This window comes from Sphingobacterium sp. Ag1, assembly GCF_000988325.1.
Classification (GTDB): domain Bacteria; phylum Bacteroidota; class Bacteroidia; order Sphingobacteriales; family Sphingobacteriaceae; genus Sphingobacterium.
In genome coordinates, this window is sequence record NZ_LBGU01000037.1 from 1 (window position 1) to 57,671 (window position 57,671).

Below are 57,671 nucleotides of genomic sequence, written 5' to 3' on the forward strand. Positions count from 1 at the left end.
GATGGATGGATGGATGGATCGTTAACTTGTATTAATAACTGGGGCTGATTGATAAATAGCAATACTGAAATAGAAAATATATGCAAGCATAGTAAATATTTTGTATATTTATTCAGAAGCTATGCATGCTATAGCCGTATAGTCATCAACGATTATGCGTGTTATGTATGACGATTGCCAGTGGTGGAAAAGAATTGAAAGCCGTACTTACATCGTTTAAACAAGCGATCTGATCACCAATAGCAGGGAAAATTGAAAGAATTAAGTTCATAAAATAATAGACCCATGAAGAAAATTATGATGTCATTCATAATGCTGCTGACTACAGTGGCATTATTTGCGCAGACCGATCCCATTATCGGAAAGTGGGAAAACCCAAGCGGCGAAGGTCGTGTTGAAATTTACAAGAAAGGCGATAAGTTTTTTGGAAAACTCTATTGGCTGAAATTTCCAAATAATGAAGCCGGTCAGCCCAAGAAAGATATAAAAAATCCAGATAAAGCATTGCAGAGCAGAAATGTGCAAGGGCTCGAAATCTTGACCAATTTTGATAAAGATGGCAATACCTATGTTGATGGAAAGATCTACGATCCGAAATCGGGTAAAACGTATAGCTGCAAGATGACCTTAAAAGGAGATAAACTTGATATCAGAGGCTATGTCGGTGTGAGCTTGCTTGGACGCACCGAGACATGGAAAAGAATTAATTAAGGCAGGAAATGGCCACAAAATCAATGTAATCCGCTTGCATGGATAGGTCAGATTCCATCCAAAAGGCAATTTATTTCTTGGAAGTAAATTGCCTTTTTGGTTTTGTGCTGGAATTACAGTATTTTCATCCCTACAAATTATAAATACCAGCTCTATGGCCGTAAAAATGTCTTATGTTGAAAATGTCAAGCTTGCACTACAGTCCATTGTAGGGAATAAGCTGCGGACATTTTTAACAGCACTGATCATTGCCATAGGGATGATGGCATTAATAGGAGTATTGACCTCGATCGATGCCATGAAAAACTCACTGACAGATTCCTTTTCATCCATGGGGTCAAATTCCTTCAACATACGCAACCGGGGATTAAATGTCCGGATCGGTAATGAAGGGACTCGCTCAAAAGTCTTTGCTAATATTACCTATGCACAATCTGCAAGATTCAGACAGGATTTTCACTTTAATGCGCTGACATCGATCAGTGCCAATGTAAGCTGGAATACGACCGCAAAATATCAATCCAAAAAAACAAACCCCAATATCGGCCTGATCGGGACAGATGAAAATTATCTGCAGACATCAGGGTATGTTGTTAGCGAAGGCCGTAATTTTTCTACACGGGAGGTTGAAACAGGTAGTGGCGTGATTATCATCGGTAGTGAAGTGAGTAAAATGCTATTCAACGAAATTATTGATCCAATAGGGCAGTTTATTACGGTTAACAATATCCGCTATTTGGTGATAGGAGTCTTAAAAAGTAAAGGTTCTTCTGCCGGGATGGGCGGGGATAGAGCCTGCTTTATTCCCCTGGTCAAGGCCCGGGCAGTGATGCAGGGTACCGAGCCCTCCTATGTGATAACTGTTTCTTCCAATGATCCCATGCGATTGGAAGCCGCAATCGGCGAAGCTACCATCGTCTTTAGAAACATCCGCGGATTGACATCACGGCAGTCCAATGATTTTGAAATCACCAAATCAGATGCGGTTGCCCAGATGCTGATGCAAAATATGGCCATGGTTACTTTGGGAGCCGTGGTGATTGCTTTTATAACCCTTGTGGGTGCTTCAATCGGATTGATGAACATTATGCTAGTCTCGGTTACTGAACGTACCCGGGAGATCGGCATACGCAAGGCGATCGGTGCAACACCGAGTGTTATACGGAAACAATTTTTGATGGAAGCCATCGTGATCTGTATGATCGGTGGTGTGGCCGGAATCTTTATTGGTATCCTGATCGGTAATATCCTGGCGCTACAGCTCGGCACATCCTTTATTATACCTTGGGGAGCGATTATTTTGGGTTTTGCGGTATGTGGACTCGTTGGTATGCTATCGGGCTATTACCCCGCCTCAAAAGCATCTAAACTGGATCCCGTCGACGCGCTTCGTTACGAATAACCCTTCATTTATCTAGCTGCCTGTATGTGCGATAGACTGACCCTGTAACGACCGTTCTTTGGCAGCAAGCGGATTGATGGCAGCAAAGCGGATCGATGACAGCAGGAAATTGAATCAGCTGGAAAAAGGAATTTTATGCAATCGGTTTAATGTTACCAAATCATTGATTTGGGGTGAATTCTCCGTGAATAGCCCTTTTCTCGAAAGGTAAAGCAACTTATTCCAATGAAAAAACTGTAATATTGTATAAAAAAATAAAATCGAATTATGTACAATACATTACAACCAGTTTTAGAAAAGGAATTGGAAGCAATCAAAGAAGCGGGATTGTATAAACAAGAGCGTGTAATCGTTACGCCTCAAGGAGCAGACATCAAAGTGAGTACAGGACAGGAAGTTGTCAATTTTTGTGCTAACAATTATTTGGGTCTGTCTTCGCACCCCAAAGTAATCGAAGCAGCTAAGAAAGCGATTGATACACATGGTTATGGAATGTCATCCGTACGTTTCATCTGTGGAACCCAAGATGTGCATAAAGAATTAGAAGCAAAAATTTCAAAGTTCCTCGGAACAGAAGATACTATTTTATATGCGGCAGCATTCGACGCGAATGGTGGTGTGTTCGAACCCTTATTTGGTGCTGAAGATGCTATAATTTCTGACGAATTGAATCACGCCTCTATCATTGACGGTGTTCGTTTATGTAAAGCACAACGTTTCCGTTATAAAAATGCAGATATGGCTGATTTGGAAGCACAATTGCAGGCTGCATCCGGTGCTAGACATAAAATCATTGTTACAGATGGCGCGTTTTCGATGGATGGATCTGTAGCTCCATTGGATCAGATCTGTGATCTAGCGGATAAATACCAGGCGCTAGTGATGATCGATGAGTCGCACTGTACTGGATTTATCGGTGCAACGGGACGTGGTACACACGAGCTTTTCAATGTTATCGATCGTGTAGACATTATTACGGGCACTTTGGGCAAAGCCTTAGGCGGTGCTTCTGGTGGTTTCACTTCCGGTAAAAAAGAAATCATCGATTTGTTACGTCAGCGTTCACGTCCATACCTATTTTCTAATACCCTGGCACCAGCAATTGCAGGAGCTTCTGTAGCGGTTTTAGATATGCTGAGTGAGACAACTGCATTACGCGATAAATTGGAATCAAATACAACTTATTTCCGTGAAAAAATGACAGCTGCTGGATTTGATATCAAACCAGGTTTCCACCCAATCGTGCCTGTAATGCTTTATGACGCGAAATTAGCGCAAGAATTCGCATCCAAGATGTTGGACGAGGGAATTTATGTGATTGGTTTCTACTATCCTGTTGTACCTCAGGGAAAAGCCCGTATCCGTGTACAGATTTCGGCAGGACACGAAGTTGCTCACCTGGATAAAGCAATCGCCGCCTTTACCAAAGTAGGTAAAGAATTAGGTGTAATTAAATAAAATACACATAGTTATAAATTTTATGGTGCAAAATGTTTATCTTTGCACCCTAAAATTTTATAAAAATATTCTTGCTCAATGCAAAACATTAGAAACATTGCGATCATCGCTCACGTCGACCACGGTAAAACTACGCTTGTAGACAAAATTTTATATTTTACCAATCAATTCAGAGAAAATGAAAATGCTGGTGAATTAATCCTAGACAATAATGATTTAGAGCGTGAGCGCGGGATCACTATTGTATCTAAAAACGTATCAGTAACATATAAAGGTGTTAAAATCAACATCATCGATACCCCAGGTCACGCCGATTTCGGTGGTGAAGTAGAGCGTGTATTGAAGATGGCTGATGGAGTAGTGCTATTGGTCGATGCTTTCGAAGGACCAATGCCTCAAACACGTTTCGTTACAGGTAAAGCTTTGGGATTAGGTATCAAACCTATCGTCGTTGTCAATAAAGTCGATAAAGAAAACTGTCGTCCTGAAGAAGTATACGAACATGTTTTTGACCTATTCTTCAACTTAGGTGCTACTGAAGAGCAATTGGACTTCCCAGTATTGTACGGTTCTTCAAAACAGGGATGGATGTCTACAGATTGGAAAAATCGTACTGAAGACTTCACGGACTTGTTGGAAGCCATCATCAAATATATCCCTGCACCAGAAGTATCTGAAGGTACTTTGCAAATGCAGGTAACATCGTTAGATTATTCGACGTTCGTAGGACGTATCGCTATCGGTCGTGTTGCGCGTGGTACGATCAAGGAAAACCAACCGGTTTCTTTGGTGAAACGTGACGGAAAAGTTGTGAAATCACGTGTAAAAGAACTACAGGTATTTGAAGGCCTTGGCCGCATCAAAGTGCCTGAAGTAAATGCAGGTGATATCTGTGCCGTAGTAGGTATCGAAGGTTTCGATATCGGTGATACCATTGCAGATTTTGAAAATCCAGAGCAATTGGAAGTTATCAGCATTGATGAACCAACAATGAACATGTTGTTTACCATCAATAACTCTCCTTTCTTCGGTAAAGAAGGTAAATTGGTAACATCACGTAACATCTACGATCGTTTACAAAAAGAGTTGGAGAAAAACTTAGCACTACGTGTCGTTCCTACAGAATCTCCAGATGCTTGGTTGGTATACGGACGTGGTATCCTTCACTTGTCGGTATTGATCGAAACAATGCGTCGTGAAGGTTATGAGTTGCAAGTAGGCCAGCCACAAGTTATCATCAAAGAAATTGATGGTCAAAAATGTGAGCCAATCGAAGAACTTGTTGTTGACGTTCCTTCTGATGTGTCAGGAAAAGTAATTGAGTTGGTGACCCAACGTAAAGGTGAGTTGTTGATTATGGAAGCTAGAGGAGATATGCAACATCTTGAGTTCTCTATCCCTTCTCGCGGTATCATCGGTTTACGTAACAACGTGTTGACAGCAACAGCTGGTGAAGCTGTTATGGCACACCGTTTGAAAGGTTACGAGCCTTGGAAAGGTACAATTCCTGGTCGTTTGGCTGGTGTATTGATCTCTTTGGATACAGGTTCAACAACAGCATACTCCATCGATAAGTTACAAGACCGTGGTCGTTTCTTCGTAGATCCAGGTGTGGATGTATATGAAGGACAAATTTTAGGTGAACATATCCGTGACAATGATTTAACGATCAACGTTACCAAAGGAAAACAGTTGACAAATATGCGTGCTTCTGGTTCTGACGACAACGTACGTATTGCACCAGCAATCAAATTCTCCTTGGAAGAATGTATGGAGTATATTCAAGCTGATGAGTATATTGAGGTGACACCGCAATCAATGCGTCTACGTAAAATCTATTTGACTGAAAACGAGCGTAAAGTAAACGCGAAGAAATTTCAATAGTCCATAGCGAAAAGCGATAATAAAAAAGCCTTCGAACATTGTTCGAAGGCTTTTTTATTTGCCTGTTATTTGTTTTCTGCGCCAAATAGCGCTTACAATTTTACTTTTTTGTTCTTACCTCTGCTGCACGGTACGTGTCACCGTCCGTTGTGTAGATTTTGAACTGCACATCATAAGCTTCCGGTACATAAACCACAATCGGCATTCTGCCATTGTAACGTACAGTCTCCGGTTGTGCCGAAACAAAAAGGTTTCTTTTTTCTTTGTCTGGACAAGCCATCATGGTGCTGGCAACATTGCCATTTGTTTTGAATACATAATAGTCATAACCCCAGCCTTGAAGATCCTTTTTCTCCAACGTGCCCGATAGGTTAAAGGAGTTACATCCATCTACTTCCATCCATTTACCTACCGAAAATTCTATTTTTTTGTTTTTATCGCTTTCTGAATAGGGAACTTCGATCACCATTTTTTTATATCCTTTTTCGGGGCTCGGAAAAATGCTTAAGTCTATTTTGTCGATAACCATTTGCGCTTTACTAATAGTTGTTGAGGATACTAATGCAATTACTAATAGCATCATTACTTGAAATACATTTTTTTTCATATCACTGTTATTTGATTTTTAAAGGCATATTTGTTATTCATCTGTTTTGTGTTTTTCAGTCAATAATATCAATATGCCTTAATTAATTTGTTGTTTAAACGCTGTGTCTACAAAAAATGCTACATTTTTATAGAAGATTAACACCTATAGGACTATATTGTTTTCGAAAGGATTAATTGTAAATCGAAAAATATCAAAAAATAATTGTTTGGTAAACTAAATGAAATATTATGTTTTGCATTATAAGCAGAGTTTAAAATTAGTGATTTGCCAGGATGAACCCTTTTGGTAAACTTTAGCCAAGTTTAGAACGGCAGCTCTTTTTTTGAAATTCAGGTGATAGAAAACCGAATAGCTTTTTAATTCGCAGGAATATAATCAGCCAAGAATACGTAACTTTGTGTGAGATAAGGATTATTATGAGTAAACAGGTGGAGCACACTCCAAAAGAATATATTCAGATAAAGGGTGCAAGAGTTAATAACTTAAAGAATATTGACGTTGATATCCCAAAAAATAAATTAGTTGTTATCACTGGAATGTCGGGCTCAGGAAAATCATCCTTAGCTTTTGATACGCTCTACGCCGAAGGACAACGACGTTATGTCGAGAGTCTTTCTTCGTACGCACGACAGTTTATGGGACGGATGAATAAACCGGAGGTGGATTACATCAAAGGTATTGCTCCAGCGATTGCCATAGAACAACGCGTCATTACGTCCAACCCTCGCTCGACGGTGGGGACATCCACTGAGATCTACGATTATCTGAAATTGTTGTATGCCCGGATCGGCAAGACAATTTCTCCTATATCGGGCCGCGAGGTGACCAAAGATAGTGTGAGTTCAGTGGTGGATTTTGCGTTGAATTTAGCGGAGGGGACAACCGTGACACTTCTTGCACCGCTTATGCCTTCACACGGACGTAAGCTCAAGGAAGAACTGTCGCTCCTGTTGCAGAAAGGTTTTGTGCGTGTCTTCTATGGTGATAGTATGCAGAAAATCGAAACTATTATCGATGATAAGTCCATCGCCAACAAAGACCTCCAGGATGGTGAAGTACTTATTGTCGTCGACCGGGTTCGCATTGAACAGGACGATGATACCGTCAATCGACTTTCTGACTCGGTCCAAACAGGTTTTTTCGAGGGTAAAGGCGAGCTCTATATGGAGGAAAATGGTCAGCGACATCATTTCTCCCATAAATTTGAACTTGATGGAATAACCTTTGAAGAACCTACACCAAATTTCTTCAGTTTCAATAATCCTTATGGTGCCTGTCGCCGATGTGAAGGTTACGGGAAGATCATTGGTATTGATCCCGATCTTGTTATTCCAGACAAGAGCCGATCGGTTTACGATGGCGCGATTGCACCTTGGCGAGGAGAGAAAATGGGCGAGTGGCTACAGAGACTTGTCAAAAGTTCACTGAAATTTGATTTTCCGATACATCGTGCATACATGGACCTGACTGCGGCGCAGAAAGAGCTACTGTGGACGGGAAATCAATATTTTGAAGGCCTTACCCAGTTCTTCGAAGAACTTGAAGCCCAAACCTATAAAATTCAATACCGTGTGATGTTATCGCGCTACCGTGGGAAGACCGATTGCCCGGATTGCCGCGGTACCCGATTGCGAAAAGATGCTACCTACGTGAAAGTAGGGGGCAAGTCTATCACCGATATCGTATTGATGCCGCTTGAAGAAGCCTTGGATTTTTTTAAAACTTTACCGCTGGTCGGCAATGAGCTGGTCATTGCCAAAAGACTTCTTGCTGAAATTAATAACAGGTTGCAATTTTTGTGCGATGTTGGATTAAGTTATCTGACGTTGAACCGGCTGTCGAATACCCTTTCAGGGGGTGAGTCGCAGCGGATCAACCTGGCCACTTCATTAGGGAGTTCGCTCGTAGGTTCTATCTATGTGTTGGACGAACCCAGTATTGGGCTCCATCCACGTGATACACAGCGCCTGATTTCTGTACTGAAATCCCTCCGCGATGTTGGCAATACGGTTGTAGTGGTCGAGCATGAGCAGGAAATGATGGAAGCTGCCGATTACCTGATCGATATCGGACCAGAAGCGGGAATTAATGGCGGCGAGATGGTCTTTGCGGGTACATATCAACAGATTCTGAAAGATACAAAAAGTCTTACGGGTCAATACCTCAGTGGTAAAAGCCAGATTGAGGTACCCCAAAAACGTCGTCCATGGTCCAATAGTGTAACCATTAAAGGGGCACATGAGAATAACCTCAAAGGGATTGATGTACAATTTCCATTGAATACCTTTACTGTGGTAACGGGTGTTTCGGGATCAGGTAAGACCTCGTTGGTCAAACGTATCCTTTACCCGGCACTGCAGAAGTCGATCGGCAATTACTCTGGCGAGCAGACGGGCGTCTATGATGCGATTGAGGGAGATATTACCCAGGTTGAACAAGTTGAAATGGTCGATCAAAATCCAATCGGTCGTTCTTCGCGATCCAACCCTGTTACTTACGTGAAAGCCTGGGATGAAATCAGGGCCTTGTATGCCAATCAGGCGCCAGCCAAAGCTGCTGGATTGAAACCTGCTGCATTTTCATTTAATGTTGAAGGTGGACGTTGTGATGTTTGTCAGGGCGAAGGTGAAGTTAAAATTGAAATGCAATTTATGGCCGATATCGTTCTGCCATGTGAGGCCTGTGGAGGGAAACGATTTAAACAATTTGTGCTTGATATACATTACAAGAACAAGTCGGTCGCAGATGTTCTCGAGCTGAGTGTTGATGAAGCGATTGTATTCTTTGAAGACCAGCCTAAAATATTGGCTAAATTGCAGCCTTTACAGGATGTTGGATTAGGCTACGTTAAGCTCGGGCAATCGTCAAGTACATTGTCTGGCGGTGAAGCACAGCGGATTAAACTGGCCTCTTTCCTCATTAAGGGTAATAACAGCAAGAAGACACTTTTTATCTTTGATGAGCCAACAACAGGCTTACATTTTCAGGATATTAAAAAGTTATTGAAATCATTTGATGCACTGATTGCCCTAGGCAACAGTATATTGGTGATCGAGCACAATATGGATATGATCAAATCGGCAGATTGGGTGATCGATATTGGTCCTGAGGGTGGAAATAAAGGCGGAAAGCTAGTCTTTGCGGGTCTTCCGGAAGAACTTATCCATTGTAAAGATTCTTATACAGGTCAATTTTTAAAAGCACATTTAAAAGATTAAACCCTACTTTAGCGAAGTGAAGTAATCGATATCAGGAGACTTGGGCTACCAATAAGTTACGATTTATTGTTCCTTTTGTTAAGGCCTGATGGAATACTTTACACGAAATAAAAAACTAATATTTTAATACTTAATACGATTATGATTAAAAGATTTTTTTTAAGTGTCGTCCTTGGAATAGCAGCACTTTCGTCCATGGCGCAGCAACCGGAAAGACCAAAATTGGTTGTCGGCCTGATGGTGGATCAAATGCGTTGGGATTATTTATATCGTTTTGCGGATCGATATGGAAATGATGGTTTCAAACGACTTTTGAAAGAAGGATTTTCCTGTGAAAATACATTGATTAATTATATTCCGACATACACAGCCATTGGGCACAGTTCGGTATATACAGGCTCAGTTCCCTCCATACATGGTATTGCGGGCAATGACTGGATCGAAGAACAGACGGGAAAGAATATGTACTGTACGCAGGACGATAATGTTGTCGGTGTAGGGACTACCGCCAAGGAAGGGCAGCAGTCCCCACGTAATTTGCTTGCGTCGACTGTAACGGATCAATTGAAACTCGCTTCTAACTTTAAATCGAAAGTGATCGGTATCGCGATTAAAGACCGTGGTGGTATTCTGCCTGCGGGGCATTTTGCTGATGCAGCGTATTGGTTCGAAGCAAAATCAGGTGATTGGATCACCTCTAATTTCTACATGGATAAACTGCCAAAATGGGTGGTAGACTTCAACAAGAGAAAATTGGCCGAAAAATACCTGAAAGGCGACTGGAAGCCCATGTATGATATCAGCACCTATGCTGCCAACAGTATTGCAGATGATAATATCTACGAAGGTAAATACCCTGGCGAAGAAAAACCGACTTTGCCGCGCGCGACTTCTAAGCTGATGAAAGACGAAGGCTATGAGCTCATCAAAACCACACCAATGGGAAATCAGTTTACCTTGGATCTGGCAATGGAAGCAATCAAAAATGAACAGATGGGAAATAACCCAACTAAAAATACCGACTTCCTTTGTGTGAGCCTTTCAGCAACAGATTACGTCGGACACCGCTATTCATTGACAGCAGTGGAGATTGAAGATATCTACCTGCAGCTTGATAAACAACTTGCCGATTTCTTCAACTATTTGGACAAGACCGTGGGTAAAGGAAACTATACCTTCTTCCTGACTGCAGATCATGGGGCTTCTTATAACTCTCGGTTCTTTATGGACATGAAAGGAAATGGCGGTTATTTCTATTCCCGTCAGATTATCACAGGACTTAACAAAACCCTTAAAGAGAAATTTGGACAAGAGAAGCTGGTGACAAGCTTGATGAACTATCAGGTGCATCTCGCTAATCAAAAGATTGATTCGTTGAATTTGGATCGTGAAAAAATAAAAGAAACCATCATTCGTGAACTTCGCCATACAGAAGGTGTCGCTTATGTGGCTGATATGGAAAAAGGAGAAAGTCTGATGATTCCGGCGCCTATTCGCGAGAAAATGATCAATGGTTACAACTTTAAACGTAGTGGTGCAATTCAGATTGTTTGTGAACCGCAATGGTATGACGGTACGCCGCGCTCGACTGGTACAACACATGGTACCTGGTCTGGCTATGATTCCCATATTCCGTTGGTATTTATGGGCTGGGGAATTAAACCAGGTGTATCTAATACAGAGGTGCATATTGTGGATATTGCACCGACAATCTCTTCGCTATTGCACATTACTGAGCCCAATGGTAGCATCGGCAAACCGATCACGGCGGTGCTGGGTCAATAAGGAGACTGTTGGTACCTGCTAAATCTGGCAGGTTTTATTCTATTGAATAAAAAACGTAAATTTGCAATTCAACAGGGGGTAAACAAACTATGCTTTCCAAAAAAACAAAATATGCAATAAAAGCACTGATGGTGCTTGGTCGTAATTACGGTAATGAGCCGATGCAAATCGTGAAGATTGCGCAGGAAGAGAATATTCCAAAAAAATTCTTGGAACAAATTCTGCTTGAAATGCGAAATGCCGGAATTCTCTACAGCAAAAAAGGTGCTGGCGGTGGTTATAGCCTTAATAAAGCTCCCGAAGATGTTTTTTTATCGCAGGTAATGCGCCTGATCGATGGACCCATAGCCTTGCTCCCCTGCGTGAGCTTAAACTTCTACCGCTCGTGCGAAGAGTGTACCCAAGAGCATGCCTGTGGCATACGCGATACGTTTGTAGAAGTGAGAAATGCCATGTTGCAGATTTTAAACGATACAAGTATTGCCCATTTAATCAATAAGGAAAAAGAATTGAACCTGAATGTAGATTAAAGGAAATAAAATATATTTTTCTATTTATACTGGAGGCGTAACAAATAAGTTACGCCTCTTTTTTTATGTGCTGAAATAACTGGTATATAGTCGATTGTGGCGTTTTATTGGAAAGATTTAAATTTATTTTATTAATTATACAATTATTTAACATTATTTTACGAATTTTCCGTAGCAACATATCTATATTTACCCCGACAATATATAAACGAAATTTTATGAAACTAACCTATTCCCTAGTTTTGTTTCTTTTATTTTCTGTTCTGGGTTCCAAGTCCTATGCACAACATAAACTTGTGGGATCGGTGGCAGATATCAAAGATCTTGCAAAACTACATCAAGCTTCAATCGCGCTGCTCAATCCCAAAGATTCGATTTTGGTTAAATTTGGCCGGACGAAGGAAAATGGAACATTCCAAATTGCTAATCTAGACACAGGTACCTATAAAATGGTGGTTTCCTATCCACAGTATGCTGACTTGGTAAAGGATATCCATGTGGCTGCCCAAGACTTAGATGTCGGTATTGTAAAGCTATCCAAGGCAGCTCTACTGCTGGAAGAGGTTCAGGTAAATGGTAAAATTCCGGTGGTGATCAAAGGCGATACAATAGAATATGATGCAGGTAGTTTTAAAGTAGAGAAGGATGCTAAAGTGGAAGACCTGCTGAAGGTATTACCGGGTATTACAATGGATGGGTCAGGCAAGATCATCGCGCAGGGGAAGGAAGTGAAAAAGGTGTTGCTTGACGGTGAAGAGTTTTTTGGCGATGACCCAACGCTGATTACCAAAAACATCCGGTCAGATATGGTCAGCAAAGTACAGGTTTATGAAAAGAAATCGGATCTTGCCGTCCGTACCGGCGTGGATGACGGAGAACGTACACAGACAATTGATATCAAGCTCAAAGAAGATAAGAAAAAGGGAATGTTCGGTCAGGCTGTTGCGGGAGCTGGTACAGACAACTATTATGGCGGAAAAGTCATGCTCAATAAGTTTAAGGGCTCGCAGAAAATTGCTGCTTATGGTATTTTGGCCAATGATGGAATGGTCGGATTGGGGTTTGAAGATAGCCAAAAATATGGTGTGGGCGGAAGTAGCAATGTGCAGATGATGGACGGCGGAGGCATTATGATTTCCTCTGGCGGTGATGGTTCTGATGGGGGATGGGACGGTAAATATTATGGTGGCGGCGTTCCTAAGGCTGTCAACATGGGAGCAAGCTATTCAGATAAGTCCAAAGATGATAAGCATAAGATAAATGTCAACTTCAAGCGGAATCAGATCAATGTCAACAATACAAGTACATACAACGCACAGAATAACCTTCCTGAACGCGCACAGGTAGATAATAATGTGACTAAATCCGAGAACGAAAACAAATCCAATGTTGCAAATTTAAGATATGATCTGAAGTTAGATTCACTTTCCGATTTGACCGTTAATATGGGCTTCACCAAGTCAAGTCGTGATAACTCCTCCAATTCTGATGCTGATCAACGCACGTTGGACGGAACCCTGATCACAAAGACGACCTCGAAAACCGATTTGAATGGCGATCAGGATCGATTTAACGTCAATGCGATGTTAACACGTCGTTTCAAAAAGGAACGTCGCTCTGTTACATTTAATGTAAATGCAAATACCGATCAAAATAGGTCCAAAACCCAATATTTTTCCGAGAACTTCTTCCAAAGTTCGGGTAATACGACCTTGATCGATCAATATAAAAATGATAAGCTGGCAAACAATGCGTACGGGGCTTCAGTAACTTATTCTGAGCCTTTGTCGAAACGACTGACTGCCGCTGTTGGGTATTCATTCAATAGCAATAAATCGGAAACACTCAATCAATCATTCGATAAAGATCCTGTTACAGGTAAATACACTGTCCTGGATCAAAATCTATTAAATGATTTCGATTTCTCCAGTTTGAAAAATGGTGTCAACGCCTCCTTGAATTATAAGTCTAGCACTCTAACGGTCAATTTAAGCAATAGAGTGGATTTTGAGGATGTAAAGAGAACCTATAACAACCTCAATACAACATTACAACGCAATCAGACGTCGATTAACCCAAATTTCTCGGTGAATTACAAACTTTCGAAGAGCAAAAATTTAGGATTTCGTTATAGCGGCCGCACTAGCCAGCCTTCGTTGACGCAAATAGAGCCATTGAAACAAAATTCCCAGCCACTTGTAGAATATTTGGACAATCCAAACTTAAAGGCCGGTTTTAACAATTCTTATTCGATTAATTACAATAGTTATAAGCAGTTGAAAGATCAGGGATTCTATTTTTATGCGAGTGCAGATCAGGGTAAAAAGAATATTAATACCAATGTACGCTATAACCTGGACGAGGGTACGCAACAAATTTCCTACGTCAATATTGATAAGGATAATTGGCGTATTTATGGTAGTGGATCTTACGGTTTTGTGCTACAAAAGAAATGGGGACTGAAGATGAATATTGGTATCAACGGTCAATATAATAGTCAATTCAGTTATTTATCATCGTATAACGAAGAACCAAAGCTCAATAGAAATCAGACGAAGAGTATAACACCTGAAATAGGTTTTAATAGATATAAGGCAAATAAGATGGACTTTTATATTTCGTTGATGCCTGGGGTCGAGCAAATGAGTTCTTTTTTACAGCCCGAGTTGAATCGAACGACCTTTAAGTTTGCGTCTTATTCGCAGTTTACGTATTATCTGCCAAAAGACTTTAAAATTTCCCTGTCGACAAACCAGAATTATCAGGCCGCGACGAAAACGCTTGAATCCATTAATATCATTAATATGAATGGGTATGTCTCTAAGAAATTATTGAAAGATAAGTCCCTGGAAGTTCAGGTATTTGTCAACGATATTTTGAACAAAAATAATGGAGTGTATCGTTATCAGAATGGAACTTCATTTATCCAGACCAGCGACAACGTATTGCGTCGGTATGGAATGCTAAAAGTAATCTACAATTTTACAACAATGAAAGGAGATGCCAAATGAGTAAGTATATCAAGCTGATGGTTTGGGTATTATTGCTGTGCGTGGGTACAGCCCATGCACAACATGCTTATTTTCCGAGCAGCGGAACGGTGACTTATGAACGGAAGTTTCATGTGCAGAACTTCTTAAAACGTAATTATCTCAGCAAGCCAGATTTAGATACTTGGGATAAGCTGATGGTCGACAATGCCGTGAAAAATGGGCCTACCGAGGTGGTGACCCATCATATTTTGAAATTTTACGATAATGAAACCTTATTTGAAACCGTTCAGGAGGATTATCCGGCGACCTATCGTAATGTGACCAGGTATAATTCTATTCTACCCGATTCAAAAACATACATTAATTTCCAAAATCAGGAGTTTTTAAAGCTGCTCCCTTTTGGAGATGACCAGTTGTTGCTCAAAGATTCTTTGCCTGTGGTTAAATGGAAATATACGGATGAATACCGAAATATTGCGGGATATGATTGTCGGAGAGCCAATGGAATTATTCAAGATTCGGTCTATGTAGTAGCCTTTTTCGCGGGACAAATTCCTGTCTCGGGTGGTCCAGAGCTTATCCATGGGCTCCCCGGGCTGGTGATGGGGGTATCCATCCCGAGCATGAATGTCAATATGTTTGCTACAAAGGTAGAGATCACCAATACGCCAGTTTCAAATGTACTCACTAAAAAGAAAAAAGTTGTGGCAGAATCCAGAACGGAGATCATAAAGAAGCTGAAAGACACCGTTTATGATTATCTGGATGAGAAGGATTTTAAGAAGCGATTGCAGAGTATACTCTTTTAGGGGGTAATCTTGTCCCGTCGAGATTATAAAAAAGCCTGTTCATACGAACAGGCTTTTTGTATAAAAGGAATGCCGGTTTTATATTAACGTACCGTACTTCCTACTTTAATGGTTGTATCTGGTTTGACAAAATCCAATCGTCCATCAGCGTCTTCTGCCATCAGGATCATTCCCTGCGACATAATTCCTTTGATTTCACGAGGTTCAAGGTTGACCAAGATAGATACCTGACGGCCTACGATTTCCTCAGGACTGAAGAACTCTGCGATACCCGAAACGACAGTGCGTGTATCTAAGCCGGTGTCTATCGTCAATTTTAACAATTTCTTGGTTTTGGCAACTTTTTCAGCGGCTGCAATGGTTCCGACACGGATATCCATTTTAACAAAATCATCGAAGCTGATGTTTTCTTTCGCAGGAGCAACCTTGGCATTATCGGCAAGGTTTTTCGCTTTTGCTTCGGCAAGTTTGTTGAGCTGGAAGTCGACTTGCTCATCGGTTATTTTGTCAAATAACAATTGCACTTCACCCAATTGGTGTCCAGTTTGGATCAATGTATCCGAACCTGCGTCATTCCAGTTTCCCTGAGGGAAATTGAGCATTTCAAATAGTTTGATTGCTGTTTTTGGTAAAAATGGTTGTGCAAGAACTGCAAGATTCGCAACGATTTGAGCGGCTACATGTAAGATTGTTTTGACACGTTCCTCATCTGTCTTGATGATCTTCCATGGTTCTTCATCGGCAAGATACTTGTTGCCCAGACGAGCTACATTCATAAATTCTGCCAATGCCTCACGGAAGCGGAACTGCTCCAAAGACGATTTAATAGAAGCAGGGTATGCTTTTAGTTCATCCAGTACCGCTTGATCTACAGCTGTCAGTGGAGAGCCATTCAATACTTTGCCATCAAAATATTTGTGGGAAAGGACCAATACACGGTTGACAAAGTTTCCAAAGATCGCCACAAGTTCATTGTTGATCCGAGCTTGGAAATCTTTCCAGGTAAACTCCGCATCTGAAGTTTCCGGTAAGATGGATGTCAATACATAACGCAATTCATCCTGTTTATCCGGGAATTCCTGTAGGTATTCATGTAACCAAACGGCATGGTTTCGAGAAGTGGACAGCTTATCGCCTTCCAGGTTCAGGAATTCGTTGGCCGGAATATTTTCTGGTAAAATATAGTCGCCGTGTGCATGAAGAATCGCCGGGAAAATAATGCAGTGGAAAACAATATTATCTTTTCCAATAAAATGGATCAGCGTAGAATCGTCTGCTGGGTTTTCATGGGTTTTCCAATAGTCTTCCCAGTTTTTACCATGATCCAAAGCCCATTGTTTTGTTGCTGAGATATAACCGATAGGCGCATCTAACCAAACATAGAGTTTTTTACCCTCTGCTTCAGCCAAAGGCACATCAACGCCCCAGTCCAGATCTCTTGTCATTGAACGCGGCTGTAAACCGGATTTAAGCCACGATTGACACTGGCCAAAAACGTTGGACTTCAGGATATTTTTCTTTCCTTCGATCAGCCATTTTTCAAGCCAAGGCTGGTATTTGTCCAATGGAAGATACCAATGTTTTGTTTCTTTCAAAACCGGTGTCTTTCCGCTCAATGTTGAAATCGGGTTGATCAGATCTGTTGGGCTAAGTGATGTTCCACATTTCTCACATTGGTCACCATAGGCACCTTCGGATTTACAATTTGGACAAGTTCCCGTAATATAGCGGTCGGCCAAAAACTGATGGTATTCCTCATCGTAGTACTGCTCCGAAAATTTCTCGACAAATTCACCTTTGTTGTAAAGATTCAAGAAGAAATCCTGCGATAACTGGTGATGTATGGGCTCCGATGTACGGTGATAGATATCGAAAGAAATACCAAACTCCTCAAAGCTTTCTTTGATTTGTTTGTTGTATTTGTCAATGATTTGCTGTGGGGTGATGCCCTCTTTTTTTGCACGGATGGTAATCGCCGCACCATGCTCATCTGAACCACATACATAGACTACATCTTTTTGATTTAGACGCAGATAACGGACAAAGATATCCCCTGGGATATAAGCTCCGGCAAGGTGTCCAATATGTAAAGGACCATTGGCATAAGGTAATGCCGATGTGATGGTATAACGTTTTTTATCTAGAATACTCAATGCTTGAAAGTATATTAAAGTGTGTACTTGTTTCCTTTGGCAAACTTAGATAAATTGCTGTTTATATGCAATATAAATGCATGTCATATCGAACAATTTATTCTTGAATTCTTGTTTTGGCTGATTTCTATGATTACGGCAACTTGATTAAAATACGCTGCTATTTAACGTCTTGTTATCGTAGAAATATTATTCAACATAGCGGTAGAAAACTTAGATAAATTTACGTTTATTTGTACATATAAGCACCATATATCAAGTATATTTCTAATCGGACTTTGCAATATAGAGGTCCTTTTTTTTGAAAGTGTTTGATGTTATTGGCCAGAAAGATTCTTCAGTTCGCTTGTATAGCTGTTGATGTCTTCGAAGTCATGAAGTTTTTGTTTGATCATTAGCGATAAAAAAATATGTCCAAAATTCCTGATTTTCTGAAAGAAGGCGATAAAGTCGCTATTGTTTGTCCTGCGAGTTTTATACGTGGATCCATTGATGTTGGCATAAAAACATTAGAGAGTTGGGGACTGGAGGTTGTCATTGGTAAGACTGTTGGAGCATCGTTTCATCAGTTTGCCGGAGATGACAATTTACGCACCGCCGATCTGCAGTGGGCGCTGGATGACCCGTCGATTAAAGCTGTTTTTGCGGCGCGCGGAGGTTACGGCTGTGTTCGTATTGTCGACGAAATCGATTTTTCAAACTTTGAAAAAAATCCCAAGTGGTTGGTGGGTTTTAGCGATATAACCGTATTGCATAGTCATATCCAACGCAATTATAAAATTGCAACAATACATGGACAGATGCCCAAGTCTTTTGAAACGGGGACAACAGCCTCTTTGGAAACCTTGAAAAATGCATTGTTTGGCCATAATATGGACTTTGCCTACGAACAGACATTGTTCCCCAATCGTGCGGGTACAGGCGAAGGCAAATTGATCGGCGGAAATTTAGCCATCTTGCTTTCGGTACTTGCTTCCGATTCGGATGTCAATTACAAGAATAAAATTTTATTTATAGAGGACGTAGGGGAAGCCTATTACTCCATCGACAGAATGCTATGGGCATTGAAGCGTGCTGGGAAACTCAAAAAATTGAATGGTCTCCTAGTAGGGGGCTTTTCCGCCATGAAAGACAATGATCCAGCTTTTGGGCAAAGTATAGCGGAAATTGTATGGGATAAAGTGAAAGAATATGATTTTCCGGTAGCATTTGGTTACCCCGCAGGGCATATTGATGACAATCACGCCCTCATGTTTGGGCGAAAAGTAACATTGGAGACGACAGAAAATTCTGTTCAGTTAACCTATTTGTAGGGATAACCGAACAGCATCTGGCTGCATCATTTATCTGCAGATTATCCCGAATGTACAGGGATGACCATCATGGCAGCCTGACTCTTCCAGGCCATTTTTTGCGCAATACTCGTATTGAAAATTCGGCTTAATAGACCCTTGTCCCGATGGAAAGTGACCATCATGTCGATATGGTTTTCGTTGATGTATTGGTTGATCCCTGAAGCAATGTCCGCATGGAGGATATAGCTATAGATGGGATGATAAGGAGCCAATAAGTCCTGCATGATCGTTATTTCGGCATTTACCGCTTTATTTGCAGGATCTTCTTTGGTCACATGGACGACATAGACCTCACTTTTACGTAATACTTCCGACGCATTCACCAGGAGACGGTTTAATTTTAGTTTGACTTCTTTGAGATTGGTGGCGATCAACATCTTTTTGGGTACCCTAAACTCTGCCCGTGCGGGGACCACCAGTAATGGCGTGTGACAATTTTCGATCAGCTTGAGGGTATTACTTCCAAGAAGCAGTTTCTTTAAGCCACTTTTACCTGCAGTTCCGACGATGACAAGGTCAATGTCCTCCTCAGCACAGGTCCGGTTTACACCATAGCTAAGTTCATATTCTTCAAGAACTGACTTCCAGGCAATACCCTCAGGGAAAAGCAACATCAGTTCCTGCTGCCAGGTATTGAGATCCTTTTGTTTTTCTTCCAGGATTTCTGAATTGCTTATGACAACAGGTTCGGTACCTACGGTGGGGATTAGTTCGTATGTATGGTATAGGACAACCTTTTCAATACCCCAGAGTGGAGCTAATTGTGCGGCATAGCGGGCAGCAGCATAGGCATTGTCCGAAAAGTCTGTTAACAAGAGTAGGTTTTTCATCCTTATTAGTTATTTGTTTATCCATAATCCGCAGCTAAGGATTTTTACGCTGTCTTAGACATTCCAAAGCATCATAATCGGGTCTATAGCTATTAAATTACGCATTAAGTATTATAAATGCAATAGCTTTATTTATAGGATGGGTGCTGGGAGGCGTTCAATCTAAATAATTTCACTAATTTAGGGTGATTGGTAATTTAAGTTTTAATAATTTAACCGTTTTTTATGGCAATTTGGAATTCATTGGGTAAATATCGCGATACAGGACTGTTGATATTACGAGTCGGACTGGGGGTGATGATGATCATGCACGGTCTTCCTAAGTTACAGGGCGGCCCTGAGCTCTGGGCTGGGGTTGGTAAATCAATGGGTAATATCGGTATTCATTTTATGCCTACTTTTTGGGGCTTTATGGCTGCTGCGACCGAAACTGTTGGTGGTCTATTTTTACTGCTGGGACTCTTTTTCAGACCAGCGGCATTATTGCTTGCATTTACGATGGTCATTGCTGGATTAATGCATCTTTCTAAAGGGGATGGTATCTCTGGTGCATCCCATGCGATTGAGCTTTGCTTTGTGTTTTTAGGACTTATCCTTATTGGGCCGGGTAAACATTCGGTTGATAAGAAATAAGAGAATCCCAAAGGAAAGACTTCCCGGGGGAAGAACTATACGACAAAAGCCGCAATTTAAGCTAGATTGCGGCTTTGTTATTTTTTCTCCTACGACCTATCCATGGGGATAACCAGCAAGTTGGCGGCGCCATTCCAGGCAATCTTTTTAGATATGCTTGTTTTGAATAGGCTCGCTAATAGGCCTTGCTTTTTATGAAATGACAGTATGAGGTCTATGTGTTTCTCTTTGGCATATTCTTCAATACCTAGTGTAATATCATCATGGCTGATGTAATCGTAAATCGGATGATATTTGTCTAAGCGCTCATGGAGATGCTTTAACTCTTGTGCCAAGTCGGCGGCCGAACCTTCTTTTTTAGCAACATTCAACACATACAATTGTGCATTGAAGGTATCTAAAACCTGATCTAAGTTGAATAAATCCAATTTTCGGTCTACCTCTTTCAAGTCGGTGGTCGCCAACACATTTTTTGGGACGGCCGGATTTACTTTATGGGAAACAATAAGCATGGGCTTATTGCAGATGTCCATCAGCGTAATGGCATTACTTCCGACCAGGATCTTAGCAAAACCTGTTTGTCCGGTGATGCCCAATGCGACAAGGTCGATGTCGTGCGACTTACACATGTCATTGACTCCTATCGGCAAATCAACATCTTCCATCTGATGCGTTAATTCCACTTGGGGTGGGAACAACAGTCTGATTTGATCAAACCATGCTGTGAGTTCTTTCTCTTTGGTTTCTTTAACCTCATCATTGACAATGACAATAGGTTCGTTATTGACAATGGTAACACTATTGTAAGTATGGTAGACAATAACCTTTTGCGTTTTCCAGGCTTCTGTACACAGCGCAACTTGTTTTGCTGCCAGAAGAGCATTTTCTGAAAAGTCAGTTAACAGGAGGATACGTTTCATGATGTTCTTTTTTATACGTTTAACTTCTATAACCTGGTTGGTGCATTCTGTCCTGCCAAATCTTTAGCGTATGAGCTAAGGGAATCATTTGGACTTCAAGCAGTACCGGTATATTACTAAAACAATGAATGTAGCGATAAGTTACAAAGAAAACGTGAATTTAATGTTAAACTCTCCCTATTGTGATGAGGGTCATAAAAAAAGGCAACCGCAGTTACGGTTGCCTTTCATTTTCTAGCTTTTGAAACGTTGAAATTACAACGGTTTTTTTGTTCCAAAGTTGATGATATAATCGGTCATCACTTTGGCACTTTCATCTTTCACAAAATCAAGATCAATTTTCGGTTGGGATTTTCCTTCTTCCCACGCCGGTTTGCCCTGCAATTTCAACAAAGCGTTGATGCGGTCTCTATTTTTCTTGAGGTTGTCATCTTTCTCTTTCTTGAATTTGTTCAGCTCCAATGGAATTTTCACATCCTCATCTTTTTGAGCTTCTTCAATATCCTCTTTCAGATATTTATATTCAAGCGAGTTTTTAATGCGTGCCTCGTGCATTGTTTCTAATTTCTTGTCAACGCCATTTAGATCAGCCACTTTTTTAAAGTTGCTCGATTGGATTTGATCCCAAGGAAGTGCTGATTTTTCTGAGCTCTCGCCAAATTTCTCTGCAGAAAACTGAGAAGGGAAGACGATATCCGGTGTAACCCCTTTATGTTGCGTACTGCTACCGTTTACACGATAGAATTTACCCAATGTGATATTGATTTGTCCATATTGAGGAGCACCTTCTGGGGTATCTGGATCCTTTTCACCGGAGGCCTTTAGGAGTAAGCGGCTAGTCGGGCTGATGACACGTGACATATCGATTGCTGATTGCACTGTTCCTTTGCCATAACTTTGAGATCCTAAGATAATACCTCTTCCATAATCCTGGATAGCTCCGGCAAAGATTTCAGAAGCTGAAGCCGAGAAGCGGTTGATCATGATGCCCAATGGACCATCCCAAGATACGCCCGCGTTTTTATCTTCTTCGACATCGATGTTATTCTTTGTATCTCTTACTTGTACAACTGGACCTTTATCGATAAATAAACCGGTTAAATCAATGGCTTCTGGTAAGGATCCACCACCATTGAACCGCAAGTCGATGACCACAGCATCTACTTTTTCTTGTTTCAACGTGTCTAAGATTAACCTAACGTCCCTTGTTGTGCTCTTATAGTTTGGATCGCGTCTTCTGTAAGCTTCAAAATCCATGTAGAACTTGGGAATATTGATGATACCCACTTTGTACATTTTTCCATCGGCACCTTTGACGTTCATAATCTCTTTCTTCGCAGATTCTTCTTCAACGACGATTTTCTCACGTACTAAAGATACAATGCGCGGATGAGAGTTCATGGGCTGACCGGCAGGTATAATTTTCAGGCGGACAATCGTTCCTTTTGGACCTTTGATTTTTGCTACAGCAGCATCAAGTCTCCAACCAATAATGTCTTCGAATTCACCATCTTTACCTTGGGCTACAGCAATAATCTTATCATTGACGTGAATGCTCTTGTCTTTGAATATCGGTCCACCCGGGATAATTTCGAAGATGCTTACGGCCTCATTGTCGACGACAAGTCTTGCTCCGATACCTTCAAACGTATTGGCCATGCCTTCATTGAATGCCTGTGCAAAGGATGGGTTAAAATAAGATGTATGTGGGTCAACAGCATCTGTCAATGCTTGCATGACCACCTGAAAGGCATCGTTGGCATTGGTTTTCTTTGCCTGCGAGATCAAATTAACATAGCGTTTTTTTAGCGTTTCCACCTGTTTGGTCCTCGCGCTATCAGTAGATTTACCACTCGCGGTTTCCAAGTTAAGCAGATCGTATTTTACACGCTTACGCCATTGGTCGTTGGCTTCATCTGCTGTTTTGAACCAGCCCAATTTTTCGCGGTTAGGTTGGTAATATTCATCTTTGGTATAATCCTGTTTCTTATCGATTTCTGAAAGCGCATATTGCATTCTGTCCAGGTATCTCTTGGAATAGACATTAAAAATATGAAATGCCGCAGAAAGATCTCCATTTTTGATATCCTGCGCAAGATTGCTTCTGTACGCTTGAAATTCATCGATATCCGATTGAAGCAAGTAATTTTTTCCTTGATCTAAACTTTTGATCAGATTATCGTATATAATACCCGATATCGAATCATTCATTTTGACCTTTTTGTAGCTCGCATTTTCCAATAATCCCGAGACTTCCTTAGCGATAATTTGATGTTGTGTGCTTGGTTTAAGCCCTCCGTCATCAGGAAGCGCTACCCGTGGTTTTGAACCACAAGAAACAATGGATACAACAAAAAGTGCAAATATGAGTTTCCTAAACATATTTTCGACGGTTTTAATAATCATTCTTTTTAAAAAATATTCAGCTCCTATTGATGAGCGTGCTAAATTTAGTGAAATTCATAGCACATTACCGCAGAATCTAAAAATTTATTTGATTTATCCTTTAATATTTACAAAAAGCTTAAAATCTCTTTGTAGACTGTCCTTACAACAGACCACGCGAAGAGGTAGATTGTTTTTAAATATCAATTGTACAGTTCATTTTTTAACTGCGTATAGGCCTTGTAGGTCTGATCAGCAGATGGATAATCTTTTAGCACAAGATACACCTCGCCGAGTTTGTCCAATATCGCGAGTGAGAGCTGTTTGTTATTTTCATCAGAAGCCAGTTCAGCAGCCTGCACAAATTCTTTGATCGCTACCTTATAATTTCCATCTCTTTGCTTGGATGAGGCCAGCAGGTACTCGATTTCAGCGAGCTCACTACTTAGTTTTTTGGCATTGGCCAAATCACGGGCCTGTAGCAGAAACCACTGTGCCTCGGTAAATTTATTTTGCTTAAAATAAATCTCAGCAAGCATTTCCCAGGCAAAAATTTTCCCTTCATAGGCTTTGGCCTTATTGAATAGGGGGATTGCACTGCGGATAATATTATTTTCGGCCGCTTTATAATTTCCCTGACCGGCTCGAGCCATGGCAATTAACAGCCAGGCGTTGGCTTGTTCCGCATAGCTTTTACTCGTCATGGCATAGGTATGATAATTTTGTGCACTTTCTTCTGCACGTACAAAGTCGCCACGATACAACTGGAAATTGCTGATGTTCATATTGATGGTGGCTATATCATCCTTGTTATCGGTACGATTTGCCAAAGAAAGTGCCTGATATAAAAACTTTGACGCATTGCTGCTATCGTTATTTTTAATTGAAAATAAGGCGGCTTCATTCGATAAGGCATAGCTTGAGATCCAATTTTGAGCGTTCTTTTGCGCTTCAATCGCGTCATTCCAAACATTCGCTGTAGAAGGCATCGGATTCATTAAATATTGAAAATGCCCCAAGTTATTGGTGCTCCGCAGTTGCAATAACAGTCGCTGGAGCAGGAGCTGTCTTGCAATTTCTTTGCTGAAAGACTTCTTGTCCGCATAGTTCTCTGCTAGTATTTCATTGGCCGTTTTTGGAGGTGGTAAAAAATAGACCTCAGGACCGATACCCTTAAAGGAAGCATCGTATTGTTTGATTGCACCTGTATAATCTTTGGCGGCATCCTGTGCGATTACCTGACATGGTATATTCATGAATGCAGTCAAAGCGGTAAATATAGAAATCCAGTATTTTGTCATTCTCATAAAATATTACGTTATCATTAACGTCCACATAAATTTAGCTAAAGGGCATATTTGAGCAATCTACTCCTTGATTCGATAAACCTGTACGTTCGATTATGCTCTGCCAAAAGCAATTTACATATATAATAGAGCAAATATGACGAAAAATTATGTGAAAAAATGTTAAAGTAATATCGGGCGGCGAATGCTGACCTTTAAAATTATGCTTGTGAAAGCCTGAAGCTTATCGCTTTACCGTACTCTTCGTCGAAGAGCTTCGATGATTAAAGCTAAAATATTTAGTCGCTGTGCCGTTTAATTTTTAACTTTGTGTTATGGCGACACGAATTCCATTAGCAGAACGACTTAGACCGCGGCAATTGAGCGATTATGTGGGACAACAACATATTGTGGGCCCAGATGCAGTACTCTACCATGCGATCCAGCAAAAAAATATTCCATCCATGATTCTGTGGGGCCCCCCGGGGGTTGGGAAAACAAGCTTGGCCTTGCTGATCGCAAGAGAGCTCGACCGGCCGTTCTTTTCATTAAGTGCGATTCAGGCCGGGGTGAAGGATATTCGTGAAGTCATCGAAAAAGCCGAACGGCTGATGAACTTCAACCAAGATCAACCTATTTTATTTATTGACGAGATTCACCGTTTTTCCAAGTCGCAGCAAGATTCACTTTTAGGGGCTGTTGAACGTGGGCTGGTGACACTTATTGGTGCAACAACAGAAAACCCCTCGTTTGAAGTTATCTCCGCATTGCTCTCGCGTTGCCAGGTGTATGTATTGGAACATCTTTCGGAAGAAGATCTTATTGGATTGATCCAAAAAGCATTACATGAAGATGAATATTTACAGAAACAGGCAATTGTTGTCGAAGAATATGAGGCCTTGTTGCGGCTGTCTGGTGGCGACGCACGTAAATTGTTAAATGTGCTCGAGCTGGTTGTCAATGCTGCAGTATTGCACAAAGAGCCAATTACAAATGCCTTTGTACTGAAACAGGTACAGCAAAATATGGCCATTTATGATAAAGCGGGTGAACAGCATTACGATATTATTTCGGCCTTTATTAAATCTATCCGTGGGTCTGATCCGAATGCCGCTGTCTATTGGCTTGCACGGATGATCGAAGGGGGGGAGGATCCGTCCTTTATTGCCCGAAGGTTGTTGATTTTGGCTTCTGAGGATATTGGCAATGCCAACCCCAATGCCCTGTTGTTGGCCAACAATTGTTTTCAGGCAGTCAATGTTATTGGATGGCCCGAATCACGTATCATTCTGTCGCAAACGGTGATCTATCTGGCTACTTCGGTTAAAAGCAATGCTTCCTATGAAGCGATCAATAAGGCGCAGGCCTTGGTGAAACAAACTGGAGATCTGTCTGTACCGCTGCATATCCGTAATGCACCGACCAAATTGATGAAGGACTTAAATTACGGTGCCGAATACAAATATGCACATGCCTATCCGGGGAATTTTGTTGTTCAGGAATTTCTGCCCAAAGAAATTAGTGGTGTCAAATTGTATGAGCCCGGGCAAAATTCGCAGGAGGAAAAACTAAGACAAAGTTTACGGGACAAATGGAAGGAAAAATATAAGTATTAAATCAATATGTCATAAAAAATAGGCTTGGCAGGTATTTTTTGATTTTGTTAAAACTATCTTATGCCTTTGCTTGTTCTCCTAACGTTTTTCAATAGGTAGTAAACACGCTGGCACTCCCCATGGTCAGCGTGTTTTTTTTATTGCGGATCAACTTAAATTATTTATGTTTGTTTTTACAAATGTTTCAACTATGAACTTAGAGCCTTTAAAACAAACAGGACGTTTGGCCACCATAGCACTGACTGGACTTTTTGTCTTTTCTTGCAAAAAGGATACCCCTAAACCTGAACCCGAGCCCGAACCAGTCGAGCGTACCGAAGCGCAGTTGATTAAGGATGATATCTATAAGTATTATAAGCTATATTCACTTTGGGACAAATCCATCCCTGATTATACCAGTGATCCTTCTCAATTCACGGATAAATATGGTTCAGCAGATATGGTGCTCGATGCGCTGAAGAAGCTGACACCGGCACATGCGGCTTATCCAAACGGGGTCTTTGACCGATTTTCGTATATGCTGGGGCTAGATGGCTATAATACAGGAACAACGGCTTCAGGCAGGCTTAAAATGGATACGAACGACGGGTATGGCATCTATGTTCAATTGGGGACAGAAGACGAAAAAACGGCACAGCCCATTATCTATTTTGTAGAAGGTGGATCACCGGCGCAAAAGGCGGGTTTTAAGCGTTCCGATTTTATTACGGCAGTCAACGGTGATTCCGATTATTCGATCGCCGTCACCTGTACGACGACTGGCTGTACGATTAATGATGCAAGTGCCCGGGATAAAATGATGAATAAACTGAATGCTGCCCTGGACGCTGGTACGCTTAAACTTCAAGTGAAACATCAAGACGGCACAACAACGACCAAAGATCTTACTTATGCGAATGGTTATACCATTGATCCCATTTATAAAGATTCGGTCTATACCTATAATGGAAACAACGTAGGCTATCTTGCACTATCGTCTTTTGAAGAAATCGAAAATAATAATGTCAACCAACAAAAGATCGATGCCGCTTTTGAAAAATTCCAGACCCAGCAGATTAAAAGTTTAATTGTTGATTTACGCTACAATGGCGGCGGTTATGTAGATGCGTCTGCTTATGTCGCCGATAAAATTGGGGGAGCCATTACCAAAGGAAAGCTGATGCTCACCTATGAGGTGAACGATTATATCAAAGCGACGCCGAGCATCAATAAGATGTTTCAGGATACAAAGTTTGAAGGCAAGAGCAATTTGAACTTGAGTAAAGTCTATTTTCTGGTGAGTGACCGCACAGCATCGGCAGCGGAAATGATTATTAATGTGCTCAAGCCCTATCTGCAGGTGCAGATCATCGCCTCCGGTACACGTACATACGGTAAACCTGTAGGTTTCTTTGAGCAGGTTGTCCAAAAGAAGGTATCTTTCTGGCCAGTTTCCTTTCTTTTGAAGAATTCTGCGAATTTTTCAGACTATTGGGATGGCTTGGTTCCCGATAAAAGCAATATAACAGATTATGTATTTGTTGATGTGGGTGACAAGAAAGAAACGATGTTGGCGACAGCCTTGAACGATGCTGCACCGGGTATTACCACCAAAGCTTCTATCAATGCCATAAGCCGGAAGGGGTATCGTACGCTTAACCAAGGGGAGGTCAATATACGACCTGACCGGGGTATGATCAAGAAACGTTAGTTTCGCCTTGTGTTCGTACCTTGTTCGCACAGCGTTCGGGCGCGAACAGAGGCTGTACAGTCTTTGTACAGTACCTGACCAGATAATTCCTGTTCGGGATCTGGTCAAGGTCTGTTGCATATTGGGTCAACGTCTGTCCGCGGTCGAAGCAAGTCCGAAGCAGGTACGAATCAGGTCCCTTTTATTCGTTCGAAAAAAGATAAGAATGGCATAGTTCTGCCGCAGCAGCATCCGGTAAGCATTTTAAGTAGCCGACAGGAACCTGAGCGATGATTTTTTCCAAAATGGTATTCATGTTGGAAAATAATTCCTTGTTCCACCGGATAGAAGTACAGCTGGGCAATACCGCAATAAAGCCTTTTAAGCCTTTCTGCCATTCAAATTCATTCATTGGTGCCTGTTGTAAGCGAACAAACCCCTGCAAGGGTAGTAGTTCATTTTTATAACAAGGCGTCTTTCCGCTCCATGGTGTTCCATAGATTAATACACCTTCATCAGTTATTCGAATGGCTGGATTATCGTCGTTGAGTAAAGAGGTGTTTGGAATATGTTGTAACCAAAGTCGACTATGTGTGCTCTTACCGGTGCCGCTCTTGCCTAAGAAAGCGACACCTCTGCCGTTGTGGTTCGCTACAGAAGCATGGATCATGATTGTATTGTGTAAAAGACTCGCCTGCCCAAAGATCATCATGGCCATCCAGGTAATAACACCGCCCTGTTCATCTGCTGAGCTTGCAGGGACATACAGCGTTGAATGTTCAAAATTGCGATCACTTTGGAGGTACCAAAGCCCGTTGCCCTGCTCGTTGACAATTGTTGTGATGAAGGTATCTTCTTTTTCATAAAAGCGAAAGCGATCTCCCCATGCAATAGATTCGTCCGTCCGAAGTGTGCCCATATCCTCAGGTATCGGTGCTTTTGCTAAACTGACTGTGATGCTGATATCTGTTTTGTCGCTGGAGTCTAGCCATTGGAAGTCCCGAAACGAAGGAAGGAGCTTTGCTAGCGGGTAATTTACGGGATGATTAAACTCCAGTATTAATTCCGCGATGCGATAGCGTGTCTGGGATAATTCGGATGATGTCGTCAAATTCATGTTTAAATAATTATGTCGTGGGTGCGCAATGCCCGTTTTTTCTTTTAAAAATTTGTTCGAAAATCAGGCTTAAGTATTTGCCGGTCATTTCTTTTTATTTCATGGCTGTTGTCAGCTACTTCTTTTCATTTGTCTATTGTGCCGATATGCCTCTTATTGATCCGCTATATTGCTCGAATAATGCTTAGTCGAGATAAATATGTTGCTGGCATTTTTCGGCCAGGTGCAAGTCATGAGTTACAAACAAGCAGATTTTGTGCTTTCCATGTTCCAATAGTCGTTGAATTAACGTATCCGATGTCGTCTTATCCAATGCGGAAGTAACCTCATCGAAGAGCCATATGTCACCGTCGTGCATGAGTGCGCGGGCAATCGCAACGCGCTGTGCCTGTCCTTCCGATAGGCCGATGCCAGATTCACCGACGACAGTATCGATGCCGTCGGGTAGGTCAAATACAAATTCCGCACAAGCAAGCCAAAGCGCTTTTTGCATATCCATTGTTCCTTCTTCTTTGACGTGAAGCAGTAAATTCTCACGAATGGTACCGCTGAACAGCGAATTTCCCTGCGGAATATAAGCGAGGTTGATCCGATGGCTGGCGGTTAGCGGCCTTTCACCATTCCTGTCTATGAGTGAAATTTCTCCTTTTTCAGCTTTTAGCAGTGCCAGCAGTAAACGGATCAATGTTGTCTTTCCTTTTCCGCTGGGTCCGATGATAGCGGTTGGCTCACCCGCCTTTAAGGAAAGGTTTAAATTTTGTAACACCCATTTATCTTCATAGCGGAAGGAGAGATCATTGATACGAAGTTCCTGTGTCTCATGGAGACGTTGCTGTGTTACTTGTGGCTCGATTTCTCCAGCTTGTAGTTCAAGTAGACGGTCTGCGGATACCCGGAAACGCACAAAGCCGGGGATATAAGCAATCAGTGCGAGGATGGGTGATTGTATTCTTGCTACCAATTGCAGGAAAGCGGTCATGGTACCGAATGAAATCTGACCGGATTGCAACCGATAGATCCCCCAGATAAAAGCAACTAAATAACCGGCGTTCATGGCCACTTTCATGGCGCCTTGCGTATAGGTGGAAAAGTTGAGCTGGCGTATTTTCAACAAAAGCAGTTGATGCTGGCTCGCTAAGAGTTTCTCTCTTCTTTTGGGGAAGATGCCCATTGCCCGAATGAGCAGCCGAAAACGTAGATTTTCCTGCAGTACCTTTGAAAAATTGCTTTCTTCCTCCTTGACTTCCTTGCTGAGCTTACGCATCTTGCGGAAATACAATTTTGAAAATACAAAAAGGGGCGAGATGGCCAGTATCATCAGCGCCAGCATCGGGTCCATGTACCACAGGAAACCGACCGATGCCAATAGCTGGATTGTGGTCAATATAAAAGACAGGAATGTATTGGCGATGGTATTGGCGACTTCCTCACAGTCCGTCTGGATGCGGATCTGAATATCGCCCGTATGCCAGTTCTTGACTAATTGCCATATGGAGAGCATCTGTGCGTCGAGCATAGTCCGTTGGAGCTGGAGTGTAAGCTTCAATTTGATCTGCTCCATCATACGGCCCGAATAGCCCTTGATTCCCACATTCAGAGCAATACTTCCAACGATACCAATAAGCAGCCATTTCAATGGCAGATCTCCGTGGGATGTGGCGGTGTCAACAGCTTTTTTGGATAAAAACACAAAAGCGAGGGAAAGGCCAATGCATATCAGTTCCAGTATGAAATAGAGGAACAGTTTGCTTCGGTATCCCTGGGTGATTGACCAAGCCCAACGCAGGTGTTGCTTCAAGCTATTGTTGTTCATTTCATTTTTCCAACAAACCCTGTTTTTGGAAGTCCTGTAGCAGGATTTCCGCATCAGATTTTGCCTGATCAATGTCTACGTCGTAGTTTTCACAAAGTAAGTCGACAATGGTGTCACTTGTGAATTCTTTTCCTTTGAGCTGTTCCCATAGCCATGCTGCAGAGCTATTTAAGGTGTATACTGTCGATAGATCAACCATATCCTGGCTCGGGTCTACGATCAAATGATCTGAACCGATTGTTCTCAAAACTAAATCCGATCTTAATTTCATATTAATAATTATTTATCCGTGTCTGTATCCAATGGTGTTCATGAATGCTTTGCATTTTGTTTATTCATGAACTGTTTTTCTTTTTTATTTATGCTGCCTTCGGCAGCTTTAATGGCTATAAAGAGCCCAGGTAATTCAAATGTTGTTTATGTTATAGAAAGCTGCTCCAGTTGTAATTTATGCATAAAATAAAACATATTCTTTCATATATATCAGCGAATTCCTAAGTTCTTTTTGTTCTTTTAAGGCAAAGTTAACAATTTTCTTTCTCAGCGGGTCAATTTAGCTGCAATACGGCGTAACAAACGGATATGGTACCAGCCCATTCCCCTTAATCTTGGCCAGAGGCGATCGATCGTTACCGCTTTATCTTTATCTTGTGGATAAAGCGTATAAGCGATAGCGATGATGTCTGTTGCTTCTACATATTCACGAAGTACAAGATTCCCATCTCCAGCCAATATATATAGATTATTTTTCTTGCCGACATAGCGATGAAAGACAAATTTATCCTTGTCTTTGGCGAGTACATTGCAGCCTAAGGCCAAGCGTTCACCCTGATAAGCCCGTAGAAGCACAGCATCTCCATCCTGGATAAATGGAAGCATGCTATTGCCCTTGACACGTATGCGTACCTCCTTACCTTCACGAAGGATGCGTTGCACCTCGGCAAAATAGTCTGTGTTTGAAATAACCCGCGTTTTGCTGTCGCTTGTGTTTTCGGACATCAGCTAAGAATTAGTTTTAACAAAATAAGCAATGACCTGCTGCAAGTAGGTATCTTTTAATAGCACCTTTTTATTCTCATCCAACAGGTAAATGGTTGGCGAAGCTTTGAGGTCGTATAAATTGAAAGACAATATTTTACTTTCGCTGTCAAAGCCATTAATCCATTGGTACGATAACTCAGTTTGATAATTCTTCCATTTCGTGCGGTCGCCCCATGGGTCGATAGCGAGTACTTGTACCTGTAGCTGAGTAAAGAGCTGCACCAATTGCGGTGTATCACGAAGTTGTTGGATGGTTTCTTTGCAATGTGAGCAGTCCGGATCGTAAAAGATCAAGAAGGTATATTTAGCTTTTGTCTCCGATAGTTTTTGTTTTTTGCCATTTGCCAATTCATATGTAAAGTCTTCGGCAGTTTTTCCCTCTTTATTTCGAAGGACCAATTTATACGTTGGTCTATAGGCTTCTTTTTCAAGGTCTGAAAGCAAATCTGTTTTAATCAGATAACGTAATACCGATTCGTACACGATGTCATTCCGCATGGGCGAATTACCATCGTATAGATAATGCTCGTATTGTTTAACGAAATAATCAAAGCTTATCCGATTGGTTTTTGCTTTGTCTAACATGAGGTCGACAGCTTTATCCCTTGTGGCTGAATCAGGATTTTGTGAGAGTAGTTGAATAAAATCAGCAAGCTGTTGTTCTCCTTTTTCCGGGTTTTTAACTTGAGCGGTATCCAGCATGTCAAGCTTATCCCAAAAATGGAATAAGGCACTGTCTGCAGTACTCACCGATTTTCCATTTTGCTGTTCCGGAGTACTTTGTTGCTTACTTTTTGTACTGTCCTTGCAAGAACAACAAAACAAGATTACTACACATATGGGTAGCCAAAAGCTAAAGATTGGACTTTTCATTTAATTTATGCTTAACTTTACGAAGTTAATAAAACTTTCAGGATTCTACCTGAGTGAACTAATTCCTGTTCTGTAAGTTTTTATTGACGATAAGAATAAAATAGGGAATAATATGGAAAATATCCTAAAATACACTCAAAATAGAGGCGGGGATAGAATGTGATCGCCTACTTAAATAATATTGTATTGATTTAAAAATAGCAAGTAGCGAATACCCTTGTAACTACGTTATGAAAATTTGATGAGCTTTTAATCCAACTAAGTTAAAGGAAATATAATAAGGGATAGAGGCGCTCTGTTGAGTAAATCTTTAAACCATTTAATTAAATAGTTTTACTATTTTTGCGGAAAAATGCCGACGTGTATCGAATGAAAAGAATAATATTATGGTTATGTATAGCAGGATTTGTGGGCACAGTACATGCACAGACCAATCCTGCAAATATAAAAGTTGATAATCTTAGTGATGCTCAGATCGAGCAATATGTGAAACAGGCCGCATTAATGGGCTACGATGAAAGCCAGCTGGATGGTTTTGCCCGAGCACAAGGTGTGTCTGCCGGCGAGGTTCAGAAGCTTAAAGAACGTTTAGCGAAAATCAAACGTAAAAAACAGCAGCCGGATCAGTTGCAGGGATCATCAGCTCAATCTCGCAATAGTCAGCGCAATGGCCGTCAGGTTGGAGGAACATCAAATGCCGATTCATTGCAAACTAAGCAATTAAATAAACGCGACTCCATCGAAAATGAAGAAGGAAAGCTAAAAATATTCGGTTCAGACCTGTTTAGGAATAATGCGATTACCTTTGAACCGAACTTACGTATGGCGACCCCAAGTTCGTATATTATCGGTCCTGATGATGAGATTTTATTGGATATCACAGGGGATAATGAAGCATCCTACAAACTTCCAGTAAGTCCGGATGGAACCATTAAAGTAGAATATGTGGGCCAGATCAATGTGGCCGGATTATCCATTGCAGCGGCAAAAAGTAAGATTGAGCAACGTTTGAGTGGGACTTATCCAGCGCTACGTTCGGGAAGAACCCAGGTGAGCGTAAATATTGGCAACATCCGCACCATTCGCGTGACTTTGACAGGAGCTGTGACGAAGCCCGGGACCTATAGCTTACCCTCGCTAGCGACGGTATTCAATGCATTATATGCTTCTGGAGGACCGAATAAAAACGGGACCTATCGTAAAATTCAGGTGATCCGAGGTAACCGTGTGGTAAGCACGATTGATGTCTATGATTTCTTGGCGAATGGTATACAGCAAGGAAATATCCGTCTGCAGGACCAAGATATTATTCATATTCCCGTTTATGGAGCGAGAGTGCAGTTTGAAGGCGAAGTTAAGCGTCCGGCAATTTTTGAAACGGTACCTGGCGAATCGCTATCGGATATCTTGCGCTATGCTGGAGATTTTACTGAGAACGCCTACAGCGCCAAAGTTAAAGTTCTTCAAACAACAGGCCGCGAGCGGAGTGTACAAGATATCTACGCTGACCAGTTTGCAAACTACACCCCGAAAAGCGGCGATCAATATATCGTAGAACCTATTTTGGACCGTTTTGCCAATCGTATTAGTGTATTAGGGGCCGTATTTCGTCCTGGCATATTCGGTTTAGAGCCCGGTATGACGTTAAAACAAGTGCTGGAGATGGCGGATGGCGTGCGTGAAGATGCCTTCTTGGAACGCGGTATGATCAATCGTCTTAAAGCAGATAATACTTCGGAATTGATCAATTTTAATGTACGCGATGTCCTAGCCGGAACAACTGCAGATATTCCATTAAAAAGAGAAGATAAGATTGAAATTTCGTCCATCTTTGATTTAAGAGACGAATATAAATTTACTGTTCAGGGCGAGGTTCGTTTTCCAGGTGATTTCCCGTTTGCCAGCAATGCGACGTTGGGCGATCTTATTCAGAAAGCCGGTGGATTGACCGAGGGTGCTAAGAATGCCCGGATAGAAATCGCCCGACGCATCAAAAACCTGGACGTAACCGATCACCGCTCATCGAAGACTATTTTGGTGGATATTAAGGAGGGTGTATTGACCGATCCGAATATGATATTACAGCCTTATGATGTGATTTCTATTTTGGGCGATGCTGGTTTTCGTACACAGCGTCAGGTGAAGATTGAGGGTGAGGTCCTTTACCCGGGTTTCTATACCATCTCACGGGAAGATGAACGTATTTCGGATATTATTAAACGTGCGGGAGGGCTTACACCGTATGCTTATACGGAAGGAGCTTCCCTGAAACGCACAGGTATGTCTAAATTACAGGCGGCGGAAAAAAAGGAGCAGGAGCGTTTGAAGAAAGAACTGGAAAGAGATAATGTCAATGAAAACGGCAATTCCAAAGATTCTAGCTTAGATAAAGATGCCGACAAGGATAATGACGGTTCCAAAGCAAAAAGTTCCGCTTTAGCGAAGGTTTCGCAACAGGGAATGTCCGCTTCAGATATTGAACCGAGTGACCTTGTGGGGATAGAATTAAATAAAATTTTAGAAAAACCGTATGAAAAGGGAGACCTTCTCGTTTTAGACGGCGATATTATCAATGTGCCAAAGGAACTAGAGACGGTGAAAGTTGTCGGGGAAGTATTGAATCCAAATAATGTAGTTTATGTAAAAGGCAAGAGCCTTAAATACTATATTAACCAAGCTGGAGGATTTACAGATAATGCCTTGAAAAAGCGTGTGTTTGTTCAATATGCGAATGGTGCTGTTCAAGGAAAGTCTGGTGGGTATCCCGAGGTGAAACCTGGAGCAGAGATTGTGGTTCCTAAGAGAGCCCCACGAGAAAAACTTAATGCGCAAGGTTGGATTGGTCTGGGCACAGGGATTGCCTCATTAGCGGCTATTATTGTTAGTTTATTAAGATAAGATGAACGATATAGTGAGCAATAAACATAGTAAAGATAAAATAAGTTTAAAAGAGATCTTCTTAAAATTAGAAGCATTATTTGCCTACCTTTTTTCCAAGTGGTATCTCATCTTAATCGTGGGTATCTTAGGCGCAATTGTCGGTTTTTTTTACGCCAAGATGCAAATTCCTTCCTATCGTTCCACTACGACGTTTGTATTGGAATCAGGAGAGAGCAGCGGTGGAGGGCTAGGTCAAGTAGCAGGTCTTGCGGCCCTAGCGGGTGTTGATCTAGGGCAATCGGGCGGAGGTATCTTTCAAGGTGATAATCTATTCGAATTATATAGATCCAGAAAAATGATCGAGTCTGCCCTCCTGCAGCGATCCGGAAGCGATAGTTCCAAGCTTCTATTAGACCGTTATTTAGCGTTAAGTCAAGAAAGGGAAGGTTGGGGTAAATCGAATCCTGAATTATTGAAAATTGATTTTTTAAAAGATACAAGCTCGCCAAAGGCACGTTTGCGGGATAGTATTCTGCAGCAAGCTGTGCAAAATATCAATAAAAATAATTTAGAGGTAGGTCATCTTGACAAAAAGTCCTCTATTATAAAAGTTGATGTAAATTCAAGCGATGAAGTGTTTTCCAAAGAATTCAATGAGGCAATCGTCGATCAGGTAAATAATTTTTATATAAACACAAAAACAAAGAAATCTTTAGACAATATAGCGATTTTACAGCGAAAGACTGATTCGGTTCGTGCAGTGATGAACGGCGCTATTGCCGCATCAGCGGTAGTTGCTGATGCAACTCCCAATCTCAATCCAACGCGGCAATCACAGCGCTTGATACCGACCCAGCGATCCCAGTTCTCTGCTGAGACAAATCGCGCGATATTAGGTCAACTGGTGCAAAACTTAGAGATGTCTAAAATGGCTTTGCTCAAAGAAACACCGCTTATTCAAGTGGTAGATGAGCCAATTTACCCGCTTCAAATCATCAAATCGGGCAAATTAAAAGGTCTTGTTATTGGAGGATTTTTAGCATGTTTCCTATGTGTGATTATTTTGTTGGGAATTAAGTCGTATAAAGACTTAATGGCTAATTAATCAGATTCAGATGGATGTAAGGCGTTTTATAGTAAACCTATTGTCCAACTGCATGAGTGCTGTAACGGGAGTAGGGTTAACTTTTTTTTTGACACCTTATCTGGTTGATACCCTAGGTAAGGAAGCCTATGGCTTTTATCCGCTGTCTAACAACTTTATCATGTATGCTGGTATATTGACAACTGCTTTAAATTCGATGGCAAGCCGATTCATTACCATTAGTCTTGAAAAAAAAGAGATCCAGCAAGTTAATATATATTTCAATTCTGTTCTATTTGGCAATTTGTTTGTTTCTCTTTTTTTTATCATTACTGGCGGATTGTTTTGTTATTTTGCGCAGTACATTCTTGCGATACCTACCCCTATTGCTTTTGACGTCAAGCTATTATTTGTTTTTGTATTTCTGGGATTAGTGATCAACGTATCTTCTTCCATATTCTCCGTAAGTGCATTTGCACTCAATCGTTTCGATAGGCTCGCCCTGATTAATATCGTGATGAACCTAATTCGATTATTGATTATCGTTCTTTTGTTCTATTTCTTTGTTCCGCGTATTTACTTTTTGGGCGTTGCCTCGTTGTTTTCTTCCCTGTATTATATGTTTGCAAATTACCGTCTCACTAAAAAGATAATGCCAGAGATTGTTTTTTCTTTCAAAAATTTTTCGTGGGTTGCTATCTATACGCTGATTGGAGCGGGCGTTTGGAATTCGGTGTTAGCCTTATCCAATGTAATAAATACACAATTGGATCTTATCCTAGCCAATCGCTTTTTTGGAGCAAGTGATATGGGAATACTCTCCTTAACAAAAATGGTACCTATTGCCCTACAGATGTTGCTGGGAATTATCGTGCCCTTATTTCTTCCTGAACTGTTAAAAGCCTACGCTAATAATGATCTGAAGAAAATGAAAGCTAATCTGGATTTTTCTTTTAAAGCTATTTTTATTGTTCTATTACTTCCAATAGCTATTTTTTTTGTTTTTGGGCAAGAATTTTTTCGACTTTGGCTTCCCCATGAGAACTCTCAACAGCTGTATTTGCTCTCTATTATCACTTTGGTACCCTTTATTATACACGGGACCATCGAGACGATACATCATGTTTTTGTTATTACGAATAAATTGAGGCTAGCTTCCTTTTGGGGGATATTTATTTCTGTTCTGAGTGTTATTACAGTCGTTTTATTGTGTAGATTCTCTACACTGGGGCTTTATGCGATACCCATAGGTGCGCTTCTGACAGGTATGTTCAGTCATCTTACCTTTACGCCAATTTATGCTGCCTGCTGTCTGGATGAAAAAAAGACCTATTTCTATAAGCGTATAGCAAAAGGAATAGGAAGCTTTTTGATGTTGATGCTTATTGCTTTTTTATGGAAATATCTCTCCTTGATACCTGTAGAAAGTTGGTTAGGTTTTATATTAAGTTTGTCAACTTTGACAGTCATTTTACTAATAGTATGTGCTTTCGTCTTATTTGATAAATCCATTTTGGGTAAAATGTATGTAGAAATGAAAGGAAAATTAAAATTATGATCCCTAAAATAATACACTATTGCTGGTTTGGGCGTGGGCAAATGCCAGATTTGGAGCTACGATGTATAGACACCTGGCGCAAATACCTGCCGGCATATGAATTACGTCTTTGGAATGAAGATAATTTTGATATTGATTTATTTCCTTATGCGGCTGAAGCCTATGCAGCGCGTAAATATGCATTTGTAGCCGATGTATGTCGGTTATACGCTCTGAAAACTTATGGCGGAGTGTATCTTGATACAGACGTAGAGATTTTAAAGAGCCTAGATGAATTTTTGGCAAAGCACCGGGCTTTTTCAGGGGTAGAGGACAACAACTATTTGACCAGTGGTTTGATGGCAAGCGAAAAAGGAGGGCGATGGGTAACCGAGCTTTTGGATCAGTATACGAATAGAAGATTTTACCTTCCGGATAAATCATTGGACCTGACGACAAATGTTGAAGCGATCACCCAATTTATGAGGAGTAAAGGGATCACTATTGACAATTCCTTTCAGGAGATAGTGGGTTATTGCACCATTTATCCCAGTACCTATTTTTGCCCAAAGAGCTGGCTAACAAGGGAAATAAATATCACATCCAATACATATTGTATCCATCATTTTGCAGGATCATGGTTGCCTGTTAAGCGAAAGTGGAACAGAAATGAATTTTTGCTGAAAGTATTAGGGCAAAAAAGATTTGAACGTTTAGTGGCTATTTATGGTAAATTAAAACGTTAATGAAAAAAACTATCCACAGCAATTTAAACGATCCGTTGATCTCTATCATTATTCCCGTTTATAATGTAGAGGCTTATCTTCGTGCCTGCCTCGACAGCGTCATTCAACAAACCTATAGCCGTTTGGAGGTCATTTTGGTCAATGACGGTTCTACAGATGGCTCAGGAAAAATTTGCGTGGAATATTCCGAACAGGATCAACGTATAAAAGTTGTAAATCAAGCGAATGGAGGACTTTCAGCTGCGCGCAATAAGGGCTTGGATTGCGCCACTGGAGCGTATATTTCATTTATAGATTCTGACGATGTGATCGACCCTAATTTTGTTTATATTCTGTATCAGCTATTGGTAGACTCGGCAGCAAGTATTTCCATGTGTTCATATGCTACATTTACAGCGGCAGTGCCTGCTCATCATCATTTGAGTGATCATCGGATTGCGATTGAAGTTTATTCAGGAGATTATATGCTGAATAATCTCTACAACAAGGATTGGGTTCCTAAAAATGTCATAGCCTGCAACAAACTTTATCATAGCAGTGTTTGGGAAGGCGTAAGGTATCAAATCGGCGTCTTGCATGAGGATGAATATATCATACATGAACTGTATGCCAGAACGCCGCGCATTGCGTATACCCCAGCATCGTTGTACTATTACCGTCAGCGAGAAGCGAGTATTACTAAAGAAATATCTGGCAAGCGGATCGACGATACATTAGCCATTTTTGATTTACGCAGTTCCTATTTTAAGCGGAATGGCTACACTCACCTAGTTGAAAATAATGATAAAGCTAAAGTGCTGAATATCGCTCTTTTGGCAACAACATATAACAATGTTCGAACAAGACAATTGTTAAAGCAGTACCTATCCACTGTCCTTCGGCAAGGAAACATTCCATTAAAGATGAAATTTTCATGTATTTTCATCGTATGCTTTCCTAAGCTGTATTGGGCGGTGAAAAGTTTGAAGAAAAAGACGGTTTAATGAAGTATTATTTAAAGCATTTTAGTGGAGCTGTATCTGAAGGAGGCGCTGTTCGTAATCAGGCATTTTACCGACATTTCCAAAAGCGTTCCGATGTGAAGATCATAGATATCTCTTCTACAACTATTTTCCATAGAATCTTTCATACGCTTTGGTTTATCATCTATTTTAAACGCAGGCAAAACGATCAGATTTATTTTCACCTAGGAGCCATCTTTGTGTTGTTTCCAACATTTTTATTTCGTACAGGTTTATCAAGGCTTATTTTTAGGTTTTTGGATCGACTGTCAAAACAGCATACATTACAAATAGAGGTGAATGATTTGCCTTTTGAGCAAAGCCGGGATTTGGAAACGCCTGATTCTTCCTTTTACCAATTGTTTCAAGATAAACTATTTGATCTGAAAGACATCAAGTATGACTTTGCCTCTAACCGTATGCGCGATTATGCACAAAAGAAATATCACTTAAACCCTCAAAACTGCGCTGTTCTATTGAATGGCTCGGATATTCTAATGGAATTCGATCCAGTTGTATATGAATCGATGCTGGGGCGACAGGCCGAAAAATTGAAGTATGTATATGTAGGTTCTTTAAATAAGGGGCGGCAGATCGAACATTTGATCCGAATTTTTGCACAATCAACGCACCAGCTATTTTTGCTAGGGCCAGATGGTGAATGGATTCAAGAAGCATTAGCGCACAAAGGTGTTCATAATGTCAGCTATCTGGGAGTTTTTGATGATTCCACCGCACTTCAAATTTCATCGCTATGCGATATAGGTGTGATACCTTATGATGATAGCAGATTGTACTACAATATCTGTTATCCGACCAAGGTATCCTTCTATCTCTCGGCCGGTTTGCCAATATTGTGTACGAGGTTAGAGGAAACACAATCCGTGCTAGCACACAAGAACCTAGCCCGCTTTTTGCCTATTGATCATTGGACTAATTTCATAGCAGCAAGCAACAAGGAAGAGATCAGTGTGTTGCAGAAAGAAGTGTTGCTTTATAGAGATCAATTTTATTGGAGTTCGATTTTATCAGGTTTGAATTTTTAATTAATGGATTAAGGCCATGATACTCTACTACATCATATTTATAACGAGTTATCTGCTCTGCTTATTTGATTTTACAGCATCAAGATCCATTAAGTTTTTGCTGTACCTTTGTTTCTGTACTTGTATAACCCTTATTGTGGGATTTCGAGAGGTAGGGTTGGACAATGACAGTATCGCTTATCAAGAGATGTTTGGTATGTACAGAAATTCTACTTTTGATCAAATCATTGCCGGCGGATACGGTTATGCTGAAAGAGGCTATGTCTTTCTCAATAGGTTTATTGCGCTGTTGGGAGGCAATTATAGAGTGCTTTTTGTGGTGATGGCGATAGCTACTGCATTGGTTAATTACAGCTACTTTTGGAAAAAATCCGACTATCTTTTTTTAAGCCTGCTTTTTTATATCAGTTTTTTCTATCTCTATCGTGATTTTACGCAAATACGTTACGCTTTAAGCGCAGCTATCTGTCTGTGGAGCATGAATTATTACTTCAATAAGCAGTACATTTATGCGCTTATTACATTTATCCTAGCCATAGGCTTTCATAATTCCGCGATCATTCTTCTCCTGGCTATTCTTATACTCCGATTGTTTAAAAGCGATATTTGGTATATTATTGTGCCGATACCATGCATTTTTATTGGCAAATTGCTGACGCTTCCACTGCTATTTTCGGTTTTTGGCAACGGTACCGATCACATGGATATTTACCTGAAAGATGAAAGCCTAGGAAGTGCTTCCATATCCTTGGTTGGGTATTGCTTATGTTTGCTTTATTTTTTTCTGACCAACTACAAGGCATCCAGTCTTGACAGCGATTCAACGCTTATAAAAGCCGGCGATTATAATTTTAAATTGGTTTCCATCGCTGTGGCCATGAATTTTCTGTTTATAAATATATCCATATTTCAACGATTTTCATTTATTCTCTTTCAATTTGCGGCGCTATTGATTGCTATTATCATCAGTTTAATCGGCGAGCGAGTTAAAGAGCGATACCTCTTTCTTATCTTCTACTTGTTGATTGCCTCGTTTTTGCTGTTCTATGGATTGCGGATGATCAATGTTGATTTGGTAAGACCCTATAATTTCTCCTTTTATGATTGATATTCTGCTCGCAACCTATAATGGCGGACAATACATAGAGAATCAGTTACTCTCTATTATCGGCCAGCAATTTAAGGATTGGCGGCTGGTGGTTCATGACGATGGATCAGCAGACGATACCCTCCAAATTTTGAAAAAATACCAGGCTATTGATCCACGTATTCATCTGGTAGAGGATGGGATTACCTGTAGGTCTGCAGTCCGTAACTTTTTGCACCTCCTGTCATATGCCACTGGCGATTATCTTATTTTTTGCGATCAGGATGATATCTGGTTTGAGTCAAAACTACAAGTATTATATGAGTCCATTAAATTAGTTGATCAGCCCGCAGCCGTCTACTGTAATGCCTATGCTTATAACGGAGTGCACGTCACAGCAGATCAAGTTTCACTTTTTGAAAGAGATTGTTTAGCCAATAGCTTGTTTTTAAACAGTGGAGTACAAGGTTGTTCGTTAATGTTTAATCGCAGATTGCTTGAACAACTTCGTGATTTTCCAGCATATATCGTTATGCATGACCATTATATTACCATGGGCGCGGTGACTTTTGGCAAACTAAACTATATTGATCTTTCATTGATGCTCTACCGGCAGCACGATCATAATGTGACGGGGCATGTTGCAACATCGTTAATGGGACGATTACATAACCTTTTCAATCGCGCTGTTCCTATCATAGATCGTGATCACTACAATGCCAATAGATCGTTCTATCAAAAATTTAGGCAAAGGCTTACACCTGAACAGGTTGAAGTTTTTGAGGCCTATCTTAAATTTCCTGAACTAAGTTTTATCGAAAAAATACGTTATATTTTTAAGTATAATTTTAGGATCGGTAAGCGTAGGACAGTCTTATTGTTAAAGCTATTTTTAAAACGTACGATATAAGCCGATGTTACTTTCTATCATTACACCAAGTTTTAATAGAGGCTATTGCCTGCATAAAATTTACCAGTCGCTTAGTCAGTTCGACCGAAATGATTTTGAATGGATTTTGGTTGACGATGGCTCTACCGACGATACGGAGTTGATCGTGCAGCCCTGGGCGGAAGAGCAGCGGTTGAATTTTAAGTATGTCAGGCAGGCCAATAGCGGAAAGACAAATGCTGTCATACGAGGATTTGAACAAAATCCCCGCGGAACTTATACTTTAGTGTTGGATTCGGATGATATCCTGTTGCCCAACGCAATGGATCTGATCAAAAAGTACACTGCTGACTTACAGCCCGCGGAAATAGGTATGGTGTTTCTCAAACAAAATAGTCTAGGAGAAATAGTCGGGACAGCATTTCGTTTGCGTAGCTCTAACTATATAAAGATGTATTTTGGTCCGCATCGCTGTTCAGGAGACAAATTGTTTGTGGTAGAGACTGTATGCTATAAAAAAAGCTTAGTTGCAGCCTTTCCAGGTGAAAAACTTATTCCTGAAGGGGTCATTTATATACATATGCAGCAGGCCGGAAGCTTCCGGTGCGTTAATGAATTTTTATATGCTGGCGACTATTTAGCAGATGGTCTGTCGGCGAGTACACTGCGTCTAGCGGCCAATAATATCCACGGATTTATCCTAGAAAAGCAGCTGCTTGAGGCCCAGCCCCTAGCTTTAAAAGAGGCTGTCATAAACAATATTAAGTATATCAGCTACTCCGTTGCTGGAGGCAAAAAACTAGGGGATATCTTGAAATATTCCAGGTGGAAAATATTAACTGTTCTTTTGTTGCTGCCCACAATTTTAATAAGTTTCCCCCGTATTATGAAGATAAAAAAGATCATTAAAAATAGAACATTTTAGACGGCCGCAAACGCCATTAGTTTTAACCCTTATTAAAGAGACAGATATTGAAAGTTTTACATATTATAAATAGTTTACATACAGGAGGGGCTGAGAAGCTGCTGGTCACGACCTTGCCCTTGTTAAGACGAAAAGGCCTGAATGTCGATCTATTGTTACTCAATGGAGAAGAGACCCCATTTCGAAAGGAATTGCAAAACGGATCGGATATAGCGATAGAAAGCTTGGGAAGATCAATTTATAATCCCTTTTATATTTTTCGATTAATTCCCTATTTGAAGCGTTATGAGTTGATTCATGTGCATCTTTTTCCGACGATGTATTTTGTAGCCCTTGCAAAGCTGTTATCGTTTAGTAAGACGAAGATCATATTTACCGAACATAGTACCTCTAACCGCAGGCTCCAACATTGGATATACCGCCCGATGGAGCGTGTGATCTATGCGCTATATACAGCTATTGTATGTATTAGCGAGAGTGTCAAGGCCATGCTGCATCGAGAACTCGGACTGGCCGATGACAAATGCGTCGTTATCAGCAATGGTATATCGCTGGCCCAGATTAACCAGGCACCTATCTATGACAGGAGCCAGTTTGGTTTTCAACAGCGAGATAAACTGATTTGCATGGTAGCCGCCTTTCGGAAAGAAAAAGATCAAGACACCGCGGTGCGCGCATTACAGTCACTTCCTGCGCCTTATAAATTGCTTTTTATCGGCGAAGGCGAGCGCCTGGAAATTGTTAAACAGCTGGCCATGGACCTGGATGTCTGTGAAAGAATAACTTTTTTGGGGGGCCGTACAGACATATATCCGCTCCTAAAAATGTGTGATATTGCTGTATTGAGTTCACATTGGGAAGGTTTTGGTTTAGCTGCGGCTGAGGCAATGGCCTGCGGCATACCGACAATTGCATCTCGCGTTCACGGGCTGGCTCAAGTGGTTTCGGGAGGCGGTTTGTTATTTGAGGTGGGGGATGCGATGGATCTTGCGGCAAAGATCAGCTCCCTTGAAAATCAAGACAATTATCATGCTATTCAAAAAAGAGGCCTTGAAAAAGCCCAACAATATGATGTAGAGGAGACCGCCGATCAGTTGCTCTCTTTCTATCTAACTTTAGATCAAAAAAAATAATGACGATAATCTCGATCGAATGAAGAAAATTTTACACGTTATCAACGTATCGTTTGTCATCAACCATTTCTTTGGCAATCAATTCACCTATTTTTCCAAGAAAGGTTACGATTTTACCGTAGCTTGTACAGAAGATGATGAACTGTATAAACAAGCTGAAGCGAAAGGATTTAAAGCCTTTGCTGTCCCGATTCTGAAGGCCATTTCTCCGGTTCAGGATATCCGTTCCATTTTCAGATTATATCGGCTGATACGGCAAGAAAGGTTTCCGGTTGTGGTGGCCCATTCGCCTAAGGGCGGGCTTATTGGCATGACCGCCAGCTACCTAGCAGGCGTCCCCAAACGTGTATTTTTTAGACATGGCGTTATTTTTGAAACATCCTCTGGCCTGAAAAAAGCATTATTTATCCTGATCGAAAAAATAGTCAGCTGGCTTGCTACAGATGTGATTGTCGTTAGTGAATCTTTGAAGCAATTGTCAATGGATTTTCGTTTGACTCCCTCCGCTAAAATGACCTTACTGGGCAAGGGTACCTGTACAGGGATTGATACTGATCGATTTCACTATAGACCTAAGAGCGATCCTACTTTTGTTGTAGGCTATGTCGGACGTCTTGTTAGAGATAAAGGTATTCTTGAATTAGTTGATGGCTGGTTGAAATTTGTCAACGGAAAGCAGAATGTTTACTTGCATATTATAGGGCCTTGGGAAAAGCGTGACGGTATTCCACAGGAGACATTCGATATCATCAAGAATACACCTTCTATTCGTTTTTTCGACTATGTGGCGGATACTTCTGCCCTGTACAACGAGATGGATGTGTTTATTTTGCCTTCCTACCGTGAGGGCTTCCCTATATCCATATTAGAAGCGTCCGCCAGCGGGCTACCAGTTATTACCACTCGGAGCACAGGCTGTATCGATGCCATTGAGGAGGATGTAACCGGTATTTATACCGATATTAGCGGCCCTGCAATTGCTCAAGCGATAAGCTATTATTATGCTGATCCGCTACTGAGGCAGAACCATGGAGCAAATGGCGTTGATTTTGTAACAACAAATTTTTCCGAACAGAAACTCTTTTCTGAAATAGAAACCACGGTATTACAATAGCTGGGAAAGCAGCAGCCCCCCCTTTATTTTTTTTCGTTATGCTATTTGTTCTGCATATTTCTTATTTCTAGCGAGTTGTATTTTTTTGTTTCTTGTTATTGAAATTTATACACTTTATTAAAAAAAAATACACAAAAGTGTAGCGTTTAAAACTCGGGTAACGTTTGTTGAATAGAACTTAATATTCTTATATTTGCACAGCTTTATTTGACTCACTAATTATATTTTATGATTTATATTTTTACGCTGATAATACTTTTTGTTCTAGAGTTACTGTACTTGAAGATTGCAGATAAGTTTAATATCATAGATAAACCTAACGAGCGTTCTTCACATACCAAGGTGACCATCCGAGGCGCTGGAATTATTTTTTATGTCGCTTCAATGATGTATTTCGTAAATCATGATTTTGAATTACCGTGGTTCTTTCTGGGACTTTCGCTATTAACTTATGTTTCATTCTTGGACGATATCCGTGGAGTTCATCCAACGGCTAGATTAACGGTTCATTTTGCCTCAGTGCTACTTATGGTTTATCAGTTTGGTGTATTTAATTATCCCTGGTATTACCTTGTATTAGCATTTGTGTTTACCATCGGCGTTATCAATGCCTATAATTTTATGGATGGTATCAATGGTATGACGGCTAGTTGCACCTTAGTGATGGGGGGACTTTTACTTTATGTGAATACCAAAGTAAACTATATCGAACAAGATTTCCTGATCTATACCTTACTTGGGGTTGTCGTTTTCGGATTTTTTAACTTTCGTAAAAAAGCAGCTTGTTTTGCAGGTGATGTAGGGCCAGCAGTCTTATCCTTTATGTTGTTATTTGCTTTAGGGAAGCTTATATTAAAAACAGGTGACTTCACCTATATTCTTTTCCTCGCCGTCTATGGCATAGAAATAGGGTGGTCTGTAGCAAGGCGGGTTTATCAAGGATACCATATTTTCGAGCCGCACCGTACTTTTTTGTTACATATGTTAAGTAACGAAGTTGGTTACAATAGTCTATTCGTTTCTCTAGGATATGGACTGGCTCAATTGGTTCTAGGTGCTTCTGTTATTTATATCGTGCAATTTGGAGCTTCGGTGCAGTGGTCGTTTGCTATTGTTGCTCTTTCTGGACTCAGTGCATTTTATCTTATCTGGAAACAATATATTTTCAATAACTATTATATCAAAGGCGAAGAGCGTTATTCGATTCGATACAGACGTATAAAGAAGTTAAAAGCACGCCGACTTAAGAAAGCATACCTCGTTCCAGAAGTTAAATTGAATAAAGACGTAAAAATTATAGATATGCCAAGAAAGGAGAATGGAGAGGATCTCTTACGCAGCGGAGTCCGATCTTTGTAATATTCTTTGTACAGCAATTATTTTATAGTCATGGATTCCAATCCTAATATGGATATGTTTTAGACGATGAGTTTGGGTAGAATTAAAAAAGTAGTAATTTTACCGCAACGTTAGGAGGAGTGATTATGCAATCAGGATTAAGTTTTACAGCAATAGATTTCGAGACGGCGACAGCCAACCAAAATTCTGCCTGTGCTATTGGGCTGGTCGTTGTTGAACAAGGGACTATTGTCGAGGAATTTTATTCGCTGATTCAACCGCCCCAAAATCAATATATGTGGCAGACTACACGTGTGCACGGTATTAAACCTAAAGATACAGCTCAGGCTCCCACATTCAAAGAATTATTTCCACGTATCTATCCTCTCATCAATAATCGAATTATGGTGGCCCATAATGAATTGTTCGATCGTGGTGTTCTTCGCAAGACGATGGGGTATTACAATTTGTCCTACGATCATTTGGGACTTATGGAAAAATGGGAATGTACATTTAAGATTTATCAGGGGAAAGGCTTTAAGCCCGCACGACTAAATGCTTGCTGTGAAGTACTTGGGATCGAACTTAACCACCATGAAGCGCTTTCAGATGCACGGGCCTGTGCACAATTATATTTAAGACATGCCGATATCCCATCTTTGGTATAATATATACTTTTCTTATTCACTGAACAAAACATTGTCATGTATTGTTACTAATATAAAGCTTATCTTTGATAGATAAACGAGATATCTATATTCCTTTAAATGCAGTTTGATTATGATTAATATTCCAGCAAAAGGTTTACGTATTGGCATCACTTTTAGTGCCTTTGATTTATTGCATGCGGGGCATATTAAAATGCTCGAAGATGCGAAAAGACAGTGTGATTATTTAATATGTGGTCTACAGACCGATCCTACTTTAGATCGTCCAGAGAAAAATAAACCTGCTCAGACGGTTGTCGAACGTTATATTCAGCTCAAAGGCTGTAAATATGTGGATCAGATTGTTCCTTATGCAACGGAACAGGATTTAGAAGATATCCTTCGATCCTTTAAGATAGATGTCCGGATTGTGGGGGACGAATATCGGGAAAAGAGTTTTACAGGCAGAGCCTATTGTGAAGAATCTGGCATTGAGTTGTATTTTAATAGCCGAGACCATCGGTTTTCCAGCTCCGGGCTCCGCAAAATTGTCGCGGATGCCAATTCGGAAGAAGAAACAGACTTAAATATTTTTAAGCAGTAAAGGAGATAATTAAATGAAACCGAGCTTGCGAGCTCTCATCAGCCATTAAAGGATAAATTATACGATGAAAATTGGAATTACTTTCGGTGTCTTTGATTTATTGCACGCCGGTCATATTATGATGTTGGAGGAAGCAAAGCGCCATTGCGATTATTTAATTGTTGGGCTCAATACTGATCCTTCGGAAGTGTTTCCTGAGAAGGCGAAACCCACGCAGACCATCGTCGAGCGTTATATCCAATTGGAGGGCTGTCGTTATGTCGATGAAATCATTCCTTACGAAACCGAACAGGATCTGATTGATATGATCAAGGCTTTACCCATCCATATCCGAATTATTGGTGAGGAATATCGGGATACTGATTTTTCGGGACGCACATATTGCGTGGAAGAAAATATTGAAATTTATTATAACAAGCGTACGCATCGTTTTTCGAGTGCAGGTTTACGTAAGGTTGTAGCTGATAAAGAAGCAGAGAAACATTAATATACTATGAGCAATATTATACATGTTGTTTTGACAGGTGGAGTAGGTAGTCGATTATGGCCACTTTCACGTAAAAGTTATCCGAAGCAATATCTTGATTTATTTAAGGACGGTTCTTTGTTTGAGATGACCGTTAAGCGTAATCAATCCTTATGTGGGCAGGTTATTGTTGTTGGCAACTGTGACAACCACAGTCTGAGCCGTGAAGTCATGGAGAATAATAAGATAGACTATATTGATATTGTCGAAGCGACGCCTCGGAACACGGCTGCAGCGATCGCGTTTGCGGCTTTTGCGGCGCAGCCCGATGATATTTTAATTGTGACTCCGTCAGATCATGTGATTGTTGGGGATGAGGCGTATGCGGCAGCAATTAAGGCTGGGATAGAAAAAGCGAACAAAGGGTATATTGTTACATTTGGTATACAGCCGACACGCCCAGAGACTGGATATGGTTACATCGAATATAAGGATGATAAGGTGTTATCATTTCGTGAGAAACCCAACCAGGATACGGCGGAAGATTTTATTGAACGTGGCAACTTTCTCTGGAATTCGGGTATGTTCTGTTTTCGGGCAGATACATTTTTGACTGAACTACAGACGTTCGAGCCTAAGGTATACGCGACTGCTTTTAACGCTTGGCAACATCGTCAGGATGGCGAGTTAGATTTGCAATTGTCTAAAGAGATTCCTTCGATTTCCATCGATTATGCCGTAATGGAACGATCAAAGAAAATTCGTGTCGTTGCTACTAGCTTTCAATGGTCGGACTTAGGTTCCTTCGAATCGATGTATGACTATTTAAAACAAACAGGTCATCCTGTTGATGAAAATGGGAATATGGTCATTGGTACGGATGTTTATACTGCTTTTGTCGGGCTGCGTGATAGTATTCTTGTGCATACCAAGGATGCCATTCTGGTCTTGCAGAAAGAGAAATCCCAAGATGTCAAAAAAATATATAATACGCTTGAGCGTCATCAGTCCAAATTGATTGACTAAAATTATTCAGGGGGTGTACTGGTATTGCGCTCCCTATCCATATTCCCTTAACCTAAATTCATCTTTTTGTTAATTTGTTTTTCAAAAGAACTATTTGTTAATAATAAAATAACACTGTGTATTTTATTGATTATTAGTTGGTTACGAAATGTCCCTTGTTTGTCCCTGTTAGATTTTGATGATAAAAGAAGCTGTTGAACTATATTTGAATGTAATCGGATTCGTACATCGAAACTGAAAAAGCCATTTAAATTTATTTAACATATTCTTATGACACCTGCTATCACGATATCTATCTTAGTATTGATCACCATTTATTTTTTGATAAGGAAAAGGCAACAGGAGCAACGATTCAATCGAAGCGTAGGGATGACTGTCAATTATATGTTTCAGGAACGGCCTGGGCAATACAGTGGAGATCGCAATGTTAAAAGTGGTGTATTTGTATTCAAAGCTGAAAGGAATGACGATAAATTAAAAAATATTGTTATTCGTAAAGTAAGACCTCTGAATACGGCTTTAGGTGTCAATCTGGAGCAAATTTTGGTTATTCCATTTGAACAAAAGGATATTCCTAAAGCTGATGTTTCAGTTCGTTTTAAAGTGGTTAGACGCAATGCAAGGATAGAAGATCTAAAAGGTGGGCGCGTAAATATATCTGGCGTAATGAATTTTGAGCAGAGCCGATCTGTGCCATTTACTGCTACACTACCTATTACGGATTTATATCAAAATGTAACGCTGTGATTTTATTAATTTTTGTCTTTTCATTTTTAGACATCTCAATAGAGGTGCCTGTGTATTTCAATTAGTTACCCTGATTGTTCCACGTGGATTAATTAAATTCAAGGTGATGTATGAGCTTGTGTATAGACGAGTTTATGACCTGCTATTTCCCAAATTAAGGTGTCTTTAATATTTAATAACAATTTCTTAATTTGCATTAATTATTTGTATTGAGTACTTTTGTTGCTCGATTTATACTAAACCATGCTGGAATCTTTAATTACATCTAAGACTCGATTAAAGCTGCTGATCAAATTTTTTGTGTCGGCAAGTAATCAGTCTCATCTACGTGGACTGGCGGAGGAGTTTCAGGAGTCAACCAATGCAATTCGCAAAGAACTAAATCAATTGTCAGAAGCTGGTTATTTAGAAAAGAGTACAGACAAAAACAAAATACTATACCGGGCCAATACCAAAAATTCCTTATTTAAGCCAATACAAAAACTAATTCATACCTATTTGGGAATTGATGAAATCGTAGATAATATTCTACAAAAAGCTGGAGATATCCAAGAAGTTAGCTTGATTGGAGACTATGCTGCAGGTGTGGATTCCGGTGAGATAGATGTGTTAATTTTAGGTGAAGATATAAATCAGGCATATTTATTGCTGTTAGCGGACAAGGTTGGGAAAAAATTAGAAAAGAAAGTGAATATTTCCTTTGTCAAATCTAAAGAAGAACAGCGTTACATTAATTTGTATACAAACAACTCTAAGATATAATTATTTCAAAATAAGATGAGCAAGATATTAATTACTGGAGGAGCAGGATTTATTGGTTCTAATCTGGTTGAACATTTTTTAGGCAAAGGACATCAGGTCGTTGTATTGGATAACTTTGCTACAGGTCATCGTCATAATCTGGCACAACACGGTGAAAATCCTAATTTTACTTTAATTGAAGGCGATATCCGTAATAATGCCGATTGTCAGAAAGCCGTAGCAGGTGCAGATTATGTGCTCCATCAGGCTGCGTTAGGTTCAGTGCCCCGTTCCATCAAGGATCCACAAACTTCGAACGAAGTCAATGTGACAGGTTTTTTAAATATGTTAGTTGCCGCTCGTGATGCGGGCGTAAAACGCTTTATTTATGCCGCATCATCTTCTACTTACGGCGATTCTGAAAGCCTTCCAAAAGTTGAAGATATTATTGGAAAGCCTTTATCTCCATATGCAATTACTAAATACGTCAATGAACTTTATGCCGATATCTTTTCAAAAACTTACGGATTAGAGACTATTGGTCTTCGCTATTTCAACGTATTTGGTCGTCGTCAGGACCCAAATGGTGCTTATGCAGCTGTTATCCCATTGTTTGTCAAAAAATTTATGAACCATGAGAGCCCCGTGATAAACGGTACAGGTGATTACTCGCGTGATTTTACTTATGTAGATAATGTGATTCAGATGAACGAGCGTGCCATGACTACAAATAATCCAGATGCGATTAACACGGTGTATAACACGGCAGTTGGCGACCGTACAACCTTAAATCAGTTGGTTGGGTACTTGAAAGAGTTTCTGACAGAATATGATGCTGAAATTGCGAAGGTAGAGATCGTTCATGGTCCCAATAGACAAGGAGATATCCCACATTCGTTGGCTTCCATTGACAAAGCACGTCAATTACTGGGCTATGAGCCGACTCATGTTATCCGTGAAGGGCTGAAAGAAGCTGTAAAATGGTATTGGGATAATTTAAAATAATAATTTAATCATCATAAACTCGTATATAAATGAAAAAAATAGCTGTAATTGGATTAGGATATGTTGGTCTTCCCTTGGCCAGATTATTTGCTACGAAATTTCCAGTAGTTGGATTTGATATAAATCAGAAACGTATTAATGAATTGCGTTCTGGAAAAGATTTAACGTTGGAAGTGGAAGATGATATTCTTCAGGCTGTTTTATCAAACGATAACCCTTTTTCAGATAATAGTAATGGCTTATATTGTTCAAATCAGCTAAGCGATATTGAGCAAGCAAATTTCTATGTCGTTACGGTGCCTACCCCTGTCGATAAAAATAATAGACCCGATTTAACACCATTGTATAAGGCGTCAGAAACAGTAGGTAAGGTGCTGAAAAAAGGCGATATTGTTGTTTACGAGTCTACGGTGTACCCCGGAGTTACAGAAGAAGAATGTATACCTGTCTTAGAAAAAATTTCAGGATTGAAATTTAACGAAGATTTCTTTGCAGGTTATTCGCCAGAGCGTATCAATCCCGGAGATAAACAACACACCGTTGAGAAAATATTAAAAGTGACGTCAGGTTCTACGCCTGAGATCGGAGAAGAGGTTGATGCCGTTTACAAAGAAGTTATCACAGCAGGTACACACTTAGCTCCCTGTATTAAAGTGGCAGAAGCAGCTAAAGTGATCGAGAACTCGCAACGCGATATCAATATTGCCTTTGTCAATGAATTGGCAAAGATCTTTAATATTTTAAATATTGATACACATGCCGTTTTAGAAGCCGCAGGTACTAAATGGAATTTTTTACCGTTCAAACCAGGATTGGTAGGTGGTCACTGTATAGGAGTAGATCCATATTATTTAGCTCAAAAGGCACAAGAACATGGTTACCACCCAGAAATTATTTTGGCAGGCCGTCGTTTAAATGATTCTATGGGTGAATATGTCGCTTCACAAGTGGTGAAGACAATGATCAAAAAGGGGATAAACGTGAATGGTGCTGAAGTATTAATGCTAGGTGTTACTTTTAAGGAGAACTGTCCTGATGTTCGTAATACGAAGATTGTCGATGTAATTCGAGCGCTAGAGGATTATGGTGTTCAGGTTACAACTTATGATCATTGGGCAAACCCCGCCGAAGTACATCATGAATATGGAATTGAAAGCGTTAGTGAGTTGCCAAATAAAAGATTTGATGCCGTTGTATTAGGGGTAGCCCACAATGAATTTTTAAATATAAACCTTGATACATTGAAGAAAGAAAGTGCTGTTATTTATGATGTAAAGGGGATTATCGCAGAGAAGGCTGATAATAGACTTTAAATATTCCTATTAAAGAGTAGTGTCAAAAATTGATGAAGATATTAAGTGTTTTTAAGTCTAATGATTTGCGCACCAAGGTCGCGCAGAAGAATGTTATTTTATTATTTGCGAATAAATTACTCGCAGTTCTTATTTCATTCCAATTAATTCCAGCGACAATTGGCTATGTAGATTCATCTCAATATGGGATTTGGATAGCAATTAGTTCTATTGTTTCATGGATGGTTTACTTCGATTTTGGACTTACACATGGATTTCGAAATAGCTTTACAAAAGCAAAAGCTGAGGGTAATGTGGAATTGGCTAGAAGTTATGTTTCGACAAGTTATGTTATTCTTTTAATGATCTTTTTGACATTGATGGTGATCGGGTTGATTGTTAATAATTGGCTGAACTGGAGCTCTTTGTTGAGTGTTAATCCAGACCTGAACGTAACTTTAAGGAAGGTTTTTAATCTTTTAATTGTTTTCTTCTCGTTCCAAATGATTTTAAATTTGTTTACAACTATGCTTTTGGCTGATCAAAAGCCTGCATTTTCTGCATCCGTTGTTACCATTGGGCAGTTGTTGGCATTAGTTGCTATCTATTTTTTAAGTTATTTTACAACAGGAAGTCTAGAAAATTTGGCTATTGCATTAGTTGGTGTTCCTGCTTTTTCATTAGCAGTTATTTCTTTTATAATGTATAAGTCAAATTTCAAGGATTATTCTCCTTCTATTGGATCCATAGACTTTTCATTAACAAAAAATATAATTGGCCTTGGTAGTAAGTTTTTTATTATTCAACTGTCCATGCTATTTGTTTTTCAATTCGCTAACTTTATTTTGATTAGGGTTATGGGGCCAGCGTCAGTGACAACCTATAATATAGCCTATCGATATTTTAGTATGATTTATGTGGTTATGGGAATTGTATTTTTACCGTTTTGGTCAGCTTTTACTGATGCATATGCAAAAGGTGAAATAGAATGGATGAAAAAAACATACCATAAATTATCCAAAATATGGACATTGGTTTTGCCCATTTTTATTGTATTATTTTTTATGGCACCATTTGTTTACAAATATTGGCTAGCGAAGAATATTCAAATCGATTATTGGCTTTCATTTGCTATGGGAATACATATGATCTTATTATCTAGGGCAAATTTGTATATGTTTTGTCTAAATGGGATAGGTAAAGTTACTATACAAATGTTAGTCTATTTGGTTTTTGCACTCATTTCTATTCCATTAATGGTTTACTTTACTAATCTTTATGGCTATTATGGAGTTATTTTAGTTAGTTCATTGGTTTTTCTATGCCAATCATTTATAGGACATGTTCAGTTGCAGAAAATCTTAAACAGGAAAGATTATGGGGTTTGGTCTAAGTAAGAAAACAGGCTGGTTTTACAATGACTTTTCGATCGTTGGATTCCTATTGACGGGACTATTATTTTTATCCGTAGATACAATTTCTAGATATCTTTTAGTTTTGGATAGTGGTGAACTAAAAGAAAGTGTAGTATATAGTATTCTTAGGGTTTTTATTTTTGGATTCTTAACCCTTTCATTTTTAACTGATCGAAAAACGATCAATATTTTTTCTCTAAAATGGTTATATCTTTTCATACTTGCGTGCAGTATATCTTTATTTATAAACTTTTTAGATTTTAATGATTTTTTCAAAAGTGTAATTTACACTTTTTCTTTTGTGTTGATTTACAGGTACGGAATAGTATTGGGTAACGTTAAAGAGGATTTTAAGGTGTTTAACAGAGCTATTACTATCATAATAATCATTTTATTAATTCAATACATAGGAACATATTATCTCAAGTTTGGCTCTATTTCGGTAGTTTCTAACGATGCAATTTTCTCTATAGTTGTGTTCATTCCATTTCTATTTCTTTTTGAAAAAAAAAGATTGAGACTATTGTTAACAGTTGTTATTATGATTTGTACTGTTATGTCCCAAAAGAGATCTGCAATCTTAGTTGTAAACTTTAGTATCTTATTAGCTTTAATCTTATATTATTCCGAGCGATCGAAGGCTCGATTGATTTTTATCGGATTATTTTTAGCGTTATTGGCTTTTAATTTCTTAAATGAAATTGAAAACATAGGGTTTGTAGATTCTGTCTTGCACAGGTTTGAAAATTCTTCTGATAATGGTCGGAACGAAATCAATGAAGAATTATTAGGCAAGATTTCGAAGAGAGACGGTATTGAAACTTTTTTTGGGTTAGGGTATGCTGCGACTATTAGAGATATAGGTATTCCAAGTCACAATGATTTTCTTGAAATTCTATATGATTATGGAATAATTGCCCTTATTATTTATATTGTGTCTTTAATGTATTTGGGTTTGAAGGCAATATTTTGGTATAAGCGTAGGGAAGAATATTTGGAGTACTATATTTGCTATTTGGTGGCTTTTATTATGCTCATCGGGCTATCAACGGTTAATTACATGATTTATTCGGTTTATAATATGGTTCTTTTTTTAGCCATAGGAATTTCTTATAGTAAAATTTTATTAAGGATAAAACATTCAAAATGAAAATATTGTTTCTATGTGGACTCTATCCACCAGCATATAAGGATCAGATGTTTTCGGACAGTAAGAGAAGCTATCAATTTGCAGCTCAAAACTTCCAAGAAGCATTAATAGGAGGATTTATTGAAAACAATATTAATTTACATATCGTCACCCTTCCGTTTTTAAGTACATATCCGTTCGGTTATAAGAAAATATTTTTAAATTTTAAGCGAAGTGATATTGACGATATAGTGTCAGTTGCGCCTATTAAGATATTAAATCTTCCTATTTTTAGTAGCATGTTTAACAATGCTAAGAAAGAAGTATTAAAGTGGTGTAAGATTAATAGAACTGAAGAAGAATTGCATATTATTGTGTATTCATTAAATGCAGATTTAATGAAGGTCGCGATAGAAGCAAAAGAAAAATATCCGAATTTGAAATTGAGTTTGATCATTTTGGACTTACCAGAATATATGGGAGCAAATCGGTTTCATAAAATATTAGGTATTTATAAAAAGAATATTGAATATATATATTTAAATCTGAAATCATTTGATCAATATGTGCTTTTAACAGAAGCGATGGTTGAAAAACTTTGCATTCAAAAAAATAAATACGTTGTAATAGAGGGAATCTACAAATCAAAGCATGTTATTGATACTTCGGAAATATCCTATAAAGATAATAAGGAAATGATATTATATTCTGGAGCACTTAACGTTAAA

47 protein-coding genes (1 of these 47 running past the window's edge) are annotated in these 57,671 nt (G+C 39.9%); 36 read left to right on the forward strand and 11 right to left on the reverse strand.

Translation table 11 applies throughout. The annotated features are described in order from the left end of the window. Window positions 1-285: 285 nt before the first annotated feature. The 4 genes from AAW12_RS11380 to typA all read left to right on the forward strand — a co-directional run bounded on the left by AAW12_RS11380 (window position 286) and on the right by typA (window position 5,455). Window positions 286-711: a DUF2147 domain-containing protein gene (locus tag AAW12_RS11380; RefSeq protein ID WP_046673759.1), complete on the forward strand. Its 426-nt coding sequence runs from the start codon at window positions 286-288 to the stop codon at window positions 709-711. A gap of 154 nt (window positions 712-865) precedes the next feature. Beyond that, window positions 866-2,113, forward strand: a complete 1,248-nt coding sequence (locus AAW12_RS11385; RefSeq protein ID WP_046673760.1) for an ABC transporter permease — start codon at window positions 866-868, stop codon at window positions 2,111-2,113. 267 nt (window positions 2,114-2,380) lie between these two features. Beyond that, the gene (gene kbl, locus AAW12_RS11390) at window positions 2,381-3,571 is read left to right on the forward strand and encodes a glycine C-acetyltransferase (RefSeq protein ID WP_046673761.1); all 1,191 of its coding nucleotides are present in this window, start codon (window positions 2,381-2,383) and stop codon (window positions 3,569-3,571) included. 78 nt (window positions 3,572-3,649) lie between these two features. Continuing rightward, entirely contained in the window at window positions 3,650-5,455 is a 1,806-nt protein-coding gene (gene typA, locus AAW12_RS11395; protein WP_046673762.1) for a translational GTPase TypA, read from the forward strand. A 100-nt stretch (window positions 5,456-5,555) separates the two neighbouring features. Here the strand turns inward: typA and AAW12_RS11400 are convergent, their stop codons facing one another. After that, window positions 5,556-6,062 (reverse strand): ecotin, encoded by a 507-nt coding sequence (locus AAW12_RS11400; protein ID WP_046673763.1) that lies wholly within the window; start codon window positions 6,060-6,062, stop codon window positions 5,556-5,558. Window positions 6,063-6,481: 419 nt separating this feature from the next. Here AAW12_RS11400 and uvrA point away from each other — a divergent pair, with 419 nt between their 5' ends. From uvrA to AAW12_RS11425, 5 genes are all read left to right on the forward strand, one after another. Beyond that, window positions 6,482-9,283, forward strand: coding sequence for an excinuclease ABC subunit UvrA (gene uvrA / locus AAW12_RS11405; protein WP_046673764.1), 2,802 nt, complete (start codon window positions 6,482-6,484; stop codon window positions 9,281-9,283). Window positions 9,284-9,424: 141 nt separating this feature from the next. Further along, window positions 9,425-11,068: an alkaline phosphatase PafA gene (gene pafA, locus AAW12_RS11410; RefSeq protein WP_046673765.1), complete on the forward strand. Its 1,644-nt coding sequence runs from the start codon at window positions 9,425-9,427 to the stop codon at window positions 11,066-11,068. An 89-nt stretch (window positions 11,069-11,157) separates the two neighbouring features. Further along, complete coding sequence (locus AAW12_RS11415; RefSeq protein ID WP_046673766.1) at window positions 11,158-11,598, forward strand: RrF2 family transcriptional regulator; 441 nt, start codon at window positions 11,158-11,160, stop codon at window positions 11,596-11,598. 218 nt (window positions 11,599-11,816) lie between these two features. Continuing rightward, window positions 11,817-14,609: an outer membrane beta-barrel protein gene (locus AAW12_RS11420; protein ID WP_046673767.1), complete on the forward strand. Its 2,793-nt coding sequence runs from the start codon at window positions 11,817-11,819 to the stop codon at window positions 14,607-14,609. Then, the gene (locus AAW12_RS11425; RefSeq protein ID WP_046673768.1) at window positions 14,606-15,400 is read left to right on the forward strand and encodes a GLPGLI family protein; all 795 of its coding nucleotides are present in this window, start codon (window positions 14,606-14,608) and stop codon (window positions 15,398-15,400) included. The genes AAW12_RS11420 and AAW12_RS11425 overlap by 4 nt, the downstream gene beginning before the upstream one ends. Before the next feature lie 83 nt (window positions 15,401-15,483). On the opposite strand, the gene metG is transcribed toward AAW12_RS11425, so the two are convergent. Continuing rightward, a complete protein-coding gene (gene metG / locus AAW12_RS11430; protein WP_084823146.1) occupies window positions 15,484-17,553 on the reverse strand; it encodes a methionine--tRNA ligase in 2,070 nt (689 codons plus the stop codon). A 410-nt stretch (window positions 17,554-17,963) separates the two neighbouring features. Here metG and AAW12_RS11435 point away from each other — a divergent pair, with 410 nt between their 5' ends. Next, a complete protein-coding gene (locus AAW12_RS11435) occupies window positions 17,964-18,866 on the forward strand; it encodes an LD-carboxypeptidase (RefSeq protein WP_046673769.1) in 903 nt (300 codons plus the stop codon). Window positions 18,867-18,907: 41 nt separating this feature from the next. Here AAW12_RS11435 and AAW12_RS11440 read toward each other — a convergent pair whose 3' ends face one another. Next, window positions 18,908-19,738 carry a universal stress protein gene (locus AAW12_RS11440; protein ID WP_046673770.1) on the reverse strand — a complete coding sequence of 277 codons (831 nt, stop codon included), beginning with the start codon at window positions 19,736-19,738 and terminating at the stop codon, window positions 18,908-18,910. 225 nt (window positions 19,739-19,963) lie between these two features. Between AAW12_RS11440 and AAW12_RS11445 the strand changes: the two genes are divergently transcribed. After that, a complete protein-coding gene (locus AAW12_RS11445; protein ID WP_046673771.1) occupies window positions 19,964-20,371 on the forward strand; it encodes a DoxX family protein in 408 nt (135 codons plus the stop codon). Window positions 20,372-20,460: 89 nt separating this feature from the next. Here the strand turns inward: AAW12_RS11445 and AAW12_RS11450 are convergent, their stop codons facing one another. From AAW12_RS11450 to AAW12_RS11460, 3 genes are all read right to left on the reverse strand, one after another. After that, window positions 20,461-21,291, reverse strand: a complete 831-nt coding sequence (locus AAW12_RS11450) for a universal stress protein (protein ID WP_046673772.1) — start codon at window positions 21,289-21,291, stop codon at window positions 20,461-20,463. Window positions 21,292-21,546: 255 nt separating this feature from the next. Continuing rightward, a complete protein-coding gene (locus AAW12_RS11455; protein ID WP_156167622.1) occupies window positions 21,547-23,673 on the reverse strand; it encodes a carboxy terminal-processing peptidase in 2,127 nt (708 codons plus the stop codon). 206 nt (window positions 23,674-23,879) lie between these two features. Further along, on the reverse strand, window positions 23,880-24,983 hold the full coding sequence (locus tag AAW12_RS11460; RefSeq protein WP_156167623.1) for a tetratricopeptide repeat protein: 1,104 nt from the start codon (window positions 24,981-24,983) through the stop codon (window positions 23,880-23,882). Window positions 24,984-25,297: 314 nt separating this feature from the next. On the opposite strand from AAW12_RS11460, the gene AAW12_RS11465 reads away from it, so the two are divergent. After that, window positions 25,298-26,578, forward strand: a complete 1,281-nt coding sequence (locus tag AAW12_RS11465; RefSeq protein WP_046673775.1) for a replication-associated recombination protein A — start codon at window positions 25,298-25,300, stop codon at window positions 26,576-26,578. A 190-nt stretch (window positions 26,579-26,768) separates the two neighbouring features. Continuing rightward, window positions 26,769-28,268, forward strand: coding sequence for a S41 family peptidase (locus AAW12_RS11470; protein ID WP_046673776.1), 1,500 nt, complete (start codon window positions 26,769-26,771; stop codon window positions 28,266-28,268). Between the two features lie 181 nt (window positions 28,269-28,449). Here AAW12_RS11470 and AAW12_RS11475 read toward each other — a convergent pair whose 3' ends face one another. From AAW12_RS11475 to AAW12_RS11495, 5 genes are all read right to left on the reverse strand, one after another. Continuing rightward, the gene (locus tag AAW12_RS11475) at window positions 28,450-29,364 is read right to left on the reverse strand and encodes a hypothetical protein (protein ID WP_046673777.1); all 915 of its coding nucleotides are present in this window, start codon (window positions 29,362-29,364) and stop codon (window positions 28,450-28,452) included. Window positions 29,365-29,548: 184 nt separating this feature from the next. After that, complete coding sequence (locus AAW12_RS11480) at window positions 29,549-31,177, reverse strand: ABC transporter ATP-binding protein (RefSeq protein ID WP_046673778.1); 1,629 nt, start codon at window positions 31,175-31,177, stop codon at window positions 29,549-29,551. A gap of 1 nt (window position 31,178) precedes the next feature. Next, window positions 31,179-31,448 carry a PqqD family protein gene (locus AAW12_RS11485; protein WP_046673779.1) on the reverse strand — a complete coding sequence of 90 codons (270 nt, stop codon included), beginning with the start codon at window positions 31,446-31,448 and terminating at the stop codon, window positions 31,179-31,181. A gap of 269 nt (window positions 31,449-31,717) precedes the next feature. After that, window positions 31,718-32,176: a S24 family peptidase gene (locus AAW12_RS25450; RefSeq protein WP_053003634.1), complete on the reverse strand. Its 459-nt coding sequence runs from the start codon at window positions 32,174-32,176 to the stop codon at window positions 31,718-31,720. A gap of 3 nt (window positions 32,177-32,179) precedes the next feature. Further along, entirely contained in the window at window positions 32,180-33,091 is a 912-nt protein-coding gene (locus AAW12_RS11495; protein WP_046673780.1) for a DUF5106 domain-containing protein, read from the reverse strand. Between the two features lie 369 nt (window positions 33,092-33,460). Here AAW12_RS11495 and AAW12_RS11500 point away from each other — a divergent pair, with 369 nt between their 5' ends. The 23 genes from AAW12_RS11500 to AAW12_RS11610 form a co-directional block, all read left to right on the forward strand. After that, window positions 33,461-35,989, forward strand: a complete 2,529-nt coding sequence (locus AAW12_RS11500; RefSeq protein ID WP_046673781.1) for an SLBB domain-containing protein — start codon at window positions 33,461-33,463, stop codon at window positions 35,987-35,989. A gap of 1 nt (window position 35,990) precedes the next feature. Then, window positions 35,991-37,076 carry a Wzz/FepE/Etk N-terminal domain-containing protein gene (locus AAW12_RS11505; RefSeq protein ID WP_046673782.1) on the forward strand — a complete coding sequence of 362 codons (1,086 nt, stop codon included), beginning with the start codon at window positions 35,991-35,993 and terminating at the stop codon, window positions 37,074-37,076. Window positions 37,077-37,086: 10 nt separating this feature from the next. Continuing rightward, window positions 37,087-38,613: a lipopolysaccharide biosynthesis protein gene (locus AAW12_RS11510; protein WP_084823148.1), complete on the forward strand. Its 1,527-nt coding sequence runs from the start codon at window positions 37,087-37,089 to the stop codon at window positions 38,611-38,613. After that, window positions 38,610-39,338, forward strand: a complete 729-nt coding sequence (locus AAW12_RS11515) for a glycosyltransferase family 32 protein (protein WP_046673784.1) — start codon at window positions 38,610-38,612, stop codon at window positions 39,336-39,338. Before AAW12_RS11510 ends, AAW12_RS11515 begins: the two co-directional genes overlap by 4 nt. Beyond that, complete coding sequence (locus tag AAW12_RS11520) at window positions 39,338-40,321, forward strand: glycosyltransferase family 2 protein (RefSeq protein ID WP_053003635.1); 984 nt, start codon at window positions 39,338-39,340, stop codon at window positions 40,319-40,321. Before AAW12_RS11515 ends, AAW12_RS11520 begins: the two co-directional genes overlap by 1 nt. Next, a complete protein-coding gene (locus tag AAW12_RS11525; RefSeq protein ID WP_156167624.1) occupies window positions 40,321-41,385 on the forward strand; it encodes a hypothetical protein in 1,065 nt (354 codons plus the stop codon). The genes AAW12_RS11520 and AAW12_RS11525 overlap by 1 nt, the downstream gene beginning before the upstream one ends. A gap of 16 nt (window positions 41,386-41,401) precedes the next feature. Further along, the gene (locus tag AAW12_RS11530; RefSeq protein WP_084823149.1) at window positions 41,402-42,493 is read left to right on the forward strand and encodes an EpsG family protein; all 1,092 of its coding nucleotides are present in this window, start codon (window positions 41,402-41,404) and stop codon (window positions 42,491-42,493) included. Further along, window positions 42,486-43,382: a glycosyltransferase family 2 protein gene (locus AAW12_RS11535; protein ID WP_046673787.1), complete on the forward strand. Its 897-nt coding sequence runs from the start codon at window positions 42,486-42,488 to the stop codon at window positions 43,380-43,382. The genes AAW12_RS11530 and AAW12_RS11535 overlap by 8 nt, the downstream gene beginning before the upstream one ends. A gap of 4 nt (window positions 43,383-43,386) precedes the next feature. After that, window positions 43,387-44,286 (forward strand): glycosyltransferase family 2 protein, encoded by a 900-nt coding sequence (locus tag AAW12_RS11540; protein ID WP_046673788.1) that lies wholly within the window; start codon window positions 43,387-43,389, stop codon window positions 44,284-44,286. A gap of 47 nt (window positions 44,287-44,333) precedes the next feature. Continuing rightward, the gene (locus tag AAW12_RS11545) at window positions 44,334-45,419 is read left to right on the forward strand and encodes a glycosyltransferase (protein ID WP_046673789.1); all 1,086 of its coding nucleotides are present in this window, start codon (window positions 44,334-44,336) and stop codon (window positions 45,417-45,419) included. Between the two features lie 19 nt (window positions 45,420-45,438). Continuing rightward, on the forward strand, window positions 45,439-46,533 hold the full coding sequence (locus AAW12_RS11550) for a glycosyltransferase family 4 protein (protein ID WP_046673790.1): 1,095 nt from the start codon (window positions 45,439-45,441) through the stop codon (window positions 46,531-46,533). A gap of 228 nt (window positions 46,534-46,761) precedes the next feature. Next, window positions 46,762-47,892: a hypothetical protein gene (locus AAW12_RS11555; RefSeq protein WP_084823150.1), complete on the forward strand. Its 1,131-nt coding sequence runs from the start codon at window positions 46,762-46,764 to the stop codon at window positions 47,890-47,892. 125 nt (window positions 47,893-48,017) lie between these two features. Further along, a complete protein-coding gene (locus tag AAW12_RS11560; protein WP_046673791.1) occupies window positions 48,018-48,539 on the forward strand; it encodes a 3'-5' exonuclease in 522 nt (173 codons plus the stop codon). Between the two features lie 112 nt (window positions 48,540-48,651). Beyond that, the gene (locus AAW12_RS11565) at window positions 48,652-49,122 is read left to right on the forward strand and encodes an adenylyltransferase/cytidyltransferase family protein (protein ID WP_046673792.1); all 471 of its coding nucleotides are present in this window, start codon (window positions 48,652-48,654) and stop codon (window positions 49,120-49,122) included. Window positions 49,123-49,186: 64 nt separating this feature from the next. Then, window positions 49,187-49,609, forward strand: coding sequence for an adenylyltransferase/cytidyltransferase family protein (locus tag AAW12_RS11570; protein WP_046673793.1), 423 nt, complete (start codon window positions 49,187-49,189; stop codon window positions 49,607-49,609). 6 nt (window positions 49,610-49,615) lie between these two features. Continuing rightward, on the forward strand, window positions 49,616-50,614 hold the full coding sequence (locus tag AAW12_RS11575) for a mannose-1-phosphate guanylyltransferase (protein ID WP_046673794.1): 999 nt from the start codon (window positions 49,616-49,618) through the stop codon (window positions 50,612-50,614). 270 nt (window positions 50,615-50,884) lie between these two features. Continuing rightward, window positions 50,885-51,361: a hypothetical protein gene (locus AAW12_RS11580; RefSeq protein ID WP_046673795.1), complete on the forward strand. Its 477-nt coding sequence runs from the start codon at window positions 50,885-50,887 to the stop codon at window positions 51,359-51,361. 243 nt (window positions 51,362-51,604) lie between these two features. After that, entirely contained in the window at window positions 51,605-52,123 is a 519-nt protein-coding gene (locus tag AAW12_RS11585) for a transcriptional regulator (RefSeq protein WP_046673796.1), read from the forward strand. A 15-nt stretch (window positions 52,124-52,138) separates the two neighbouring features. Beyond that, the gene (locus tag AAW12_RS11590; RefSeq protein WP_046673797.1) at window positions 52,139-53,107 is read left to right on the forward strand and encodes an SDR family oxidoreductase; all 969 of its coding nucleotides are present in this window, start codon (window positions 52,139-52,141) and stop codon (window positions 53,105-53,107) included. Window positions 53,108-53,136: 29 nt separating this feature from the next. Further along, window positions 53,137-54,420 (forward strand): nucleotide sugar dehydrogenase, encoded by a 1,284-nt coding sequence (locus AAW12_RS11595; protein ID WP_046673798.1) that lies wholly within the window; start codon window positions 53,137-53,139, stop codon window positions 54,418-54,420. 32 nt (window positions 54,421-54,452) lie between these two features. After that, window positions 54,453-55,796 (forward strand): lipopolysaccharide biosynthesis protein, encoded by a 1,344-nt coding sequence (locus AAW12_RS11600; RefSeq protein WP_046673799.1) that lies wholly within the window; start codon window positions 54,453-54,455, stop codon window positions 55,794-55,796. Further along, on the forward strand, window positions 55,777-56,964 hold the full coding sequence (locus AAW12_RS11605; RefSeq protein ID WP_046673800.1) for an O-antigen ligase family protein: 1,188 nt from the start codon (window positions 55,777-55,779) through the stop codon (window positions 56,962-56,964). The genes AAW12_RS11600 and AAW12_RS11605 overlap by 20 nt, the downstream gene beginning before the upstream one ends. Further along, a protein-coding gene (locus AAW12_RS11610; RefSeq protein ID WP_046673801.1) for a glycosyltransferase crosses the window boundary here: on the forward strand, window positions 56,961-57,671 show its 5' portion. The gene runs 495 nt beyond the window's last position; the window shows 711 of its 1,206 coding nt (coding positions 1-711); it begins with the start codon at window positions 56,961-56,963; its stop codon lies beyond the right edge, outside the window. Before AAW12_RS11605 ends, AAW12_RS11610 begins: the two co-directional genes overlap by 4 nt.

Excerpts from the sequence above, each read along its gene's own strand:
- AAW12_RS11380 (WP_046673759.1), top strand. The coding sequence starts at position 286 with ATGAAGAAAATTATGATGTCATTCATAATGCTGCTGACTACAGTGGCA.
- AAW12_RS11385 (WP_046673760.1), top strand. The coding sequence starts at position 866 with ATGGCCGTAAAAATGTCTTATGTTGAAAATGTCAAGCTTGCACTACAG.
- kbl (WP_046673761.1), top strand. The coding sequence starts at position 2,381 with ATGTACAATACATTACAACCAGTTTTAGAAAAGGAATTGGAAGCAATC.
- typA (WP_046673762.1), top strand. The coding sequence starts at position 3,650 with ATGCAAAACATTAGAAACATTGCGATCATCGCTCACGTCGACCACGGT.
- AAW12_RS11400 (WP_046673763.1), bottom strand. The coding sequence starts at position 6,062 with ATGAAAAAAAATGTATTTCAAGTAATGATGCTATTAGTAATTGCATTA.
- uvrA (WP_046673764.1), top strand. The coding sequence starts at position 6,482 with ATGAGTAAACAGGTGGAGCACACTCCAAAAGAATATATTCAGATAAAG.
- pafA (WP_046673765.1), top strand. The coding sequence starts at position 9,425 with ATGATTAAAAGATTTTTTTTAAGTGTCGTCCTTGGAATAGCAGCACTT.
- AAW12_RS11415 (WP_046673766.1), top strand. The coding sequence starts at position 11,158 with ATGCTTTCCAAAAAAACAAAATATGCAATAAAAGCACTGATGGTGCTT.
- AAW12_RS11420 (WP_046673767.1), top strand. The coding sequence starts at position 11,817 with ATGAAACTAACCTATTCCCTAGTTTTGTTTCTTTTATTTTCTGTTCTG.
- AAW12_RS11425 (WP_046673768.1), top strand. The coding sequence starts at position 14,606 with ATGAGTAAGTATATCAAGCTGATGGTTTGGGTATTATTGCTGTGCGTG.
- AAW12_RS11435 (WP_046673769.1), top strand. The coding sequence starts at position 17,964 with ATGTCCAAAATTCCTGATTTTCTGAAAGAAGGCGATAAAGTCGCTATT.
- AAW12_RS11440 (WP_046673770.1), bottom strand. The coding sequence starts at position 19,738 with ATGAAAAACCTACTCTTGTTAACAGACTTTTCGGACAATGCCTATGCT.
- AAW12_RS11445 (WP_046673771.1), top strand. The coding sequence starts at position 19,964 with ATGGCAATTTGGAATTCATTGGGTAAATATCGCGATACAGGACTGTTG.
- AAW12_RS11450 (WP_046673772.1), bottom strand. The coding sequence starts at position 21,291 with ATGAAACGTATCCTCCTGTTAACTGACTTTTCAGAAAATGCTCTTCTG.
- AAW12_RS11455 (WP_156167622.1), bottom strand. The coding sequence starts at position 23,673 with ATGTTTAGGAAACTCATATTTGCACTTTTTGTTGTATCCATTGTTTCT.
- AAW12_RS11460 (WP_156167623.1), bottom strand. The coding sequence starts at position 24,983 with ATGAGAATGACAAAATACTGGATTTCTATATTTACCGCTTTGACTGCA.
- AAW12_RS11465 (WP_046673775.1), top strand. The coding sequence starts at position 25,298 with ATGGCGACACGAATTCCATTAGCAGAACGACTTAGACCGCGGCAATTG.
- AAW12_RS11470 (WP_046673776.1), top strand. The coding sequence starts at position 26,769 with ATGAACTTAGAGCCTTTAAAACAAACAGGACGTTTGGCCACCATAGCA.
- AAW12_RS11475 (WP_046673777.1), bottom strand. The coding sequence starts at position 29,364 with ATGAATTTGACGACATCATCCGAATTATCCCAGACACGCTATCGCATC.
- AAW12_RS11480 (WP_046673778.1), bottom strand. The coding sequence starts at position 31,177 with ATGAACAACAATAGCTTGAAGCAACACCTGCGTTGGGCTTGGTCAATC.
- AAW12_RS11485 (WP_046673779.1), bottom strand. The coding sequence starts at position 31,448 with ATGAAATTAAGATCGGATTTAGTTTTGAGAACAATCGGTTCAGATCAT.
- AAW12_RS25450 (WP_053003634.1), bottom strand. The coding sequence starts at position 32,176 with ATGTCCGAAAACACAAGCGACAGCAAAACGCGGGTTATTTCAAACACA.
- AAW12_RS11495 (WP_046673780.1), bottom strand. The coding sequence starts at position 33,091 with ATGAAAAGTCCAATCTTTAGCTTTTGGCTACCCATATGTGTAGTAATC.
- AAW12_RS11500 (WP_046673781.1), top strand. The coding sequence starts at position 33,461 with ATGAAAAGAATAATATTATGGTTATGTATAGCAGGATTTGTGGGCACA.
- AAW12_RS11505 (WP_046673782.1), top strand. The coding sequence starts at position 35,991 with ATGAACGATATAGTGAGCAATAAACATAGTAAAGATAAAATAAGTTTA.
- AAW12_RS11510 (WP_084823148.1), top strand. The coding sequence starts at position 37,087 with ATGGATGTAAGGCGTTTTATAGTAAACCTATTGTCCAACTGCATGAGT.
- AAW12_RS11515 (WP_046673784.1), top strand. The coding sequence starts at position 38,610 with ATGATCCCTAAAATAATACACTATTGCTGGTTTGGGCGTGGGCAAATG.
- AAW12_RS11520 (WP_053003635.1), top strand. The coding sequence starts at position 39,338 with ATGAAAAAAACTATCCACAGCAATTTAAACGATCCGTTGATCTCTATC.
- AAW12_RS11525 (WP_156167624.1), top strand. The coding sequence starts at position 40,321 with ATGAAGTATTATTTAAAGCATTTTAGTGGAGCTGTATCTGAAGGAGGC.
- AAW12_RS11530 (WP_084823149.1), top strand. The coding sequence starts at position 41,402 with ATGATACTCTACTACATCATATTTATAACGAGTTATCTGCTCTGCTTA.
- AAW12_RS11535 (WP_046673787.1), top strand. The coding sequence starts at position 42,486 with ATGATTGATATTCTGCTCGCAACCTATAATGGCGGACAATACATAGAG.
- AAW12_RS11540 (WP_046673788.1), top strand. The coding sequence starts at position 43,387 with ATGTTACTTTCTATCATTACACCAAGTTTTAATAGAGGCTATTGCCTG.
- AAW12_RS11550 (WP_046673790.1), top strand. The coding sequence starts at position 45,439 with ATGAAGAAAATTTTACACGTTATCAACGTATCGTTTGTCATCAACCAT.
- AAW12_RS11555 (WP_084823150.1), top strand. The coding sequence starts at position 46,762 with ATGATTTATATTTTTACGCTGATAATACTTTTTGTTCTAGAGTTACTG.
- AAW12_RS11560 (WP_046673791.1), top strand. The coding sequence starts at position 48,018 with ATGCAATCAGGATTAAGTTTTACAGCAATAGATTTCGAGACGGCGACA.
- AAW12_RS11565 (WP_046673792.1), top strand. The coding sequence starts at position 48,652 with ATGATTAATATTCCAGCAAAAGGTTTACGTATTGGCATCACTTTTAGT.
- AAW12_RS11570 (WP_046673793.1), top strand. The coding sequence starts at position 49,187 with ATGAAAATTGGAATTACTTTCGGTGTCTTTGATTTATTGCACGCCGGT.
- AAW12_RS11575 (WP_046673794.1), top strand. The coding sequence starts at position 49,616 with ATGAGCAATATTATACATGTTGTTTTGACAGGTGGAGTAGGTAGTCGA.
- AAW12_RS11580 (WP_046673795.1), top strand. The coding sequence starts at position 50,885 with ATGACACCTGCTATCACGATATCTATCTTAGTATTGATCACCATTTAT.
- AAW12_RS11585 (WP_046673796.1), top strand. The coding sequence starts at position 51,605 with ATGCTGGAATCTTTAATTACATCTAAGACTCGATTAAAGCTGCTGATC.
- AAW12_RS11590 (WP_046673797.1), top strand. The coding sequence starts at position 52,139 with ATGAGCAAGATATTAATTACTGGAGGAGCAGGATTTATTGGTTCTAAT.
- AAW12_RS11595 (WP_046673798.1), top strand. The coding sequence starts at position 53,137 with ATGAAAAAAATAGCTGTAATTGGATTAGGATATGTTGGTCTTCCCTTG.
- AAW12_RS11600 (WP_046673799.1), top strand. The coding sequence starts at position 54,453 with ATGAAGATATTAAGTGTTTTTAAGTCTAATGATTTGCGCACCAAGGTC.
- AAW12_RS11605 (WP_046673800.1), top strand. The coding sequence starts at position 55,777 with ATGGGGTTTGGTCTAAGTAAGAAAACAGGCTGGTTTTACAATGACTTT.